The sequence below is a fragment of the Edaphovirga cremea genome (assembly GCF_003332275.1).
Lineage (GTDB): Bacteria > Pseudomonadota > Gammaproteobacteria > Enterobacterales > Enterobacteriaceae > Edaphovirga > Edaphovirga cremea.
In genome coordinates this window covers 1-43196 of the sequence record NZ_QOVA01000028.1, presented here as the reverse complement: position 1 = coordinate 43196, position 43196 = coordinate 1, and the positions used below count along the sequence as shown (strand labels likewise).

Genomic DNA, 43196 nt, shown 5'->3' with positions numbered 1-43196 from the left:
GCATCAATGGGTTACTGGTGGGCAGCGAGGAGATTCAATTTACCGAGCAGCCGGACAGGTCGGTACAGCCCTGCCTGACGCGGGACACGCTCAAGCGCATTGACTTTAATTATGACAAGCTGCCCGCCAGCTTCAATGACGCCCTGAAATCTGACCAGACGTGCTTTTCGCTGAAGACCCTGTTGCCACAGGCGCAGGTCGAGTTTGACTCCGGTGAGCAGCAACTGAATATCACCGTGCCGCAACTCTACATGAACAATACGGCGCGCGGTTATGTCAGCCCGGCACTGTGGGACAAAGGTGTTCCGGCCGGAATTGTCGGTTATAGCATTAATGGCAATACCCAGCGTTCACGCGGCCAGACCAGCAACTCGGCTTTTGGCGGGATCAATGCCGGGCTGAACCTGGACGGTTGGTACCTGCGCCACAATGGTTCCTATAACTGGCAGGAAAACTACGGCGGGCATTACGAGTCGCTGAATACCTATGTGCAGCGGGATATCCCGACCATCAGGGGGCGGGTACTTCTCGGCGAGAGCAACACCCAGGGGCAGGTATTCGATACGCTGGCCTACCGTGGTGTTGAACTGGTCAGCGAAGACCGCATGCTGCCGAGTTCACAACGTGGTTATGCGCCAACGGTGCGCGGTATCGCGCGGACCAACGCCCGCGTCACCATTCGTCAGAATGGTCGGGTGATTAATGAAGTCAACGTGCCACCGGGTGCGTTTGAAATCGATGACCTGTTCCCTACTGGCTACGGCGGTACGCTGGACGTCACCGTGACCGAAGCCGACGGCAGCATCCAGAACTTCTCGGTGCCGTTCGCCTCGGTGCCCAACCTGTTGCGTCCCGGTTCCCACCGCTACAATCTGGTGGCTGGCGAACTTAGAGATCCCCATCTCAGCAGAGATTATGCCCTGTATCAGGCCACCTACCAGCGCGGTATGAGTAACCTGATCACCACCTATGGCGGCTTACAGGCCAGCCAGAACTACTATTCGCTGCAACTGGGATCGGCGCTGAGCACCGCCATTGGGGCCTTCTCCGCCGACGTCACTCAGGCCCGCACCCACCTGAACAGCGAGCCAACCAACCGCATGAGCGGCGAGAGTTACCAGTTGGGCTACAGCAAGTTCCTGCCGGAGACCAAAAGCAACCTGAGCATTGCCGCCTACCGTTTCTCCACCTCCGGCTATATGGATTTCCAGACCTCGATACGCGCCCAGGATGCCGAAGCCAGATGGCAGTCAACAGAAAATGTCAGACGTCCGAAGAACCGCTTTAACGTCACGGTCAGTCAGGGGTTGGCGGATCGTTGGGGGCAGATCTACGTCACCGGTTATACCCAGGATTACTGGAACTACGGTAATTCGGATTTGCAGTACCAGATGGGTTACAGCAACAGCTACAAGATGGTGACCTACAACCTGACTGCCGGGCGCAACCGCAACGGCGTTGGCGAGATGGAAAACAACATTCTGTTCAGCCTCAGCATGCCTTTGGGACGATTGGATCGGAGCAACGTGCCGCAACTGACGGCCAGCCTGAATCGCAACAGTAACGGACAGTTCGGGCAGCAGGTCGGGATTTCCGGCTCGGCGGGCGAGGATTCACGCTACAGCTACGGCGTGACTGGCACTAACTACAACCAGGGTATCGGTAGCAGCATGGCGCTGAACGGGCAGTTCCGCAGCCCGGTGACCAACATGACGGCGGGGTACAGCACCGGCAGAAACTACCAGAATGCCTCGGCGGGGATGAGCGGCACGCTGTTGGCCTATCAGGGCGGTCTGGTGATGACGCCGTATAGCGGCGACACCTTTGCCATCGTTGAGGCCAAAGGGGCTGGCGGTGCGAAGGTCGGCAACTATTCCGGGCTACGCGTAGACCGTTGGGGCCATGCGGCAGTGCCGTACCTGAACCCGTATGAGATGAACGAAATCATTATCGATCCCAAAGGACTGCCGTATGACGTGGAGTTGCAGAGCACCAGTCAGAAAGTGGCCCCTTACGCCGGGGCAGTGGTACACCTGAAGTACGACACCCAACAGGGTTATCCGCTGCTTATTACCACAACGTTAAGTGATGGCGGTCCAGTGCCGTTCGGTGCCAACGTGTTCGACAGCACAGGCAACAACGTGGGGACGGTCGGGCAGATGGGACAAATCTATGCCCGGGTGGAGAATGAGCGGGATCAACTTAGCGTGAAGTGGGGTCAGGACGGGGCGCAGCAGTGCAGCGTGTCCTACCTGATGCCGCCGCAGCCGAAAGGAAAACGTATGGAGTCGCTGATGCGCTTTACGTCCGTGTGCGGGGGGAAAGCATGAAGATGTCAAACATGGCAGGAATGACGCACAACAGAGCCAAGAGTGGAATAATGAAGAGAATAAAACAGATAATACAACTCATGTTACTGCTGGCAACCAGCAGTAACCACGTTTGGGCTGCGATCACGTGTAAACCCTTTTCCGCCGCGATCCCACGTACTGATACCGTTCAGTTAGCCCCGGCAACGATTTCAACCGGAGCGGATATGCCTGATGGGACGATAATTTATCAGGGGAAATGGTTGGGAGGTGGATCGGGTGAGAGTCAGATAAGTTGCACCTCAAATCTGGGGGCAGCCGATGTCTTAACCTATAATTATGCCACTCTGCTTAATAGTACGCCAAGGCCACTATCAAACTGGTCGGGTTCTCCTTTCGGTGGTGCCGTATTTGAAACGAATGTACCGGGTATTGGTGTTGCAATTTCACGGGGTACCACCCTCGGTGTTATAAAACAAGGTTTACCAGAGTATTCATTTATCAATCAGACTGACGCGCTGCCCGTTGGGGGGTTTGCATATGCAGTCACTTTTCCCACCCGATATATTTCTTTGATAAAGATAGGTGAGTTGACCCCGGGTTCCTATACGTTGAAAGCAGCGGATCTGCCCAGCATCAAATTATTTTTCGACAACCCATCAAACGGCATCAACGTAATTGGGTTTCCTATTACAACAAACATCATTCAGTTCCAGGGGCAACTAACTATAACAACAAAAACCTGTGTGACACCGGATGTCAATGTCGATATGGGAAGCCATGAGATGCGAACGTCTTTCACGGGCGAAGGTTCAGTAACGTCATGGCGAGACGCATCAATTGTACTCGCTAACTGTCCAACCTTCTTTGGTTATTACAGTAATAATAATAATATCACCCTTTTTGACTATGACACGGGGGGAGGAAGTGTGATACCCAATTCCACAAATAACAATGTGGGCGTACGATTAACCCCCTCGACGTCAGTTATTGATTCTGCCGCAGGGATCATGTCCATTGACCGCTCTGTGCCAAATGCAGCCTCAGGTGTGGGTATACAATTGGGGTGGGGGAGTCACAGTGGTAGCCCCGCCTTATTTGACTTTGCGACAGAAAAACTGTTCCAACTGCCCAAAGATGGTCGTTCAGAGATCAGGATCCCTCTGGCCGCTCGCTACATTCAAACAGACACCATGATGGCGCCAGGAAGAGCTGTCGGCAAAGCCGTATTCCTGATTAATTATTATTAACTCTGGGTAATCATTACGTCATTTCCATAGTGAGAAAAGCAAGATAAGCATCAGCGCGGTAAAAACCCACCGCGCTGATTTATTGATGGATGGCAAAAAAATATAATCACAAAATACTGTTATCAGAGTGTTACAGGAACTTTCTCTAACTTTTATCAGAAATGACGCAATGAACGTAGCACGCCTGCGGCGCAGCTTCGCTGCTTCGGGGATATTCATGATCGCCGCCCCGTTTTATACTCTGCCCCATGTATATTCCACGACCGGCTAAACTGCTCTTCACCGTCAACGACGGCTGGAACCGCTACCTCGGAAAACACGGCGACAGCGTCAATCAGTGGACCCGGCTCTCCGTTGAGCGCATGCTCGCCTGTGGGATCTGCTCCATGGGCGTCCGCCGCTACTGCTGTGCTTCTCCGGACTGTACCCACTCCCGCTTCTTCTGCCAGAGCTGTAAGTCAAAAGCCTGCAGCGCCTGCGGAATGAAGTCGACAGAGCCCTGGATTTCTGAGCAACACCATATCCTTCCCGACTGTGACTGACAGCACATCACCTTTACCATGCCCCACCTGCTGTGGCCCTTCTTCAGTGACAACTGGCCACTGCTCAACGATCTGTTCCGCTGCGCCACCCGCGCCATGCTCCGGTGGTCACGTCAGCAGGGCATCGAAGTGGGGATTTTCTGCGCCCTACACACTTACGGCCGCCAACTGAATCAGCACCCACATATCCACGTATCCGTCACCCGCGGCGGCCTCGACGTTAAGCATGGCCTATGGCGAAGCCTCTTCTTTAAAAAGAAAGCGGTGGAGGAAATCTGGCGGAATGCGGTTATCCGCCTGCTGCGCAGCAGCTACGATCGGATCATGCCCGGTACCCTGCCGGGCATAGAGCACATCCGCGATGAGCGTCAGTGGCGGCGTTATCTGAAGGCCCAGTATGGCCGTTACTGGAAGGTACATTTTGCGAAGAAGACAAAAGGGGCATGGCACAGCGTGAAATACCTGGGCCGCTACCTGAAGCGCCCGCCAGTGTCGGCTTCCCGCCTGCGCCACTACAGCGGCGGCGCAGTGGTACACCACTACCTCGACCACCGCACGGGGAAGCATAAACGTCAGACGCTGAGCCAGGAAGAGATGATCGGACGCTATATCAGCCACGTTCCGGCGCGACATTTTAAGATGGTACGTTACTCCGGCTTTCTGGTCAACCGCAAGCGGGGTACGCTGCTGCCGAATGTGTACAGCGCGCTGGAGATGACGGTGCGAAAAAAAACGGAGAAGCCGGGTTTCGCGGTACTGATGAAGGGTTTTCTGGGTACAGACCCGTACAAATGCATCCTGTGCGGAGACAGGCTGCGTTTTGCCGGCGCCCAGGCAGGTACGCATGCGACGAGGTTGCTGTCAGAAAGGCTGCACGGAATGGAGAAAAAACGATGGCTCCGGATGCCAATGCTGGATCAGTGTGCCTGAAAAATGGGTTTCAGGTTTAAAAACCGCCGCAGCAGTGGCAAAACCAACCGTTTTTTTACTGCAATGATGCCATCAAGATGAGATGTATATCACACTTATGACAATCCAATATTTTTAGGGGCTTTGTTCTAAAATTCAAAAAATAACCACTTTTAATTCAAATAGGTAAATTAAAATTCGAGTCCAGTCAGAGGAGCCAAAATTTAGAGAAGCCCGCTTAGGAAACTAAGCGGGCTTTTTGCATTTCAGTGGTACCTCAGCAGCCCACACTCCCCCGCTCAATCCCGAAATGCGTCTGCATTGCCGCTCATCCTGACTTGTGTTTGAAATTGTACGGCTGCGTGGTGACTCTCCATTTTGGCGAGAAAGTCCTGGAACCTGAGTTTTACCGCATTAACAACAGACTGGCAGCGCAGTTCGCCACGGGTAATACGTCGCCAACCATCTGAGATATTAGTTGGATTAGTTGGATTAGTTGGATTAGTTGTTGCTCAATCTGAAAGTCAGCGACGAAAAGCTGACATTGGACTCTCAGGCAGCAACGTAGATTTTATGAGTCCGTACGCTCTATATGTGGAACTTCAGTATCAAGTGAAAAAATTACACGGCTACCTGGCTCAGACCTTTCTGTATGATTTTCCGTGCCCAAGACCGCTATGATACTTTTCATGGTTTAAAACTAATTACTCTTGGTGAAATGCACTTCAATATCGCTATTACCTATAATATTTTTTAGGTTATCAGTTGCAATTATCTTACCAATTGGTGTGTAACTGTATGGTGTCTGAAATGTCTCGTAAAAAATCACAAGGGTTTGGCGACCGTATAGCATGATCTCCCCCTCATGAATGGTACCGGGTGTGATCTGACTGGTAGGTAAGGTATGAGAAAAGTCAGCGAATTTTTCATTCCCGTTTAGCTCCGCCATAGTCATAGTCAGGGGAAGTTGTTTAATAAACGCTTTTGCTGTCGGATTATTCGCAAGCCCAACTTCAAAAGTCTGTTGATCTATAGTCATTTGGAATGTCATCTGGTTCTCCTTACCTGACTGGACTAGGTCACTTGCATGAACTGGAAACACACTGTTCGCGGCCAGGAAAAATGATAGATATAACTGCTTTTTCATCAGGCCTCTCTCGCAAACGTGCCGCACCTATTAGGATGCGGCTTTTGCATTATCTACGATTAACATTGAAAAATGATGTCAGCTTATCAAAGGGAATCAGATCCGTGCGGTCATTCAAATCGAAATGACCTGCACGAGGAGCGATATACAGTTCCTTCGGCTTACATGCACGCTTATAAGAATTTTCGCTAAAATCGCGGGTCAATTTTGGTCGCACTAATACCGCCGCTTCCGCGGCCAAAAATGTCCAGCACGCCAATTTTATCTTGGGCTACACATTGTTGAGTCCTGAGAAAACCAACTGCCGCGGTGGGGGGCGAAACAGCCGATTAACAGCCCCAGCGCAGGGCGTACTTTTCATGAAGTTCATCCTCTAATGTGAGTGGTGTGTTTTACGTGATGTGAGAAATGTCAGCCCTGCCGCGACGATAAGCAGTCCGCAGCTCAGGAAAAAAGTGCTCTGCCAGCCAGTGTGGTCAAACGTAAGGCCGCCGAGCGTGGAACCCAGCGCGATGGAGAGCTGGATCACCGCGACCATCAAACCGCCGCCAGCCTCTGCATCGTCTGGTAGCGTGCGGGCTACCCATGTCCACCATCCGGTTGGTGCAGCAGTAGCTATCAGCCCCCAGAACCCCAGCAATGGTGCAACGAACCAAACGTTGTGACCCGACAGCACAAGCGTTCCTGCAATGACGGCCATCAGCAAAGGGATAGCTACCAGCGTCGGATAAAAGCCTGCTTTCAAAAAACTACTAATCAGTAGTGTGCCAATAAAGCCCGCCACGCCAATGGTCAACAAAATGAGTGATAACGTGATGTTCTCCACCTGCGTCACGGTTTCAAGGAAAGGACGTACGTAGGTAAATAATGAGAACTGACCCATGAAGAACAGACCGCAAGCCAACAGACCAACCGCGACGACTGGACGGGTGAACAGACGAAAAGCAGAGCCACCTGACCGCGAGCTTTTGTCTGTTTCCATAGCGGGCAGACTGAAACACTGCCAGATGAAGGCAACTATCGCCACCGGAACCAGGCACAAAAAAGTCCCACGCCAGCCGATGGTCGCCCCAAGGTAACTGCCAAGCGGTGCCGCCACGACTGTTGCCAGCGCGTTACCTCCATTAAAAATGGCTAAGGCACGGGCTACCTGATGCTGAGGCACAAGACGAATTGCCGTTGCCGCGGACATTGACCAGAATCCACCGATAGCGATACCAATCAAGGCTCGCCCTACCATATACACCAGATAGCTGGAAGCCAATGCAACAACAATCCCCGAAAATGCCATCAGAATCGTCATCCCCAACAGAAGATATTTACGATTCACATTCCCGGCAACGGTAGAGATTGTCAGGCTGGTCAGGACCGCCAACACACCGGAGATGGCAATCCCTTGACCTGCCAGTCCTTCCGTTACGTGCAAATCTATGGCAATCGGCGTCAGCAGGCTGACCGGCATAAACTCCGATGCGATCAGCACAAATACGCATAAGGTCATGGCAAAAACACCGCTCCAGTGTGCGTGTACTTTATCTTGTGGTGTATTGCGACTCAGTGCGGGCATTATCAGCATCTCTTAATATCTCCAGGTCAGATTCAGGCAAAACCGGGACGGACGCTATTCATAAAAATAGCGATTAAAATGGGTAACAGAATAGAGTGCGATGTTATTAGCATGCGATATAACATCAAGCAGGGCTGAAGCCAGAATCAAAGCCACCTGAATACCGCAGGTGGCATTTAGATGTTCCTGACTCAGGTGCTTATCTTAAGTTTGTTTTGAAAAACTGTTCAAATTTGGCAAAAGGTATTTTACCGGCAACATTGTCGTATAAATCCACATGGTTTGCCCCAGGGACAATCACCAACTCTTTCTCCTTGCTACCGACCGCCTTATAAGCATCTTCTGCAAAATAGCGCGAGTGCGCATTTTCACCCGTAATGATCAACGTTGGAATGGTGATTTCATTTGCATAACTAAGCAGCGGCATATTCATAAACGATAAGGGCATAGTCGCAGTCCATGCGCCAGTGGAGTTAACGGAACGTTCATGGAAACCGCGCGGCATCCGGTAGTAATCAAAAAATTCTTTCAGTACCGGATTTGGATCCGCAGGCAAAGTTTCCGGCAGAATGCGCTCAGAAGCGCTTACGTTGCCATTCTTGTCCACATAAATATCATGACCAGCGTGTGCGATAGTTCCTCTTTCCGCATCCTTCCAGCGCTGTTCGTTCAGATACTGCAACACAGCACGGCGATCGTCTGTTGAATAACGGTCTTTGCCATCTCCGACGCCATGCCCCATCGCCCGGCTCATGTCATACATCACGCTTGTCGCGACAGCTTTAACGCGCGTATCCATTGCTGCCGCATTCAACGCCATACCACCCCAGCCGCAGATGCCGAGTATTCCGATACGGTTGCGATCGACCTCTTTTTGCAATCCAAGGAAATCAATTGCAGCGCTAAAGTCCTCGGTGTTGATATCCGGAGAGGCGACATTGCGCGGATAGCCGCCGCTTTCACCCGTATAGGAGGGATCGAATGCCAGCGCAACAAATCCCTGCTCAGCCAGAGCTTGCGCATACAGACCGCTGGATTGTTCTTTGACCGCGCCAAAGGGTCCACTTACTGCAATCGCAGTAAGTTTGCGTTCTCCCCGTTCTTTTGGAATGTAAAGATCGCCGACTAAAGTGATCCCGTACCGGTTCTGGAATGTCACCTTACGGTGATCTACCTTATTGCTCTCGGCGAAGGTTTTATCCCATTTTTCCACCATCGAAACGGGCGCATTCGGATTGGTTGTATCAGCATAACTCATTGTTGTTACCCCACTTAATGATGCGCATAGCAGCATGACCGGTATAGAGGCTGTCAGTTTTCTAGTGAAAGCATTCATGAAAAATTCCTCTGAAAAACAAGAGATAGTTACAGGTTTCTTACGGACAACACTGCTGTGCTTTATTTCAATGCGCTCATTGTAGTCAGCAGAAATACTGCTGATTAGAGGGTGAAAAATGCTAAGATTAATATCATATTGTTATATATAGATATGCCTGAGGACACGTTGATGGCGAAACGGGAAAACTATAATGAGCTCTACCTGTTTATGCAGGTCGTGCGTGAAGGCAGTTTCACCGCAGCGGCACAGCGGCTTGGGCTTGCACAATCGGGGATCAGCCGTTCTGTTCGCGAACTTGAGGAAAGGCTGGGTGTACAGCTTCTGATCCGTACCACGCGCAGGCTATCGTTGACACAGGCAGGTGAGCAGCTATATCAGACGGCAGAGTCCGGATTTGATGCTTTAGATATGGGGCTTTCCACACTGGCGCATTATCGTCAAACCCCATCTGGCACTGTACGCATTAATGCCAGCCAGCATGCTATTGATAAATTTCTTCTGCCAAAGCTTGCAGTATTTAAACAGCGATATCCTGATATCAGGCTAGAGCTGATCAGTGAAAGCCGGTTCGTCGATATTATCGCGGAGAGATTCGATGCTGGTGTTCGCCTTGGGCCGGAAGTTGGCAATGGCATGATCGCGGTACGCATTACGCCCGACATGGAGATGGCCGTTGTTGCCACACCCGAACATTTTCGTCGCTACGGCTTTCCACAAACTCCGACTGATTTAGCGGTACATCCTTGTATTGCCTATCAGTTTGCCGACGGAAGTCTGTACCAGTGGGAACTCAATCATGACGAGAAAAAAATAACGCACCGGCCGCAGGGTCAGTGGGCATTTTCTGATAGCTATATGGAAGCAGAAGCTGCACGGCTAGGTTTGGGTCTGGCTTATGTTCCTGAAGAGCTTGTTGTTGATGATTTAGAGAGTGGAGCGCTTATCAGAGTTTTGCAACGTTACAGCCAGCGCATGGAGGGGTCATTCCTTTATTATCCTCATCGCAACGTTTCTCCCGCCCTGAGAATAGTCATTGATACATTAAAAATCTGATGTTTAGCTATGACATCATCTTCGTTGTACAAGACTGAGTTATTTGAGTAATGTCCGCTTCTGCCACGAAGCGGGCAAGCCATGGCCTTGCTGCTGAACGATCTCGACCATAACACCGTCATGAAAATGACCGATCTTACTGAAGACAATCTGTAACAAATCCGCCGCTGATCGTCAGCTCACGTTTTATTGCCCTGTCTGTCTGGAAATATCGTGATATTCCGGCTTGCCATCTGCACTTCATTCAGATCATCATTATTCGTAGTATATTGAGAGTATTCATTGTTATCAGGTGTTCTGTATGTCCTATTTCATCGGGGAATTTGCACGGCTTTGTGGGATTAATGCGACCACTCTTCGGGCCTGGCAGCGTCGTTACGGCCTGTTGAAACCGCTGCGCACCGATGGTGGGCATCGCCTGTACAGTGATGACGATGTCCAACAGGCGCTCAAAATCCTCGACTGGGTGAGGAAGGGTGTTCCCGTCAGCCAGGTGAAACCGCTGTTGGCTCGTCTTGGCGCGCGCCGGACCAACAACTGGCTCACCTTGCAGGAGAGCATGCTGCAACGGCTGAAAGAGGGAAAAATCGAATCCCTGCGCCAGCTGATTTATGATTCAGGCCGCGAATATCCGCGCCCGGAACTGGTCACGGAAGTGTTGCGTCCGCTGCGCAGTCAACTCTCTGCCAACATTCCGGCGATGATGACCCTGCGCGAAATCCTCGACGGCATCATTATCTCCTACACCTCATTTTGTCTCGAAGGCGATAAAAAAGCGCCAGGCGATAATTACCTGATTACAGGCTGGCGCCTGACCGACCCCTGTGAGATCTGGCTCGAAGCGCTCAAACGCACCGGTCAGGGGCATCGCATCGATGTGCTGCCGATCCCACCTGCCACGCTTGCGCCGGAAATTTTCCCGGAACGCAAATGGCTGCTAGTCAGTACCGGCAAACTCACCGTTGCCCGTAAAAGGCAGATTGATCTCTGGCAACAGCAGATCACTTCCCTCGACGTTATCTCGCTATAGTTCCGTTCTTCCCCTCGACCACGCTCTCGATGACACAGCCGGACAGGCTGTGGTTGCGTGCGTGTAAAAAAACGCACAAAAACAGAATTTATATCTTACTGAAAGTATTTGGAAATAAAAAACAGACCACCTAAAACTTGGACAAATTATCATTATTGTATAAGTTTAATTATACGATAACTTCACATTGTTCACGGTCAGGGTGAGAGTCATGAGTGCAATGCCATCCGTTATCAATCGCTTTATGGATTACTACGCCGGGCTGGATAACCAACCGCCTGCGGCGCTGGCGGCGCTTTATGACGCTCAAGCCTCGCTTATCGATCCGTTTGGCGAATATCGCGGGTTGTTTGCCATCCAGCGCTACTTCTCCCATCTGCTGGCCAACGTCGAGCACTGCCGCTTTATCATTGATGCTCCGGTTTGCGACGGCCATCGTTTTGCCCTGACCTGGACCATGAACTGGTCGCACCCACGCATTGCCGGAGGTGAAACGCTCACCCTCCCAGGGTGCTCAATGGTGGAAGTAGAGAACGACCGGGTCGTTCTCCAGCGCGACTACTACGATGCTGGCGAGATGATCTACGAACATCTGCCGCTGTTGGGCTGGGCGGTTCGCAGTGTCAAAAGGAGAGTGCGCTCATGATGACTGTCCTCATCACCGGTGCAAGCTCCGGCATTGGGGCCGGGCTCGCCAAATCCTGGGCCGATGACGGCTACCACGTTATCGCCTGTGGGCGAGACCCGGCCCGGCTTGAAGCCCTGCATCAGTACAGCCCAAATATCTCGATTCGCCTGTTCGATATGACAGACAGGAACGCCTGTCGCCAGGCGCTGGCAGACTGTTCCCCCAGCCTGGTTATCCTCTGTGCGGGCACCTGCGAATATCTGGATAACGGCGTGGTCGATGCCGCGCTGGTGGAGCGGGTGATGACCACTAATTTCCTCGGGCCGGTGAACTGCCTTGCCGTCCTTGGGCCACAGCTGGTGTCGGGCAACCGCGTGGTGCTGGTCAGTTCGATGGCGCACTGGCTGCACTTCTCGCGGGCGGAGGCGTATGGCGCGTCTAAAGCCGCACTGACCTGGTTTGCCAACAGCCTGCGTCTGGACTGGGAACCGAAAGGCATTGCCGTCACAGTGGTATCGCCGGGCTTTGTCGATACGCCGCTGACCCGCAAAAACGATTTTGCGATGCCTGGTCAGGTAAGCGTGGAACAGGCCGTGACCGCTATCCGTCGCGGTCTGGCGAAAGGGAAAAACCATATCGCCTTCCCGACAGGATTTAGTCTTATCCTACGCCTGCTGGCGGGGCTTCCGGCATTTTTACAACGCGCGTTGCTGCGCAGGATGGTGCGCTGATGAAGGTAGCCATTATCGGTAGCGGCATCGCCGGGCTGACCTGCGCCTGGCGGCTGGCAGGGCATCATCAGGTGACGCTTTTCGAAGCAGAACCCACGGCGGGCGGGCATACCGCCACGGTGGATGTCATCACCCCTCAGGGGACCCATTATGCCATTGATACCGGGTTTATCGTTTATAACGACCGCACCTATCCGCGCTTTATGGGGCTACTGAGCGAACTAGGCATCAGCGGGCAAAAAACGCAGATGAGCTTCTCGGTGCATAACCCGCAAAGCGGCTTCGAATACAACGGACACACCCTGACTTCGCTGTTCGCGCAGCGTCGTAACTTGGTGAACCCTGCATTCTGGGGGCTGTTGAAGGAGGTCGTCCGCTTCAACCGCCTGGCAAAACAGGCGCTGAACGACGCAGACGAGAGCGACACGCTGCAAACCTTCCTCAAGCAGCACCGTTTCAGCCCCTTTTTCGCACGCCATTACATTCTGCCGATGGGGGCCGCTATCTGGTCATCGTCGCTCCAGGAGATGCGCCGTTTTCCGCTGCCGCTGTTTTTGCGCTTCTTTGAGCATCACGGCCTGCTGGATATCACCCATCGCCCACAGTGGTATGTGGTGCCCGGCGGTTCGCGGGAGTATATCCGCGCGATGCTGGCAAAACTGGGCGATCGCCTGAGCCTGCATCTCAACGCACCCGTGCAGCAGGTGATTCGCTTCGACGGCGGGGTAAAAATCGAGCTTGAAAACGCGAATCATACCTTCGACCAGGTTATCTTCGCCTGCCACTCCGCGCAGGCGTTAGCGATGCTGGCTGACCCCACGCAGGCAGAAACGGAGGTGCTCGGTGATATTGGCTGGCAGAGTAACGAGGTGGTTTTACACAGCGATCCCCGCTGGCTCCCGGTACGCCAGCGCGCCTGGGCCAGCTGGAACTATCGCCTGAGCGACCGGGACCAGGCCAGCGCCTGCGTCACCTACAACATGAATATTTTGCAAGGGCTGCCCGAGGGAAGCCCGTTGTTCTGCGTCACGCTGAACCCGGAAACGCCAGTCGACGCGCGCTACGTCTGGAAGCGCTTCGTGTATCAACATCCGCTCTTTAACCCCAAAAGCTGGCGCGCGCAGGCCCGTCGGCATGAGATTAACGGCCATCAGCGAAGCTGGTACTGCGGCGCTTACTGGTACAACGGTTTTCATGAGGATGGGGTACGCAGCGCACTGGATGTGGTACAGGGGATTGCCACCGGAGAGGGCAAATAAGATGAACAGCTGCCTGTATCAGGGCGTGTTACGCCATCGTCGCCTCCAGCCTACAACGCACCAGTTTCGCTACAACCTGTTTATGGCCTGGCTCGACCTTGATGAGCTGGACGCGCTGCCGTCCGTGGGCATCCGTCGCAACCGCTTCGCCGCCGCCGCCTTCCACGATGTGGATTATCCGCTGGGCGCGCCGCTGAAAGCGAACGTCCTCAACCGGCTGCAATCGCTGACCGGCGAGCGCCCTGAGGGGCAGGTGATGCTCCTGACCCAACTGCGTTATTTTGGCTTCCACTTTAATCCGGTCAATTTTTACTACTGCTATGACCGCACAAACACCCTGCGCTGGGTGCTGGCCGAGGTGCGAAATACCCCGTGGAACGAGCGCCATTACTATGCCGTCGATGGCCAGGCACCGCGCCCGCAGGAAAAAGCGTTCCACGTTTCGCCCTTTAACCCGATGGACATGGTGTATCACTGGCGTTTCAACAGCCCCGGCAAAACGCTGCATATGCATATCGAAAACCATCAGGCGTCGAAAGTGTTCGATGCCACGCTGGTGCTGAACCGCGAGCCGCTGACGCGCAAAAATCTGACGTCACTGCTGCGGCGTCTGCCGCTGATGACGCTGAAAACCCTGTTCGCTATTTACTGGCAGGCGCTGCGGCTGTGGCTTAAGCGCGTGCCCATTCATAACCACCCCGTTAGCAGGAGTGAACGCTCATGACCGATCCCGTCTTTGCGCTTGAACGCGATATCCCGCGCAACGTCCGTGTCGCACGCTGGCTGCTGTTCCGCCTGCTGAGCGGTATTCGCTACGGCTCGCTCACCGTCTATGAAGGGGCGCAGGCGACGCATTTTGGCGATGCGTCCACCGCGCTGCGTGCCGAGGTACACATCCTGACGCCGGGCGTTTACTGGCGCGTGCTGACCGGCGGGAGTCTCGCCGCGGCAGAAGCTTGGATCGACGGCGAGTGGGAGACCCATCAACTCACCGCGCTGTTGCAGCTCCTGGCACTGAATGGCCGGGTGCTGGGGCGACTGGAAAGCGGCTTCCGCCTGCTGGGCAAACCCGTCGAGCGGCTGCGTCACTGGACGCGGCGCAACTCCCGTGACCAGGCGCGGGTAAATATCGCCGCGCATTACGACCTCGGCAACGCGTTTTACTCGCACTTTCTCGATGAAGATCTGCTTTACTCCAGCGCGCTGTTTACCGCCGACGAGCAGTCGCTGAACCAGGCTCAGCAGGCAAAAATGGCGCGCCTGTGCGAACAGTTGGCGCTGACGCCAAGCGACCACCTACTGGAAATCGGTACCGGATGGGGCGCGATGGCGGAATATGCCTCGCGTCACTACGGCTGTCGCGTCACCACCACCACGCTGTCGCAGGAGCAGTACAACTGGGCGACAGCTCGGATTGCCCGCGCGGGGTTACAGGATCGGGTGCAGGTGCTGCTGTGCGACTACCGCGATCTGACCGGAGAGTTCGACAAGCTGGTGTCGGTCGAGATGATAGAAGCGGTGGGGCAACGCTACCTGCCCACGTTCTTCCGTACCTGTCAGGCCCGGCTGCGTCCAGGGGGCAGAATGGCGATTCAGGCCATTACTATTCAGGATCAGCGCTACCGGGACTACAGCAAAAGCGTCGATTTTATCCAGCGCTATATCTTCCCCGGTGGCTTTTTGCCGAGCATCACCGCGATGAGCGAGCTGATGACCCACCACACCGATTTTGTGGTTCGTAATCTGTTCGACATGGGGCCCGATTACGCCCGCACGCTGGCGCACTGGCGGCAACGTTTTGTTAACGCCTGGCAGGAGATTGAACAGCTGGGCTTTGATGACCGCTTCCGCCGCATGTGGCTCTACTACTTTGGCTACTGCGAAGCCGGGTTTAACGCCCGAACCATAAGCGTGGTGCAGCTTACGGCTGAGCGCGTATGAAACACTATGTGCAGGTTTTTTTGATGGCAGTGGCGTTCGATTTCTACTGGGCGCTGGTGGTGCTGTTTCGCGAGCGTGGCCTGTTTTTGTGGCTCGGTCTCGCGATCCTGGCATGCCTCATGCTGTCGCCTGCACACCGGGTTTATGCCCTGCTGCTGGCTGCCGCAGGCTGTGGGCTGGATGCCTTCTGGGCACTGACGAAGCTTATTGATTTTACCGGCGGCACCTTGTTACCGCTGTGGATGGTGGCGCTGTGGCTGATGTTTGCCACCGCCTGGACCGCGCTAACCTGCACCTCAACGCTGCCGGGGTGGATCCTCGCGCTGCTGGCAACCTGCGGTGGCCCGGTCGCGTATGTGTTAGGTGAGCGTCTGGGCGCAATCACCTTTCTGCAACCGACCTTTATCGTCGTCAGCTGGATGGTGCCGTGCTGGTTGGTACTGATGCTATTTTTCCATATTTTGATGGGGAAACGACAATGAGAACCGCGCTACTGATGCTGCTGTGGCTGGCAGTCATCACCCCATACAGCCATGCCGCCGACTGGTTAACCTGGCGCAAAGTGGGCGATGCGACCCTCACCTGGGGGCCGTTTACCGTCTATACCTCCCAGCTTCGCACGCCAGATGGGCGATACCACGGACCGGCGCAGGACCAGGCGCTGATTATTACTTACCAACGCGATATCGACCATGAGGAACTGGTCGATGCCACCCGCGAGCAGTGGCAGGCACAGGGTGTTCTGGAGCAGGAACCGCAGAGTGACGCCTGGCTGAGCATGCTGCAATCACTCTGGCCCGACGTCACACCGGGCGTGCAGTTGGCCTTTGTACTTAACGGCCAGCAAGGCCAGTTCTGGTATCGCGCGTCGGCGGCGCAAAAAGGCTTTACCCCCTTGGGCTCGCACCAGTCTGAAGCATTCAGCAAACGCTTTCTGGCGATTTGGCTCGATCCCCGCACCCAATATCCTGAACTGCGTCAGCAGTTGATCGGAGGTGACAAATGAAACGCATCCTGGCACTGGGCCTGGCGCTGATAATGCTGCTGGCAGGCTGTAGCACGGAGATAAGCGAATATCGGAATCAACAGCCGCCGCTGGATATCTTCCGCTATTTCCAGGGCAACACCGAGGCGTGGGGCATGGTGCAGGACCGTAGCGGCAAACAGCTGCGTCGCTTCCACGTCGAGATTACCGGTGACGTCAAAGGCGACACCCTGACGCTCAATGAACGCTTTGCCTATGACGATGGCGAGAAGCAGCAACGGGTGTGGCACATCCGACGCGTCAGCGCCGATCTCTACGAAGGCACCGCATGCGACATCGACGGTGTCGCGACGGGGCAGGCGGCAGGTAACGCCTTTAACTGGCGATACAGCATGAATGTGACAGCCAAAGGCAGTACCTGGCTGCTGCACTTTGATGACTGGATGTATCTGCAAGACAGCACACATCTTTTTAATAAAACCGAGATGAAGAAATTCGGGGTGACCGTCGGAACGGTCACGCTGTTCTTCACCCGTAAAGCGCAGTAAAGAGGATAACGCCATGAACACTCAACCCGCCATTGGGATCAGCGGATGTTTAACCGGCTCGGCCGTGCGATTTGACGGCGGCCATAAACGGATGAGCTTTGTGATGGATGGGCTGGCGCAGTGGGTCACCTTCAAACCCGTCTGCCCGGAGATGGCGATTGGCCTGCCCGTTCCACGTCCGGCGCTGCGGCTGGTGCAAGCGACTACAGGGGATATCAACATGCGCTTTAGCCATGCACCACACGACGATGTGACGCAGAAAATGGCTGAGTTTACCGCATCTTATCTTCCGCAACTGGGCAACCTTTCGGGTTTTATCGTCTGCGCTAAATCGCCAAGCTGCGGTATGGAACGCGTGCGGTTGTACGATGAAAAGGGCAATCGCGGGCGTAAAGAGGGGATCGGGCTATTTACCGGTGTGTTACTGGAGAAATACCCGTGGTTACCAGTCGAAGAAGATGGGCGCCTGCACGATCCTATATTGAGGGAAAACTTTGTCGAGCGCGTTTTTGCTCTGCATGAACTTAATATCCTGCGGGCTAACGGCCTGACACGCCGCGCGCTGCTCGATTTTCACAGCCGCTACAAACTCCAGCTGTTAGCACACCACCAGGCAGGTTACCGTGAGATTGGGCCATTCGTCGCCTCGCTGCACGAATGGGACGATCTGGACGCCTTCTTCATTGTGTACCGTGAGAAACTGATGGCACTCCTGAAAAAACTTGCTTCTCGGAAAAATCACACCAATGTGCTGATGCACATTCAGGGGTATTTCCGTAATCAACTGACTTCCCGCCAGCGCGGCGAGCTACGCGATGTGATTCTACACTACCGTGATGGGCTATTACCGATTCTGGCCCCACTGACACTGCTGAAGCATTACCTTGCCGAATACCCGGATCAATATCTTTTGACGCAAAATTACTTTTCCCCGTACCCAGAGAATTTATGTCTGCGTATGACGGTTAACTGAATAGACTGAGGCCATCATTATGATTCAAAAAAGGCGAGCGTTGTCGCCTGCTTTGGCACTGAATCATCGAGCTTTGATGCTTCGATCGGTTGAACTCACAGCGCAAAGTTGACGGTCACGCCCATTTACACCCAGACCAATAAAAAGGTACTAGCGTAGATACGATAAAAAGCTGGGAAGCCAAAAGACGTAATCCAGTCGGGCTGGCAGCAAAATGTTGGAACTCCCCAGAATAACCCTGCGTTTTTCCATGAGCTGGCTCAACAGCAAATCTCAATGAAAAGCCCTGAGGGGCTTTTCATACATATAACTCTGCAAAACGTTAATTACCACATCAAATCATCGGGCACTTTAAAATCGGCATACGGATCTTCTTCATCTTGCTCTTCCTGACTAAGCGCACTATTTAATACAATACTGTTCGCATCTCGCTGCGCGATTTTGTCGGCTACGCTCGCGGGGATAATAGCGTATTCACTCTCGCCACTGTTATCAACAACCAAACGAGCAATGGCGAGACGGCCACTGATTAACTGAGCTTGGGTAATCTTATCCACAACTATTTTTTTAATTAAATTATTATCTGTGAAGTTAAAACCAATATCGCCTTTTGAAATGTCGATTCTGTTCATTTCAATGAGTTGCTTCACCTGAGCTTTATATTCTTTAGATAAAACAGCTTGTTTTTGTTGTTCGCTTAGCTGTTTATCACGCTCAAGTTGTGCTTTTTTATTCTCTTCCACAGCCTCTCTTGCCTCACGAGCCTGAACTCGTGATTTTTTAGCCGTTCTTTGGACTTTGGCCATTTTTTTGCTGGTCACTAATCCAGCTTTTAGCATCTGCTCTTGTAAGGTGAGTTTTGTCATCTTCGTTTCTAAACCAGTTGAATGATTTGTGGGATTATACCTGTAATTTTTGAGGCTGTACCAGATTGCAGGACCTGATCGCTGTACGGCTTGAGTTTAGCGGGGTCTATCAGAGGCTGGCGTGACCTGCTCTCAGGTTTAGGCACAACGCTCAGTGAGTAATGCCCACTTCTGACACTAAGCGGGCTTCATGCATTTCAATCAATAGATATAGCTCATCTGAGCAAAAACGGTTTTGTTCCTTTCCCTACCGCCTTCAACAGTGGGGAAAGCTATCATATCAGGTCATTGCTGCTGGTTCTGTTTTGCTGAGCCTCAACTGGCACAGGCTCAAGGCCATGCACACAACCAGAACGGTGTTACCTTGAATCAATACCGAATCCGTTAGCCCCATGATAATGATTGGCACCACGACAAAGAACACGCCATTGCTGTTCCCTCTTATGCCAAAAAATCCATAGAGTACGCTGGTAAGAAAGAACAGCATAAGTGAGAGCAGACCCAGGATACCTTGCAGCGAGAGCACTTCAAGAGCCTCATTGTGCAAGTTGTACATGACGTTTTTGTAGGCTTCCGGGTTATATCTTGTAAATTTTTCTATATATTCCCGTGCCTTCCTGGTGCGGTCATCAGGACTTTGCCCTAAAACAGAAGGTGTTACGCTGTACCAGCCACTTTGCCAGATAGAAAACCTTGCACCGATTGAGGTGTCGTTATTGTTATGATATTCGCTAATATCATGACTGATTTCCTTGATTCGATTTTGAATGACCCATGGGGTAATAACTACACCAGCAAGGCAAAGAACAAGGAAAGTGTTCTTTATTTTTTTATCTACCCGTCTAAATTTAACGATAAAATAGATAAAGAACAGTATCGGAGTTGTCAACACCGCTGACCGCGTCTCAGTCAATACAACAAGGAGCAGGGTCATGATCATCACCACCGTGAACAATATCACGGATGTTAAAGTCTGCCCAAAGCGCTGATGACACAACCACAATAGCGTGAAAGAGACGGTAACAATTAAATAGGCAGCGGTCGTCGCGGCATCTGCAGTAAGCTTTATTCGTGGTTCTTGTAAATGAAGCGCATATCCCTGCCAGACGGTGAGGCACAAACCAATAATTAAAATGATAACGGAAACCGTCATCGTGGTTGTTTTTAAATTGAATCTTTCTTGTTTGGCGTTCGATAAAGAGGAATTGTGGACGGCATCTGGTATCTTGATTCTGCTTGCGTAATAACCATGCGTTCCTCTTTATGGAGTCATTCAGATGAGCAATTATGTGCAAGAGATGAGAGCACTTGTCGGACATCGCCCACTCCTGCTGGCAGGTTCAAATGTCATCATTCTCAATAGCGCGGGGCATATCCTCCTGCAACAGAGAATAAATGGTTGTTGGGGACTGCCGGGAGGTTTGCTTGAACTCGGCGAGTCTCTTGAAGACACCGCACGTAGGGAAGTGCTGGAAGAAACGGGTTTGCAGCTTGGACCACTGCAGTTTTTGAACGTTTTTTCCGGTGAAAAGTACTTTTTCACCCTACCCAACCAAGACCAACTGCATGTCATCACCGCCCTCTATCTCTGTCGTTTTTACACTGGAGAGATGGTTGCTGACGGTGAAGAGTCGTTGAATTTGATGTTTTTCCCTGCCGAGGAAATACCCGCAAGCACCGAAGACGAATATAAGGAATATATCGCTTACTACAAGACGAAATTACCCATTTAGAATTGAAGAATTTACCACATAGGATGTTCATAAAAATTCTGAATGGCTGCGCAAGCCTAAAACAAGGCCAGTTTCAGGCTCATAGCGACAAAGGCCATGGCAAAACAGCGCTGAAGCCAAAGCATGACATGAGGACGTGATTGAACCAGATTTCTGAAAGACGCCACCGTCATGCCATAGCCAACAAACACAATCAGTGTTATTGCCATGAAAGCGATCCCCAGCAGAATTAAATGCCGCATAGGTGAGGGTTCATCCGCACTCATAAACTGCGGCAAAAAAGCCAGAAAAAAGATAACCAGCTTCGGATTCAGGATATTCATCAACGTTCCTGAGCAGGCCAGTCGCCATGCCGATACCTGCATATCCTCCTTGAATTGCATGCTATTTTGATCACTGCGTAGCATTTGCCAAGTCATAAACAACAGATAGCCAATACCCAGATATTTCAAAATCTGATAGGCCAGAGTGCCGGTATGTAACATCGCCGCCAATCCGGTGACCACGATCAAAATGTGCGGCACAATCCCCAGTGTGCATCCCAGCGCCGCGATCAGACTCGCGCGTCTCCCCTGCGACAACCCTGCTGACAAGGTATATAAAACGCCGGTGCCGGGGGAAACCGCCACCACAAAAGAGGTCAGTAGAAAATCTGCACTTAACATTTTTTCCTCCAACAGACAGGAGGAAACACGTCCAAGGAACGGGATGGCATAAACTTCAGTGGAATGTGTATAGATTTCATAGTTCACCGGCAGCAAAGGGCAGAAGAGAAAGAAAACATCTGCCCGCACTGTAGCCAACGCATAAACTATCGTCTTGAATGAAATTGCAGCGCTTCAGATCTTGCGAACATTCGCTGCATAAATTCCGGGGGAGATCCCGAGCGCGCGGATGAAATGACGGGTCATGTGACTTTGATCGGCAAATCCCGCCAGACCCGCTGCGTCGGTCAGTGACGTTCCCGACGCGATTAATTTTCGGGCCAGTTGTACACGACGCTGTACCAGATACGCATGGGGCGTTAGGCCCGTGGCACGGCTGAATGCGCGCAAGAACTGAAAACGGCTCATGCTCGTCGCTTCTGACAAATCGGCAAGCGAGAGGTCTCTCGCCGGGTCATCATCCATCATCTCCCTGGCCTGTAACATCACAGATTTTGCGTCAGAAAAAGCATCGGTACTGGCAACGGGCAGAACAATCAACTGCGCCAGCAGTGTCAACAGCTGTTGTTCCCTCTCCATCCCATCGCCCTGCCCGGTCATGCTGTTGAACAGATTGCGAAAACAGGATGCGGCGAATGTATCGCGCAACGCAGGGGACGAAAACTCGCCGTAAGAAATGTTGCCCTCAGACAAATCAGCCAGAGTGGCCGAAACCAGTGAAGGGTCGATGTACAGCATCCGCCAGGCACGTATGTCGCCGCCGTAGGGTTTGCCATCATGCACTTCACCCGGATTCACGGTAATCGTATGACCTGGCCCGGCCTCAACAACGCCACGACCGCTCAATGATTTTTGCGCGCCGGCCTCAATCACACCAATACCAAACTGCTCGTGGAAATGCCTGGGAAACGAGCGATCCGACTCGGCCTGAACGGCCTCGACACCCGCCATTGCGCAGGGGATCATGGTAAAGTGCGCTGACATCAGACTTGTCCTCTAAAAAACTTTCAGCACTCGCATCGAGTTACACCGGGCGTATCCAGCAGGCGATAGTGTCCCTCATGACGGCCAGACGTTTATCCAGTGCGTTCGCTTCGAGGAGATCTTGCTGATAAACGATGGAAAGTGTAGAGCAGTTCATCAGGTAAAAGAATCCCAGTGCCGAAATGGATATGTTCAATTGCATGGCATCCAACCCCGGTTTAACGGTGCCTTCGCGTTCACCACGCGCGATCAGCGCCTGAGAAATTCCCTGCCAACTAATATTGATCTCATCAATATTACGCGATTCTTTCAGGTGACGCGCCTTTTGCTGGTTCTCACTATTGAGCAAACGAATAAATTCAGGGTGATCCAAATAGTAATGCCAGGTGAAATCCACCAACTGTAAAATGGCCTGATCGGCGGGCAGATGATCCAGTCGCAAAGCCGCTTCTTCCTTGCGGATCCCACGGTACGCGTCTTCCAAAACGCGGGTGAATAGCTCATCCTTATTATTAAAATAATGATAAATAAGTTGTTTATTGATATCTGCCAGACTGGCTATTTGCTCAACGCGGGCTCCATCAAATCCTTTCTCTGCGAACTCATTACTTGCAGCGGCAAGGATCCGCGCCTGGGTAAGTGCCGGGTCACGTTTACGTTTAGGCTTTATGTCTTCTGCCACGCCACCACCTCAAATTATTAGGGTACTGTCCTTCGTACTTGACGTTGCAGCGTAGTTAGCTGCTCTGTGCAAACTGTCTAATCTTACCATAGCCCCAACCCTCAACCAAAAAGTCAGGTTCACAATCAACACTGTGATCCTGTTCAAAAATCTATCAACCGTCTGGTTGATTATGCGAGTTGGATCATTTTTTTCCGCCAAAATACCTTCTAGAATCGATAAATAACCAAACGGTTGGTTGATTATAACCATTTGAATATTATGGGAATGGAGATTCTATGACGTTAACTACTCGTCCGGTGGCCTTGGTTACTGGCTCAACACGCGGCATCGGCAAACAGTGCGCCATCGAGCTGGCCAGACAGGGATTCAATGTCGCCATTAATGGTCGGGATACGCCGGAAGGTCATATCCGCCAGCAGGAATTGGTCGAACTGCTCAGTCAATACGGTGCAGATGCGCTGGCCTGTCCGGGTGATGTGGCCGAACTGGAACATCACCAGCCCATACTGGAGAGCATTCTTACCCGTTGGGGCCGTCTGGACTGTCTGGTCAACAATGCCGGAACCGCGGCCAAACAGCGCGGCGACATGCTGGAAGTGACCGCAGAAAACTATCAGTACTGCCTTGATATCAATGCGCGGGCGATGTTTTTCCTTACCCAGCGAGCAGCAAACATCATGTTGCAGCAGGGCGAAATCAATGGGCAGCATCGCAGCATCGTCAATATCACGTCGTGCAGCGCCTCCATTCTTTCCGTCAATCGCGCCGAATACTGCGTCTCAAAGGCAGCAGCCAGCATGATCACCCAACTTTTTGCCCTGCGTCTCGCCGAGGAAGGGATCGGTGTCTATGAAATCCGCCCCGGCATTATCGACACGGATATGACTCGCGTCGTGAAACCCAAATACGATCGGCAAATCGCGGACGGACTGGTACCCATGAAACGCTGGGGAGAAACGCAGGATATCGCGCAAGTCGTGCACAGCGTCGCCGCGGGCAAACTGCCCTTTACGGTGGGACAGATTATCAATGTCGACGGCGGATTGAACATCCCTCATTTTTAAACACAGTGCGTTGCTCGCAATGCAATGATCAGCACAAAAAGCTAAACGGATCAGCAGGAGAATCATCAATGGCAACACATTCTATTGGCATTATCATGCACGGCGTCACGGGACGCATGGGGAAAAACCAGCATCTGATTCGCTCCATTGTCGCCATCCGCCAGCAGGGTGGCGTTGCTTTGGCAAATGGCGATCGGCTCATGCCTGACCCGATTCTGGTTGGTCGCAATGAAGAGAAAATCGCGGCGCTCGCCCGTGAGTACAACATTGAACGCTGGACTACCGATCTGGATCAGGCGTTGCGTAATCCACAAGATACGATCTTCTTCGATGCGGCTACTACTCAGGCGCGGCCTGGGCTACTGAAAAAAGCCATTGCCGCTGGCAAGCATGTCTACAGCGAAAAACCGGTCGCGGTCAGCCTCGAAGAAGCGCTCGATCTTTACCATTTCGCGCAAGAACGCGGCGTGAAACATGGTGTCGTGCAAGATAAGCTCTGGTTGCCCGGATTGCAAAAACTGCACATGCTCAATCAGTCCGGATTCTTTGGCAAAGTTCTGTCTGTCAGGGGCGAATTTGGTTACTGGGTTTTTGAAGGCGATCTGCAACCTGCGCAGCGCCCTTCCTGGAATTATCGCCAACAGGACGGCGGCGGTATCATTCTGGATATGATTTGCCACTGGCGCTACGTGATTGACAATCTTTTCGGTGAAATCAAAAGCCTGAGCTGCTTTGGCGCAACGCACATTCCTGAACGCTGGGATGAAAATGGCCAACCCTATACCGCCACTGCCGATGATGCCGCCTATGCCACGTTTGAATTGCACAATGGCACCATCGTACAAATCAACAGCTCCTGGTGCGTGCGGGTAAGGCGTGACGATCTCGTGACGTTTCAGGTCGATGGCGTCAAGGGTTCTGCCGTCGCCGGTCTGACCGACTGCCTGACGCAAGCCAGTATCAATACGCCCAAACCGGTATGGAATCCGGACGTGCGGCAAACTCACGACTTCTATCAAGACTGGGCGGAAATGCCTGAGAATCAAGCCTATGACAACGCCTTCAAGGTGCAATGGGAACTGTTCTTGCGCCATGTCTGGGGCGAAGGCGATTTCAGGTGGAATCTGCTGGAAGGCGCGAAAGGCGTGCAACTGGTTGAGTTGGCACTGCAAAGCTGGCGCGAACGCCGTTGGATTGACGTACCTGAATTGAACCGCGAGTGATCGCGGCTGCCGATGGCCTGAAAGAGGATTCATATTGATGTCTGAACAACGCAATCAGCAGCCCGATCCGGGGCTGCTCTCAATCAACACCGCCACGGTGCGCCAGCAATGGACGCTCGACAAAATCATTGATGGCTGTGCGCGTCACGATATCCGCGGCATCTCTCCGTGGCGCGATCAAACCCAGGCTCTTGGGCTAAAGGAGACGGCGCGCCGCATCCGCAGCCACCAGCTCACCGTGACCGGTTATTGCCGGGGTGGGATGTTTCCCGCAGCGACGGAACAACTGCGTCAGGCCAATAATGACGATAATCGCCGCGCAGTGGACGAGGCGCTCGAACTGAATGCACAGTGTCTGGTGCTGGTGGTGGGCGGTTTGCCCGAAAGTAGCAAAGATCTGTATCAGGCGCGGATGCAGGTGCGCGATGGGCTGGCAACCCTGCTGGAATATTCGCGTTCGGTGTCGATGCCGCTGGCTATCGAGCCATTGCACCCGATGTATGCCGCCGATCGCGCCTGCATCAATACGCTCGAACAGGCCAATGATTTGTGCGACGAACTCGGAGATGACGGATTGGGGATTGCAGTCGATCTCTACCACACCTGGTGGGATCCGAAATTTTCCTCGCAAATCAAACGTGCCGGGAAATCGCGACTGCTCGCCTTCCATATTTGCGACTGGCTGGCACCGACGCAAGACCTGCTGCTCGATCGCGGCATGATGGGTGATGGGGTTATTGATATCCGCGCGGCGCGTTGGGCCGTCGAAGCCGAAGGATACCGGGGATTTCACGAAGTGGAGATCTTCTCGGCCAGGAATTGGTGGCTGCGCGATGGAGATGACGTGCTGTCAATCTGCAAACAGCGCCATCTTGACTGCTGCTAGGTCGGCAAACAGAGAAGGTTTATTGCGAATCCCAGACGTTGCTGTATCTGAAATTACCAGGATAACGGCGGTCATTTCTGTGGCCGCTAAAGTGGAATTCAATTCTCGTCGTTAAAATTATTAGCCGGGGAAATTATGAATACAGATACAAAGAAAATGATATTGGTGTCCGTCCTTTGCGGTCTCGGATATATGATGTATTCCGTTGACCGAATGACCGTATCTTCCGCCATTGGCTTGATTTCTGAAGACTTTGGCTTGGGCAAAGGCAGTTCCGGTATATTACTCAGTTCGTTTTTTTATGGGTTTATCCTGTTTTTATTCATCTCGGGCATTATCTCCGACAAACTCAGCGGTAAGCCGGTATTAATACTGGGTTTGACCCTGTTCTCACTCGCCACAATATTTACGGGTATGGCTGGCAGCCTTACCGCCTTGATTTTCTATCGCGTCATGACCGGTATCGGTGAAGGCATATTCTGGCCAGCCGCATCACTTGAAGTGGCTAACGTCACCTCCGAAAAACAGCGCACTACCGTGATGTCGCTGTACTGGATGGGCTATCCGATCGGGGGCTTCTTTGGTACCTGGCTGGGCGCGGTGCTTGGCCCGGTATATGGCTGGCGCGTGGTATTTTATGTCGCGGGTGCGTTGGGGATCGTGGTAGCGATTCTTTATGCCGTTCTGGTAAAAAATGAGCCCAAATCGACCCGACAGAAAAACAACGCGGCCAAAGTAACAGAAAAAGTCCCGTTGTCCCTGCTGTTCAGCACCCCTTCCGTGGTGATGATGGCGCTCTACTATTTTCTTCTGCTGTGCGGCTGGTGGATTGTGTTGCTCTGGGCGCCTACCTTCCTGATGAATGCCAAACATATGCCTATCAGTATGGCGGGCACCATTGCCAGCCTGCTCGGCTTGACTGGCGCGCTTGGTGGATTTCTGTTGGGACGCTATTGCGACAAAGGCAATTTTGCCCGCAAGAGATGGATTCTCATGGCGATCACTGTGCTCAGCGGGTTGTTAATGGCCTCGCTGGTGATTGATTTGCCCATCTACGCGGTCGTTGTGCTGGTCATGCTGCTGGGTTTTATCGGCTATCCGATCACCCCGCTGGTTCTCTCCTTCACGGCTGAGCTGGTACCGGTCTCAATACGCGGTGCGGCGATTGGTTTTGTCATGAACATCGGCATGATTGCTGGCGGGATCTCCCCGGTATTGGCCGGTTATCTCGCCGAGCGCTACGACATGCCACCGGTATGGCTCTTCGCCGCGGGTCTGATGGCGTTGAGCAGTCTGCTCCTGCTGCGTGTACATAAAGTCGAGATCAATACGACACAAAGCGATTTATCGGGCGCTGTCACTGACACCACCCATATTGTGTGACGAAAACCCAAATAACAGATTTCAATGAGTGGAAAAACTATGTCTGTGAGTGGAAAAACAATGGCAATGATAATTCCGCAGAAGACGCTGGATCAGTTAACTGATGTCGCGATGCCCAAACACACCGCCACCCGCCAGCCGGATGAAATGTTGGAGTTGGAAGGGATCACCGTGCCGGTTTACCGTTGCGAAGCGCTGGTCGTGGGTAGCGGTGCCGCCGGGTTGCGCGCTGCGGTTGAGCTTAAGCGCCGGAATGTTGACGTACTGGTAGCAACGCAGACGTTGTTTTGGGGAACGTCTGCCTGTTCAGGCTCGGACAAACAGACCCTGCATACCGCAGCCACCAGCAATCGGGGCGACAATTTTATCCACCTGGCAAACGCGCTCAGCGCCGGGGGCGCGATGGATGCGGATACAGCCTATGTTGAGGCGACAGGCTCCATCGAAGCCTTCGCCGGACTGAAATATATCGGCCTGCCCCTGCCAGAGGATCGTTACGGTGCCACGTTACGCTACCAGACCGACCACGATGAGGCCGGTCGAGCGACCAGTTGCGGGCCGCGCACCTCACGCCTGATGGTAAAAGTGTTGGCCGAAGAGGCGAACCGATTGGCGGTACCGTTCGTTGACCACTCAACGATTATCCGTTTGCTGATTGATGACCACGGCGATAACCGGCGAATTGCGGGTGCAGTGGCGATTAATACCGGTGCCCGCAGCGCGGGCAATCCTGCCGGTGTGGCGATTTATCTCTGCCCTTCTCTGGTGTTGGCCGCAGGTGGCCCAGGAGAATTGTTCCGCGACAGCGTTTATCCCAATCGCTGCTTTGGATCGCTGGGACTGGCGCTGGAAGCGGGGATTCACACCGTAAACCTCACCGAAAACCAGTTTGGCATTGGTACCCGCCGGGATGAATTTCCCTGGAATCTCTCCGGCACCTATGTGCAGTGCATGCCTTATATCTACTCGGTGGATCAACACGGTGAGGAACACAATTTCCTGGCCGATTACTACCGCACAACGCAGGAATTGGCGGCAAATATCTTCCGCAAAGGCTATCAGTGGCCGATTCATGCCACGCGGATGCTGAATTTTGGATCCAGTCTGGTCGATCTGGCTATTTTCACCGAGTCCCAGCAAGGGCGCACGCTCTATATGGATTTCAATCGCAACCCGCTGGCGGTACCCGGCGATCGGCCATTCAGCTTGCATGAACTGGATGAGGATGTTGCACAGTATTTGACCAATAACGAAGCGATGCTGGCGATGCCTATCGAACGATTGCGCCGGATGAATCCGTTGGCCATTGAGCTGTACAAACATCACGGCCATGACATCAGCACCACGCCACTGCCCTTTAACGTCAACCATCAGCATATGAATGGCGGTCTGGCGGTGGATATGTGGGGAGAAACGTCGCTCGCAGGCTGTTTTGCCGTAGGTGAAGCGGCGGGTACCCACGGCGTGACCCGCCCTGGCGGCGCGGCATTGAATGCCGGGCAAGTATTTGGTCAGCGGTGCGCCCGGCAAATTGCCAGTAAAAGTAAACCGACAAACATCCCAGCATCCGATTTACTGCCACAAATTCGTCTTTGTACCGTGGAGATCGACGCGGGAATGAACAATGAGCAGGGTTTGAATATTGCTCACATCAAACAGGAAATTCAGCAAAGAATGAGTGATAAGGCCGGTTTTATTTGTCAGGCCGAAGAGGTCAAAGGCGCGCTGGTGGCCGCCAGGGAGTTGAACGATCGCATTCGTGAGCAGGGTATCGCCATACCTTTTGCCAACAAAGTTGCCGTCAGCTTTCAGTGGCGACATATGGCATTGGCATCGGAAGCGGTGCTCAGTGCGTTGGATTTCTATATCAATAACGGTGGCGGGAGCCGTGGAGCCCGCGCCATTTGTTCATCGCAAGGGGAAGAAATACCCGTTACCCGCACTGGCGTCCTGGAACAATATCGTTTCATCACTGAAAAACCAGAGCACCGCCAGCAGCAGTTGGTCGTCAGTTACCAGCAGTCGCAGTTTACGGTCACCCCGCAACCGCTGCGGCAACTCGACAATCTCGATGCGATTTTCTTTGAAAAGAACTGGCCTGATTTTCTCACCGGGGAGATCTATCGCTGACGCATTATCCGCTGAGAACTCCTTAGCATACCTCTATCGACAGCCACGTTCTTCACCCATCCTCTGAGGCTTGCGATAAGGAGAATTATGTACAATTTTTCGCGTTATCAGGCTAAAGAACTGGCACTGGCCTACATGAGCAGCAAAAATCATGATTTATCACCGGAGGAGTTTCTTCTACAGCTAAAACGTATTGAGAAATCATTCAATAATCTACTCAAAGAGGGTCAAGAACAGCTGAAGGACGTGCTGGCCAAAACCTTCTGATTGTGAGGCATCCTGTTTGGTGATGGCGTTGTACGATCCAGTCTCCATGTGAAAAGGCTGGGATCGCTGATTCGCCATTTTTTTCGCATTTTGTTTATAACCATATGACCAATAGTTATTAGTTATTTATTCTATAAATAAGTGCTAAATTGTATTATTATAATTCCACGAGTAACTCATGCAGTACATCCATCCCCTGAATAATTTCCATACGGTACCTCTTCAGTTCGCCTGTAAAATAGTTTTTCATGAAACCATACGTACAAGAACATTTCACTATTGAACCTTACCATAACAAAAATTACATAAATGTATTGAAATGCGTTATATGATCCAGTAAGATTTATTCATCGTTAGGAACTGGTATGACATGACAGAACATGACGATTTCCCTGGTGTTGGTCTTACTTTGCCGCCTCTGTGCGGCTTTTTTTATGATTAAAAAATCATCCAGCTTCTTCGGCAAGGTTTGCCACATACCACTTCACTCATCGCTCCGTGAACTAGCCCTAGTCCAGCCCCCCGCTAAAGTTCTATACTTGCCCAATTATTTGCCTTAGAGCCAATAAAATAGTCCTAGTGCGATAGACTCTTAATCATTCACTGCTGAGAGAAAACAATGTCACCCTATAACGAAATCCCTAACAGTATGAAAGTGATTGAAATCAGCCATCCCGGTGAGCCAGAGGTGCTGAAACCCACCACACGTCCCGTGCCGGTTCCTGCGGTGGGAGAAGTGTTGCTTAAAGTTGCGGCGGCGGGTGTGAACCGCCCTGACGTCTCGCAGCGTCGCGGGAAATACCCCCCACCTGCGGGTGCCTCAGATATTCCTGGACTTGAAGTTGCCGGTGAAGTCGTGGCCTTGGGTGAAGGCGTCAAAAAACTCAAAATTGGCGATAGTGTATGCGCACTGATCGCCGGGGGTGGTTACGCGCAATATTGCACGGTGCACGAGAGCAATACCCTACCCGTTCCAGTAGGTTTCAGTATGATCGAAGCGGCGGCACTGCCAGAGACGTTCTTCACTGTCTGGGTCAACGTATTCCAGCGCGGACACCTGAAGGCGGGTGAAACCATGCTGATTCACGGCGGCACCTCAGGAATCGGTACTGCCGCCACTATGCTGGCCAAAGCGTTCTGCGTAAAAGTTATCACTACCGTTGGTTCTGAGGAAAAACGTCAGGCCAGCCTGGCGCTGGGAGCCGATGTGTCCATCAACTATCGGACGCAGGATTTTGTTGCCGAGACACTCAGTGCAACCCACGACAAAGGAGCCAATGTTATTGTTGATATGATTGGTGGCGACTACGTGGCTAAAAACTATGAGGCAGCGGCGATGGATGGGCGCATAGTACAAATCGGCACGCAAAATGGTGTAATCAAAGAACTGAATCTCAGGCTGATGATGGTTAAGCGTCTGCTCCATACCGGTTCAGTATTACGTCCTCGCAGCGTGGAAGATAAAGCGGCCATCGCCAAGGATCTGTACGAAAAAGTCTGGCCACTGTTAGCCAAAGGCACGCTGAGACCACAGATCTATAAAACGTTCCCGCTTGAGCAAGCTGCCGAAGCCCATGCATTGATGGAATCAAGCAGTCATATTGGGAAGATTGTTTTGACTAATTGAAAATAATATCACCCAGCGAACGTTTATTCGTCGTTCGCTTTTTTATACGTTAACCCAATCTGTTTTATGAATGGATTGGGTTTATTTATTTTACAGTACGCTTCCCAAAAATAATAAATAACTACGCCAACTCTGGTTCATGGACAGTGCATCATTATACTGCCGAGACTATTTCGCACCGGAGGGTATCATTTGATCAATGAATTAATAATCAGGCGCTGTGGTGAAAGTGCTATTGAGCAATTCTCTAACTTATTAAGGGTTATGGGGATAGCACTTGCTATAAGCGAAATGAATAAAGATGATTTGGCATGGTGCGAATATCTTTCACGTCAAAGTCAATATCCTTTGGAATGGGGGCACGTTCAGTCAATGCTGGAATGCTCTGACACATACAATTTTTGCTTTCAACTACCCATGCATTTGGGACGACCGGAAGGCGCATGCGCATGTCGCTATAACATGAAAACCAAGACATTGAATCTTGAAATGCTTCAGAGCTTTGCGCAAGAAAACTCCCCTCTTGCGAAGAAAGCGGTAACGTTTTCTCTCATGGCAATTATCTTTTTCTTACGTGAGGTGGGAGCGGAAGGAGTATATATCATTGATCCCTACAATGATAAAGTGGCGAGTTATTACAAAAAAGAGTTCTGCTTTCGTGATATTTGTGGGAATAATTCCGTTCTTTACCTCTCCACGTTAGAGTTAATAGCGTGGATGAAAATTAAACTCAATAATAATATTGTTCAATTCTAAAAAATGAATAATACTAGGCCACAATTAACCTGGTAAAGGAGCCGGAATATGGTACAGCCAAACAAATTAGTTTGCCGCAGCGACATCTCTCATGTTTTTCCTTGCAGTGGAAAGACGATAGTCACCAGAGAGGAGTTGTTTAACCTGATGGCACTGGCAATGGCTAATCTCGATAAATTTCCTGAATCCTCACTGTCAGAAGTTATCGGCAAAAAACAACAATAACCCTATTGCTACAGATCTCAAATAAATGCCCCAACTCATTATATGAGCCGGGGCATTTTCATTAATGCATTTGTCGATCGTCAATGTGCTGACGCTTGTCTGGCGGTGGTGGGAAGTATTGATAGAGCCAGGTTTCACTCAGCGTATTATCCTTCGTACGCAGGAAAAGTCGCATATCAATAGGATCGACGGAGTCGCTCTCGGGCATCCAGTCAAATAAGATTCGGTAGCCATCAATCGGCTCAACATACAAAATCTCAATATTATTAATTTTACCGCCCGAGACGGTAATGACGGGTTCGATACCAATTGGTGCCGCAGCTTTGAGGTCGCCACCAATAAAATCGACGGCAAAACGACGCGCCCACACCGGTGGATAATGTTCCCCTGGCGACCATCCTTCAGGGAATCCACCCATACCGGTGCGCGTGGCATGCACATTCGCCAATGGACTGCGGACCGGCGGCTGAGCGCTCCAATACAGGCGATAACTGTAACTGTATGACTGACCCGCTTTGATGGGTTCAGCCGGTTGCCAGAAGCAGACGATGTTATCCATCGTTTCACCGGTTGTTGGAATCTCCATCAGCGCAATCGCACCTTTGCCCCATTTATTCATTGGCTCGACCCACAAGCTTGGACGCTTGTTATACCAGCCGATAACATCCTGATAGGAATCAAAATTACGGTTGAGTTGCAGCAGGCCGAATCCTTTGGGATCCTGATCGGCGTAAGCATTGAATTGCAGGCGCTGCGGGTTATTCAATGGTCGACAGACCCACTCACCGTTGCCACGCCACATTGCCAACCGATCCGAATCGTGAATCTGCGGATGCAAAGTGTCACACATCCGTCGCTCGTTGGTGCCGCAACTGAACATACTGGTCATCGGGCTGATGCCTAACTGCGTAATCGCCTTGCGGGCATTGATATGCTTCTCAATCTCCATGACCACCCGCTTTTCTTCACAGTGAATGACAAAGCGATAAGCGCCGGTCGCACTTGGACTGTCGAGTAACGCATACACGGTGAAGGTGGTATCGCTGGCTTTCGGGGTCTCAAGCCAAAATGCGACAAAGTCCGGAAACTCTTCTGGCCGATCGGCAAAAGTATCAATGGCCAGCCCACGGGCAGAAAGCCCGTACTGATAGGTATCATCGACTGCCCGGAAATAACTGGCCCCCAGGAAAGACACCACATCCCGACGGGTCAGTTCCGGAGCCTTGTTCACCTTGAATCCGGCGAAGCCCAGATTATCCTGTCCGACGAGTTGCGTAGTATCAACCCCGGCATCGTGATAGTTAAACAGATCGGGGCGGAAATGGATTTCACGCGCTTTGTTGGCCTGCGCATCGACTGAATACATCCGCACGCGACGCTTGAATCCCATCCCGACATGAAACAGATGCACATCAAGCTGACGATTGGGAATATCGTGCCAAAGCGAGTGCTCGGCATCGTACTGGATTTTGTTGTAAGCCTGCGGAGTCAGCGTCGCGAGCGTCTCAGGCAGCGCGACCGACTCCCCGACATAAGGCCGCACGGCAAGGTCGCTGGCCATCTTTTGCAGGATAGAAAAATCGAAGGGTTTTTCACCGCCATCGGCGATGTCCGCTTCTGCCGCCGCAGCGGCTGCGCGGGTGAACAATGTCGCAAAGCCAGGTGCGCCGCAATAGGCGGCAAACGCCATCGACGCCTTAATAAATGCTCTTCGTTCCATGCAAGTGGTTTTCCTGTGCTGGACAGTGACTTTTCCTCCGCATGCCGAGCCACTGAGGGGCATTGGGGCATGCTTTGGGTTTTGCGTAACCCCAGCACATTAAACGTAAAATTCGCGGAGCGAAAGTAGCAGTTTGCGATCATTCTGGTGTTGAGATCGACAAAGGCGGCTGAACCAGCGAATGATAGCGTCGACCGAAGTAAATTAATCCGCCACTCTCTTCGCAATGCGCCAATGCCAGCACCTGACACAGCAAAATATCGTGACTTCCGGCGCTGACAATCTCAGTGACTTCACAATCAAATGACGCAGCGGCACCGCTCAATATCGGGCTGCCACTTACCCAGGTTTCCCAGTCAGCAGCAGCAAATCGCTGTTCAATACTGTACTTCCCGGCAAACAGGTTTGAGAGCGGTTCATGATGCGAGGCCAACGTATTGATGCTGAGGAATGGATTGGCTTTGAACACCGGATACACTGACGATCCACGATTAATACAGACCAGCAAGGTGGGCGGTGAATCACTGACGCTGCATACGGCCGATGCGGTAAAACCGGCGCGTCCAGCGGGACCGTCGGTCGTGATGATATTGACGGCAGCGCCCAACCGCGCCAACGCATCACGAAATGCAGCCTGTTCTACCGGCGCTCTTGCAGTTTCATTAGCTCTGGGCACCACCGACAATAGCGGTTCATCTACTGTGGGAAAACTTTTTGCTTGCGCTGCTGCTGAAATAACCATTCCGGTTGTAAGCATAATAATTCCTGGTTTCTGTTTCGTTACGTGTCGGCATTACGTACTGGCCTGGCACGGCGATTGGCACAGCACGGCGATGTTTCAGACCTGTGGAGTTTCAGATCCTGCCCGCTGCCGATTTTTTTCGGCGCGATGATGTTTACCAATTAATTGCACCGAACGCTGGCGTGACAGGGTTTCATTTATTGGCGTATGCAGGATAAATTCATCAATTTCAAATTGCTGATGATATTCCCCTAATATCTGGTGAATATATTCTGCCGTGCCGTGCAGAATATTCAGCGGTTGTTTATCGATACGGGAATGCGCTGCCCCGGCCTGCTTGATAAATTCCTCGGCCTGTTGCTGACTGCCAACGGTCAGCGGTTTATTGTCTCCAATGTAAACCTTGTAATTATATTGCTCGCGTACCAATGCCGATGCCTGTTCGCGGCTATCAGCGGCGACCGCCGACAGCGCCAGCAATGTTCTGTTTTCCGGTGATTTCACTTGTTGGTAAGTCAATATTGATTCTGCCAGTACCTGCCGGTCGGAATTGATAAACCCGGCAAACACAAAATTCCAGCCCAGCGAGGCGGCCAGTCGTGCGCTTTCAGGGCTGGCACCCAGCAGAAATTTCTCTGCCGCCTGTGGCGGTTGAGGGGCAGCCACCAGTGATGTGAAACGCGGATCCTCGTTGCGGGAGGCGTCAAGGAAACCGGTTAACTGCCGCAATTTTTCGTCAAACCCGAGCCTGGAATCCGGGTGCTGCTCTTGCTGTAACGCCAACGTGGACAGTGGCAATCCACCCGGTGCTTTCCCGACACCCAGATCAACCCGCCCCGGCGCCAATGCCGCCAGCAACTGAAAATTCTCAGCCACTTTGTACGGGCTGTAATGCTGCAACATAATTCCGCCAGAGCCAATGCGCAACGTGCGCGTATGCGCCAGCAGCCAGGCGATCAGGACTTCCGGCGATGAGCCTGCCAGCTTGTCTGAACCATGGTGTTCAGAGACCCAAAAACGGTGATATCCCGCCGCTTCCGCCAATTTTGCCAACTCAACGGTGTGCGCCAATGCCTGATAGGGTTGGCTATCGGGTGCAATCGGGCTTTGATCCAACAAGCAAATTTTATACGCCACGGCATTTCCTTTTTTTCAACCAGTATTGCTGGCGGATGAATACCGCCGGGGATTTACTCCTGCGGTAACGGAACCTGATAATTTCATAGCCATCGAAAAAGCGTAAATGAGAAAAAATACTTTCTATAGTTGGGAAAAGAAAAACACCTCGTCGCTAATAGCAGCCCGATCAAGAGCTTGCTGTCATTTTTTTCGATTAAGTTATCTATTTTTGTTGTTTTACATTGCATTAACACTCGTCAATTAATAGCCGGGAGAAAAAATCAAATAATACAGGGTGACTATCATGACTTCAGCGAATACACACATTCCTCGTCAATTACGTTTGGGAACTATTTTGCAAGGTGCTGCGGGTAATATGTCCGCCTGGCGACACCCCGATGCACTGGCTGATTCCAGCATCAATTTTGAATACGTTCGCGGTCTGGCACAGAAAGCCGAACAGGCCAAACTCGATTTCGTATTTATCGCTGACGGTTTGTATATCAACGAAAAATCGATTCCCCATTTCCTTAATCGCTTTGAACCCCTGACGCTGCTTTCCGCGCTGGCAACGTCCACCCGGCACATCGGACTGGTAGGAACATTGTCGACCTCGTACAGCGAGCCGTTCACCACCGCCCGTCAGTTTGCCAGCCTGGATCATATCAGCGGCGGACGCGCTGGCTGGAATGTGGTCACTTCCCCGCTGGAAGGTTCCGCTAAAAACTTTACCCGCGACAGTCATCCTGAACATGCATTGCGTTACCGCATCGCCGATGAATTTCTGGATGTAGTGAAAGGCTTATGGGATTCCTGGGAAGACGACGCATTTCCGCGCAATAAAGAGAGTGGCGCGTTTTTCGATGCGAAAAAGCTGCATACCCTCACTCACAAAGGTGAATTTTTCTCTGTTCAGGGTCCCCTGAATATTGGCCGATCCAAACAGGGCCGACCCATCGTTTTTCAGGCTGGTGCCTCTGATGACGGTAAAAAACTGGCGGCAAAACATGCCGATGCGATTTTCACCCATCATGCCAGCCTCGCAGAAGCGCAGGCATTCTATCAGGATGTAAAACAGCAGTTGGAGGAGAATGGCCGCAGCCGCGATGCGCTGCATATTTTCCAGGGTGTCAGCGTGATTATTGGTGACGACGCAGCGGACGTTGAGCGCCAATACTGGCAAACCGCGCAACTGGTCTCCATTACGGATGCACTGAATTATCTGGGCCGTTACTTCGACCACCACGACTTTTCACAGCACCCGCTGGATGCCCCGTTCCCGGATATTGGCGATATCGGTAAAAACAGCTTTCGCAGCACCACCGATGAAATCAAGCGTAACGCCCGTGAAAAAGGCCAGACGCTGCGTGAAGTCGCACTTGAAGCGGCCACGCCGCGCCCAGTATTCAGCGGAACGCCTGAACAGGTCGCCGATGGATTGCAACAATGGTTCGACGCCTACGCGGCGGATGGTTTTATCATTAGCGGCGGTACCCCACTCTCATTCACTCATTTCGCCGATCGCGTTGTACCGATATTGCAATCGCGCGGGATCTTCCGCCGTGACTATCCCGGAACGACCCTGCGCGACAGTTTTGACCTGCCCTGGCCGTTAAACCGCTTCACCCAATAACCTGACTTTTATCTCGCATCTGAAAAAAAACCGACAAAGGATTCGCTATGTATAAGAAAAATCACCTGCTCGTCGCCCTGTTTGCCAGTCTGACATTTTCCGCCAACGCGCTGGCGGCGGATACCGGCATCGATCTGCAAGCCAATCAGGCCCATATCCGCACCCAGCAAAACAGTGAAGCGATTTCCCACCTGCCGAAAGATCTGAAACTGGCGGTACCGGGGAAATTTACCGTCGCTATCGCCGCGCTGAACTCCCCGCCTCTGGCGCTGTTTGCCGATGACAATAAAACCCTGATTGGCAGTGAGTCGGACTTTGCGCAATTGGTAGCCGACAGTCTGGGCCTGCAACTGAACATCGTACCAACGTCATGGGAGGACTGGCCGCTCGGCGTGGCATCCGGTAAATACGATGCGGCGATCACCAACGTAACAGTCACCAAGGATCGCAAGGCAAAATTTGATTTCGCCACCTACCGCATCGACTCTTTGGGTTTCTACGTCAAATCCACCAATAAAATTACTGCCATCAATCAGGCCAGTGATATCGCCGGACTGAAAATCATTGTGAGTTCGGGCACCAATCAAGAGAGCATTTTGCTGGCGTGGGATAAAGAGAATCAGCAAAAAGGGTTACCCGCGATCTTACCGATCTACGTCACTGATGATGCGGCCGCCAATCTGGCACTGCAATCGGGCCGTGCGGATGCGTATTTTGGCCCGAACGTCATGGGGGCCTACAAGGCCAAATTGACCGGGAAAACCAAACTGGTCGGCAAAGTGGATGGCGGGTGGCCTAAAGTCGCGCACATCGCGGTGACCACCAAAAAAGGCAATGGGTTGGTAACGCCGATCAATATCGCACTCAATGGCGTGATTAAGGGCGGCGAATACGATCAGGTACTCAATCGCTGGGGAGAGAACGTCGAAAGAATCGACCGTTCCGAGATCAACCCGGCCGGGTTGGGTGATTGAGGAGCATAGCCATGGCAAATGACGTCATTATCACCACTTTGCCCGACGATCCGTTGATCGTGCCGGTGATTGCGGGGTTGTTCGACGAATATCGCTCGCGTTACGGAGACTTTTTCGACCCGCAGGAGGAAGAACCAACTGAACTCTACTCGCAACCCGATGGGGTGTTTATCGTCCTGTTGCGCCAAGGTGTACCCATCGCGATGGGTGCATTCAAACGCTACGATGAGCAAACCGCCGAGCTGAAACGCATCTGGACGCACAGTGCATTGCGGCGTCAGGGTTTGGCTCAGCGGATTCTCACTGAATTGGAGGATCGTGCCCGGCAACAGGGGTATCGACAACTGTTTCTCACCACCGGTTTTCGCCAGCCCGAGGCCAGGCATCTTTATTTATCGAACGGCTATATCCCCCAGTTTGATATTCATGCTGATGCCGAAAGTTACAGTCTGCCGCCCTTTGATGGCCGACTGCCATTCACCAAACCACTTTATTTACGGGCAACAATTCCAGCGCCATTTACTCAGTCACAGACATTCAAACCCTGTTTGTAGTGGCAATTGTTTGTAACGGCAATTGTTTGTAACGGAAAAAGTTTGTCGTTTTATCTGGCAGGCCCTCGCGGCCTGCCCCAGTTATCTGGCGTAACAATATTCACTCTGGTGGTGATTCAACATGAAAAAACATACGGTTCTTCGCGTGGTACCCGCCCGCTACCCGCTGCGACTGATTGGCGCATTATTCTCCCTGTTTATTCTGGCGGCGGTCATACAGTCGATTGCGCTCAATCCACGTTGGGAATGGGCCGTTTTTGCCAAGTGGTTTTTCGACCCGGTCATTCTCAGTGGCTTGGCCCAAACGCTGTTGCTTACCCTGCTCGGTACCCTGTTCAGTATTATTCTCGGTACTTTCCTGGCGCTGGCGCGGCTTTCCCGATCTTATCTCTTGTCGTCACTGTCCTGGCTGTATATCTGGCTGTTCCGTTCTCTGCCGCTGATTCTGGTATTGATCATCCTGTACAACTTCTCTTATCTCTACGACACCGTATCACTGGGCATCCCTTTTACATCGATTGAGTTTTTCAGCCACTCCACCATCGACGTACTGAGTCAGTTCTCGGTCGCCGTTCTCGGATTAACGCTGGTGCAGGCGGCCTATACCGCTGAAATCATCCGTGGCGGGATCCTTGGCGTCGATGCCGGTCAATTCGAGGCGGCAGCAGCACTTGGCTTACCGAGTCAGCGCAGGACATTCCGCATTATTTTACCGCAGGCGCTGCGCTCGATTATCCCTACTGGTTTCAATGAAATCATCAGTCTGGCAAAAGGCACGTCGATTGTTTACGTGCTGGCACTGCCGGAGCTGTTTTACACCATTCAGGTGATCTATAACCGGACTCAACAAGTCATTCCGCTGCTGATGGTCGCGACCGTTTGGTACCTGTTTATCACCACCGTACTGTCGGTCATGCAGTACTACGTCGAGCGTTATTTCTCTCGCGGTGCCGTTCGCGAAATGCCACCTACACCGTTGCAGCGCCTGAGCCGTCGCTTTGCCCGCACCCAACCCCAACCCGCAGCATCCATTAATCCCCCCATAGCCTGAGGAGACCATCATGTCTGAAGCTCTTGAGTTCTATCCGCGCCTGATAACTCCGGCGACGCCTTTACGCGCCGTCAATACCAGCGGGTTGATTGAAATCAGCAATGTCAGCAAGTACTTCGGTAAGCATAAAGCGCTGGATGATATCACCCTGACGCTGAAACCTGGCTCCGTGACCGTGATCCTTGGCCCTTCGGGATCGGGGAAATCCACGCTGTTACGGGCAATAAATCATCTGGAGCGGGTTGATGAAGGGTTTATTCGCATCGACGGTGATTACATCGGATACCGGCAGAAAGGCGACAATCTGTATGAATTGAAGGAGCAGGAGATCCTGAAGCAACGCATTGGCGTGGGGTATGTGTTTCAAAACTTCAATCTCTTCCCCCACCTGTCGGTGATCGAGAACATTATCGAAGCGCCGCTCGTCCACAAAATATACAGCAGTCGCCAGCAGACGATCGAGGTGGCGTTGTCATTGCTGGACACCGTCGGTTTACGGCATAAAGCGGACGCCTATCCTCGCCATTTGTCTGGTGGTCAGCAACAACGTATCGCTATCGCCCGGGCGTTGGCACTGAAACCCAAAGTCATGCTGTTTGATGAACCCACGTCCGCACTGGACCCGGAACTGGTTGGTGAAGTGTTGGATGTGATTAAAAATTTGTCGCAGTCGGGCGTAACGCTGGTCGTTGTCACACACGAAATCGGTTTTGCCCGCGAGGTGGCCGATCAAATGATCTTTATGGTAGATGGCCAGGTGGTGGAGAGCGGCGACGCACAAACGCTGCTGGCTCATCCACGCCATCAACGCACAAGGAATTTTCTCAATAAAGTGTTGTGAACTGCAGGAACTGGCCGAGCAACCCGGCTCGGAGATTATCGCTGTGATGGAATAATTGCAGGGTTTATGACCACGACGTCAATATTTCATACCCACCGTTGGGATCGACCCTGCGACTATTCCTAAGTGGTATTTGATATAACGACTCGGTGTTTCATTAATAAATATGTATAAGGTAAATTTTAACTCACTTACGATGACCTAAACGCGGAAAACTAGACTATGAGCAATGAATTAGCGCAGCAACTGGTGGCCTGGCGCCGCGATTTACATCAACATCCTGAATTGTCCAATGAAGAATTTGCAACGACCGACAAGATCAAAAGCTGGCTGCACCAGGCCAATATTCGTCTGGTTGATTTGCCTCTGAAAACCGGTGTGGTTGCCGAGATTGGCAATCCTGAAGGGCCGTTGATCGCCCTGCGCGCCGATATCGACGCACTGCCGATCGCTGAAAGTACCCATCTGCCTTTTTCTTCTGTCCATGCCGGGAAAATGCACGCCTGTGGGCATGATTTCCATACGTCAGTGATGCTGGGCGCAGCCCATTTGTTGAAAGCCCGTGAATCCACCCTGCCGGGTCGGGTGCGGGTATTTTTTCAACCCGCAGAAGAGACGTTCAACGGTGCCGAACAGCTGATTTCGGCAGGGGCGCTGAAGGGTGTGCAGGCGATTTTCGGTCTGCATAATGCACCGGAGTTGCCGGTAGGTACATTTGGTACCCGCAGCGGCGCGTTGAACGCCAACGTTGATCGTTTCGAAATCATTATTCGCGGTAAAGGTGCACACGCCGCCAAACCAGAAGAAGGCATAGATACCATCGTTACCGCAGCACACATCATCACTGCGCTCCAGACGCTGCCGAGCCGCAACTACAGCGCATTGCAGTCCCTGGTACTCAGCGTAACGCGGGTCAGCGGTGGTAATACCTGGAACGTTCTGCCGGAAAAAGTGGAGCTGGAAGGTACGGTACGCACCCATGACAATGAGATTCGCCGCAGCGTGCCGGAGCGCATAACGCAACTCATTAACGGTATTGCAAACGCAGTGGGTGCTGAAGCGGAACTGATCTGGTACCCCGGACCACCCGTAGTGATCAATACTGCGCATTGGGCCGATTTCAGCAAACAGGTTGCTGCTGAATTTGGCTACGACGTGCAGGATATTCCACCACAGATGGGCGGGGAAGACTTCGCGTTTTACCTGCACCATGTGCCGGGTGCGTTTGTGAATATTGGCTCCGCCAGTCCATTCGGCCTGCATCATCCGCGCTTCAATCTCAATGAAGATGCGATCTACCCGGCAGCGCAATACTTCCACCTGCTGGCCGATCGCGCCCTGCGCCAGTTAGCGGATCAGCAGTCTTGAATGATGTGAATTTCTTTGCGGCACAGGCAGCAGTTCTAATTTTTGCAGATACTGCTGCAATAAGACATATGTAAGATTATATCTTACACTCTGAGGTAATCATGCTGAGGAGTTACTATGGCCAGAACAATGACTATTGATCTCGGGGATGAATTACGTAGCTATGTAGAGTCTCTGGTTCAGACCGGCGATTATAAAACGCAGAGTGAAATCATCCGCGATTCTCTTCGGCTGCTTCGAGAAAAGCAGGCTAGACCACATCACTGCAAGTCATGATGCTCGGGGGAAGGTCAACGTCAAAATGAACTTTGTATCTCAATGTCTGTGAACGTCAAAAGATAGCTTTGTTGGTTGAACGCTCAAGCTATGCTGTTGTTCTTTAAGTATTATGTTTGGCGTTCAAGATACCGTCTTGTCACCTTAGTTGGCAAGACGGATTTCTGCATTGAATTTCATTCCTGACTTCAATACTCCATAGGCCAATTGCAA

40 protein-coding genes and 3 pseudogenes are annotated in these 43196 nt (G+C 52.1%); 32 read left to right on the top strand and 11 right to left on the bottom strand.

Translation table 11 applies throughout. The features are described 5' to 3' along the window. The 3 genes and pseudogenes from DRI82_RS21445 to DRI82_RS21435 all read left to right on the top strand — a co-directional run. Positions 1 to 2330: fimbria/pilus outer membrane usher protein (locus tag DRI82_RS21445; protein ID WP_157968123.1), on the top strand; the 2330-nt coding region annotated here is incomplete at its 5' end. Further along, positions 2327 to 3559, top strand: coding sequence for a fimbrial protein (locus tag DRI82_RS21440; RefSeq protein WP_245956902.1), 1233 nt, complete (start codon positions 2327 to 2329; stop codon positions 3557 to 3559). The genes DRI82_RS21445 and DRI82_RS21440, both read left to right, overlap by 4 nt. Before the next feature lie 248 nt (positions 3560 to 3807). Further along, positions 3808 to 5031: pseudogene (locus tag DRI82_RS21435) on the top strand (IS91 family transposase). A 679-nt stretch (positions 5032 to 5710) separates the two neighbouring features. Here DRI82_RS21435 and DRI82_RS21430 read toward each other — a convergent pair. The 3 genes from DRI82_RS21430 to DRI82_RS21415 form a co-directional block, all read right to left on the bottom strand. Then, a complete protein-coding gene (locus DRI82_RS21430) occupies positions 5711 to 6061 on the bottom strand; it encodes a cyclophilin-like fold protein (protein WP_245956899.1) in 351 nt (116 codons plus the stop codon). A 469-nt stretch (positions 6062 to 6530) separates the two neighbouring features. Beyond that, entirely contained in the window at positions 6531 to 7724 is a 1194-nt protein-coding gene (locus DRI82_RS21420) for an MFS transporter (RefSeq protein WP_114195943.1), read from the bottom strand. Between the two features lie 199 nt (positions 7725 to 7923). Continuing rightward, entirely contained in the window at positions 7924 to 9060 is a 1137-nt protein-coding gene (locus DRI82_RS21415; RefSeq protein WP_114195937.1) for an alpha/beta hydrolase, read from the bottom strand. Positions 9061 to 9231: 171 nt separating this feature from the next. Between DRI82_RS21415 and DRI82_RS21410 the strand changes: the two genes are divergently transcribed. The 12 genes and pseudogenes from DRI82_RS21410 to DRI82_RS24440 all read left to right on the top strand — a co-directional run. Beyond that, on the top strand, positions 9232 to 10116 hold the full coding sequence (locus DRI82_RS21410) for a LysR family transcriptional regulator (protein ID WP_114195936.1): 885 nt from the start codon (positions 9232 to 9234) through the stop codon (positions 10114 to 10116). Positions 10117 to 10417: 301 nt separating this feature from the next. Then, complete coding sequence (locus DRI82_RS21405) at positions 10418 to 11146, top strand: MerR family transcriptional regulator (RefSeq protein ID WP_114195935.1); 729 nt, start codon at positions 10418 to 10420, stop codon at positions 11144 to 11146. Positions 11147 to 11357: 211 nt separating this feature from the next. Further along, a complete protein-coding gene (locus tag DRI82_RS21400) occupies positions 11358 to 11792 on the top strand; it encodes a nuclear transport factor 2 family protein (protein ID WP_114195934.1) in 435 nt (144 codons plus the stop codon). Then, positions 11789 to 12505 carry an SDR family NAD(P)-dependent oxidoreductase gene (locus DRI82_RS21395; protein ID WP_114195933.1) on the top strand — a complete coding sequence of 239 codons (717 nt, stop codon included), beginning with the start codon at positions 11789 to 11791 and terminating at the stop codon, positions 12503 to 12505. The genes DRI82_RS21400 and DRI82_RS21395 overlap by 4 nt, the downstream gene beginning before the upstream one ends. After that, the gene (locus DRI82_RS21390) at positions 12505 to 13764 is read left to right on the top strand and encodes an NAD(P)/FAD-dependent oxidoreductase (RefSeq protein WP_114195932.1); all 1260 of its coding nucleotides are present in this window, start codon (positions 12505 to 12507) and stop codon (positions 13762 to 13764) included. The genes DRI82_RS21395 and DRI82_RS21390 overlap by 1 nt, the downstream gene beginning before the upstream one ends. A 1-nt stretch (position 13765) precedes the next feature. Further along, positions 13766 to 14488: a DUF1365 domain-containing protein gene (locus DRI82_RS21385; protein WP_114195931.1), complete on the top strand. Its 723-nt coding sequence runs from the start codon at positions 13766 to 13768 to the stop codon at positions 14486 to 14488. Continuing rightward, positions 14485 to 15705, top strand: coding sequence for an SAM-dependent methyltransferase (locus DRI82_RS21380; protein ID WP_114195930.1), 1221 nt, complete (start codon positions 14485 to 14487; stop codon positions 15703 to 15705). The genes DRI82_RS21385 and DRI82_RS21380 overlap by 4 nt, the downstream gene beginning before the upstream one ends. Continuing rightward, positions 15702 to 16187, top strand: a complete 486-nt coding sequence (locus DRI82_RS21375; RefSeq protein ID WP_114195929.1) for a DUF2878 domain-containing protein — start codon at positions 15702 to 15704, stop codon at positions 16185 to 16187. Before DRI82_RS21380 ends, DRI82_RS21375 begins: the two co-directional genes overlap by 4 nt. Continuing rightward, entirely contained in the window at positions 16184 to 16711 is a 528-nt protein-coding gene (locus tag DRI82_RS21370) for a hypothetical protein (protein ID WP_114195928.1), read from the top strand. The genes DRI82_RS21375 and DRI82_RS21370 overlap by 4 nt, the downstream gene beginning before the upstream one ends. After that, positions 16708 to 17238 (top strand): DUF3833 domain-containing protein, encoded by a 531-nt coding sequence (locus DRI82_RS21365; protein WP_114195927.1) that lies wholly within the window; start codon positions 16708 to 16710, stop codon positions 17236 to 17238. The genes DRI82_RS21370 and DRI82_RS21365 overlap by 4 nt, the downstream gene beginning before the upstream one ends. A gap of 13 nt (positions 17239 to 17251) precedes the next feature. After that, complete coding sequence (locus DRI82_RS21360) at positions 17252 to 18211, top strand: YbgA family protein (protein WP_114195926.1); 960 nt, start codon at positions 17252 to 17254, stop codon at positions 18209 to 18211. A 146-nt stretch (positions 18212 to 18357) separates the two neighbouring features. Then, positions 18358 to 18472, top strand: a pseudogene (locus DRI82_RS24440) (NadS family protein); the annotation flags it as partial. 65 nt (positions 18473 to 18537) lie between these two features. On the opposite strand, the gene DRI82_RS21350 reads toward DRI82_RS24440, so the two are convergent. Next, a complete protein-coding gene (locus DRI82_RS21350) occupies positions 18538 to 19077 on the bottom strand; it encodes a DUF2058 domain-containing protein (protein ID WP_114195925.1) in 540 nt (179 codons plus the stop codon). 280 nt (positions 19078 to 19357) lie between these two features. Beyond that, positions 19358 to 20230, bottom strand: a complete 873-nt coding sequence (locus DRI82_RS21345; protein ID WP_114195924.1) for an O-antigen ligase family protein — start codon at positions 20228 to 20230, stop codon at positions 19358 to 19360. A gap of 124 nt (positions 20231 to 20354) precedes the next feature. Here DRI82_RS21345 and DRI82_RS21340 point away from each other — a divergent pair, with 124 nt between their 5' ends. Further along, complete coding sequence (locus DRI82_RS21340; RefSeq protein WP_114195923.1) at positions 20355 to 20810, top strand: NUDIX hydrolase; 456 nt, start codon at positions 20355 to 20357, stop codon at positions 20808 to 20810. A gap of 56 nt (positions 20811 to 20866) precedes the next feature. On the opposite strand, the gene DRI82_RS21335 is transcribed toward DRI82_RS21340, so the two are convergent. From DRI82_RS21335 to DRI82_RS21325, 3 genes are all read right to left on the bottom strand, one after another. After that, positions 20867 to 21475, bottom strand: coding sequence for a LysE family translocator (locus DRI82_RS21335; RefSeq protein WP_114195922.1), 609 nt, complete (start codon positions 21473 to 21475; stop codon positions 20867 to 20869). Between the two features lie 174 nt (positions 21476 to 21649). Next, on the bottom strand, positions 21650 to 22459 hold the full coding sequence (locus DRI82_RS21330) for an AraC family transcriptional regulator (protein WP_211317704.1): 810 nt from the start codon (positions 22457 to 22459) through the stop codon (positions 21650 to 21652). A 40-nt stretch (positions 22460 to 22499) separates the two neighbouring features. Then, positions 22500 to 23141, bottom strand: a complete 642-nt coding sequence (locus DRI82_RS21325) for a TetR/AcrR family transcriptional regulator (RefSeq protein WP_245956898.1) — start codon at positions 23139 to 23141, stop codon at positions 22500 to 22502. A 278-nt stretch (positions 23142 to 23419) separates the two neighbouring features. On the opposite strand from DRI82_RS21325, the gene DRI82_RS21315 reads away from it, so the two are divergent. The 9 genes from DRI82_RS21315 (at position 23420) to DRI82_RS23940 (ending at position 32705) form a co-directional block, all read left to right on the top strand. After that, the gene (locus DRI82_RS21315) at positions 23420 to 24208 is read left to right on the top strand and encodes a 3-ketoacyl-ACP reductase (RefSeq protein WP_114195920.1); all 789 of its coding nucleotides are present in this window, start codon (positions 23420 to 23422) and stop codon (positions 24206 to 24208) included. Between the two features lie 68 nt (positions 24209 to 24276). Continuing rightward, a complete protein-coding gene (locus DRI82_RS21310) occupies positions 24277 to 25431 on the top strand; it encodes a Gfo/Idh/MocA family protein (RefSeq protein ID WP_114195919.1) in 1155 nt (384 codons plus the stop codon). Between the two features lie 37 nt (positions 25432 to 25468). Next, positions 25469 to 26317: a sugar phosphate isomerase/epimerase family protein gene (locus DRI82_RS21305; RefSeq protein WP_114195918.1), complete on the top strand. Its 849-nt coding sequence runs from the start codon at positions 25469 to 25471 to the stop codon at positions 26315 to 26317. A 135-nt stretch (positions 26318 to 26452) separates the two neighbouring features. After that, complete coding sequence (locus DRI82_RS21300) at positions 26453 to 27700, top strand: MFS transporter (RefSeq protein WP_114195917.1); 1248 nt, start codon at positions 26453 to 26455, stop codon at positions 27698 to 27700. 66 nt (positions 27701 to 27766) lie between these two features. Then, positions 27767 to 29830 (top strand): FAD-dependent oxidoreductase, encoded by a 2064-nt coding sequence (locus DRI82_RS21295; RefSeq protein WP_211317705.1) that lies wholly within the window; start codon positions 27767 to 27769, stop codon positions 29828 to 29830. A gap of 87 nt (positions 29831 to 29917) precedes the next feature. Continuing rightward, positions 29918 to 30097 carry a hypothetical protein gene (locus DRI82_RS21290; RefSeq protein WP_114195915.1) on the top strand — a complete coding sequence of 60 codons (180 nt, stop codon included), beginning with the start codon at positions 29918 to 29920 and terminating at the stop codon, positions 30095 to 30097. A 619-nt stretch (positions 30098 to 30716) separates the two neighbouring features. Further along, positions 30717 to 31724, top strand: a complete 1008-nt coding sequence (locus DRI82_RS21285) for an NAD(P)H-quinone oxidoreductase (protein WP_114195914.1) — start codon at positions 30717 to 30719, stop codon at positions 31722 to 31724. A 192-nt stretch (positions 31725 to 31916) separates the two neighbouring features. Then, a complete protein-coding gene (locus tag DRI82_RS21280) occupies positions 31917 to 32480 on the top strand; it encodes a hypothetical protein (RefSeq protein WP_114195913.1) in 564 nt (187 codons plus the stop codon). A gap of 48 nt (positions 32481 to 32528) precedes the next feature. Continuing rightward, entirely contained in the window at positions 32529 to 32705 is a 177-nt protein-coding gene (locus DRI82_RS23940; protein ID WP_157968122.1) for a hypothetical protein, read from the top strand. 61 nt (positions 32706 to 32766) lie between these two features. On the opposite strand, the gene DRI82_RS21275 is transcribed toward DRI82_RS23940, so the two are convergent. The 3 genes from DRI82_RS21275 to DRI82_RS21265 form a co-directional block, all read right to left on the bottom strand. Then, positions 32767 to 34425 carry a glucan biosynthesis protein D gene (locus DRI82_RS21275; RefSeq protein WP_114195912.1) on the bottom strand — a complete coding sequence of 553 codons (1659 nt, stop codon included), beginning with the start codon at positions 34423 to 34425 and terminating at the stop codon, positions 32767 to 32769. A gap of 139 nt (positions 34426 to 34564) precedes the next feature. Beyond that, positions 34565 to 35182: a flavin reductase gene (locus DRI82_RS21270; protein ID WP_245956897.1), complete on the bottom strand. Its 618-nt coding sequence runs from the start codon at positions 35180 to 35182 to the stop codon at positions 34565 to 34567. An 81-nt stretch (positions 35183 to 35263) separates the two neighbouring features. Continuing rightward, positions 35264 to 36304 carry an MsnO8 family LLM class oxidoreductase gene (locus DRI82_RS21265; RefSeq protein WP_114195911.1) on the bottom strand — a complete coding sequence of 347 codons (1041 nt, stop codon included), beginning with the start codon at positions 36302 to 36304 and terminating at the stop codon, positions 35264 to 35266. Between the two features lie 286 nt (positions 36305 to 36590). On the opposite strand from DRI82_RS21265, the gene DRI82_RS21260 reads away from it, so the two are divergent. The 7 genes and pseudogenes from DRI82_RS21260 to DRI82_RS21230 all read left to right on the top strand — a co-directional run. After that, positions 36591 to 37919 (top strand): LLM class flavin-dependent oxidoreductase, encoded by a 1329-nt coding sequence (locus DRI82_RS21260; protein WP_114195910.1) that lies wholly within the window; start codon positions 36591 to 36593, stop codon positions 37917 to 37919. 47 nt (positions 37920 to 37966) lie between these two features. Then, complete coding sequence (locus DRI82_RS21255; protein ID WP_114195909.1) at positions 37967 to 38893, top strand: ABC transporter substrate-binding protein; 927 nt, start codon at positions 37967 to 37969, stop codon at positions 38891 to 38893. Positions 38894 to 38904: 11 nt separating this feature from the next. Continuing rightward, positions 38905 to 39447, top strand: a complete 543-nt coding sequence (locus DRI82_RS21250; protein WP_114195908.1) for a GNAT family N-acetyltransferase — start codon at positions 38905 to 38907, stop codon at positions 39445 to 39447. Between the two features lie 121 nt (positions 39448 to 39568). Continuing rightward, entirely contained in the window at positions 39569 to 40498 is a 930-nt protein-coding gene (locus tag DRI82_RS21245; RefSeq protein ID WP_114195907.1) for an amino acid ABC transporter permease, read from the top strand. Positions 40499 to 40508: 10 nt separating this feature from the next. After that, positions 40509 to 41339, top strand: coding sequence for an amino acid ABC transporter ATP-binding protein (locus DRI82_RS21240; protein ID WP_114195906.1), 831 nt, complete (start codon positions 40509 to 40511; stop codon positions 41337 to 41339). Positions 41340 to 41561: 222 nt separating this feature from the next. Beyond that, positions 41562 to 42707: a M20 peptidase aminoacylase family protein gene (locus tag DRI82_RS21235; protein ID WP_114195905.1), complete on the top strand. Its 1146-nt coding sequence runs from the start codon at positions 41562 to 41564 to the stop codon at positions 42705 to 42707. Positions 42708 to 42824: 117 nt separating this feature from the next. Beyond that, positions 42825 to 42959, top strand: a pseudogene (locus tag DRI82_RS21230) (type II toxin-antitoxin system ParD family antitoxin); the annotation flags it as partial. Positions 42960 to 43196 lie beyond the last annotated feature (237 nt).

What these genes read in the sequence shown, in the direction of transcription:
- DRI82_RS21270 (WP_245956897.1), bottom strand. Translation starts at nt 35,182, where the DNA reads ATGCTTACAACCGGAATGGTTATTTCAGCAGCAGCGCAAGCAAAAAGT.
- DRI82_RS21300 (WP_114195917.1), top strand. Translation starts at nt 26,453, where the DNA reads ATGAATACAGATACAAAGAAAATGATATTGGTGTCCGTCCTTTGCGGT.
- DRI82_RS21235 (WP_114195905.1), top strand. Translation starts at nt 41,562, where the DNA reads ATGAGCAATGAATTAGCGCAGCAACTGGTGGCCTGGCGCCGCGATTTA.
- DRI82_RS21305 (WP_114195918.1), top strand. Translation starts at nt 25,469, where the DNA reads ATGTCTGAACAACGCAATCAGCAGCCCGATCCGGGGCTGCTCTCAATC.
- DRI82_RS21345 (WP_114195924.1), bottom strand. Translation starts at nt 20,230, where the DNA reads ATGACGGTTTCCGTTATCATTTTAATTATTGGTTTGTGCCTCACCGTC.
- DRI82_RS21350 (WP_114195925.1), bottom strand. Translation starts at nt 19,077, where the DNA reads ATGACAAAACTCACCTTACAAGAGCAGATGCTAAAAGCTGGATTAGTG.
- DRI82_RS21255 (WP_114195909.1), top strand. Translation starts at nt 37,967, where the DNA reads ATGTATAAGAAAAATCACCTGCTCGTCGCCCTGTTTGCCAGTCTGACA.
- DRI82_RS21295 (WP_211317705.1), top strand. Translation starts at nt 27,767, where the DNA reads ATGATAATTCCGCAGAAGACGCTGGATCAGTTAACTGATGTCGCGATG.
- DRI82_RS21405 (WP_114195935.1), top strand. Translation starts at nt 10,418, where the DNA reads ATGTCCTATTTCATCGGGGAATTTGCACGGCTTTGTGGGATTAATGCG.
- DRI82_RS21385 (WP_114195931.1), top strand. Translation starts at nt 13,766, where the DNA reads ATGAACAGCTGCCTGTATCAGGGCGTGTTACGCCATCGTCGCCTCCAG.
- DRI82_RS21275 (WP_114195912.1), bottom strand. Translation starts at nt 34,425, where the DNA reads ATGGAACGAAGAGCATTTATTAAGGCGTCGATGGCGTTTGCCGCCTAT.
- DRI82_RS21315 (WP_114195920.1), top strand. Translation starts at nt 23,420, where the DNA reads ATGACGTTAACTACTCGTCCGGTGGCCTTGGTTACTGGCTCAACACGC.
- DRI82_RS21415 (WP_114195937.1), bottom strand. Translation starts at nt 9,060, where the DNA reads ATGAATGCTTTCACTAGAAAACTGACAGCCTCTATACCGGTCATGCTG.
- DRI82_RS21330 (WP_211317704.1), bottom strand. Translation starts at nt 22,459, where the DNA reads ATGTCAGCGCACTTTACCATGATCCCCTGCGCAATGGCGGGTGTCGAG.
- DRI82_RS21240 (WP_114195906.1), top strand. Translation starts at nt 40,509, where the DNA reads ATGTCTGAAGCTCTTGAGTTCTATCCGCGCCTGATAACTCCGGCGACG.
- DRI82_RS21285 (WP_114195914.1), top strand. Translation starts at nt 30,717, where the DNA reads ATGTCACCCTATAACGAAATCCCTAACAGTATGAAAGTGATTGAAATC.
- DRI82_RS21370 (WP_114195928.1), top strand. Translation starts at nt 16,184, where the DNA reads ATGAGAACCGCGCTACTGATGCTGCTGTGGCTGGCAGTCATCACCCCA.
- DRI82_RS21380 (WP_114195930.1), top strand. Translation starts at nt 14,485, where the DNA reads ATGACCGATCCCGTCTTTGCGCTTGAACGCGATATCCCGCGCAACGTC.
- DRI82_RS21365 (WP_114195927.1), top strand. Translation starts at nt 16,708, where the DNA reads ATGAAACGCATCCTGGCACTGGGCCTGGCGCTGATAATGCTGCTGGCA.
- DRI82_RS21260 (WP_114195910.1), top strand. Translation starts at nt 36,591, where the DNA reads ATGACTTCAGCGAATACACACATTCCTCGTCAATTACGTTTGGGAACT.
- DRI82_RS21430 (WP_245956899.1), bottom strand. Translation starts at nt 6,061, where the DNA reads ATGACATTCCAAATGACTATAGATCAACAGACTTTTGAAGTTGGGCTT.
- DRI82_RS21395 (WP_114195933.1), top strand. Translation starts at nt 11,789, where the DNA reads ATGATGACTGTCCTCATCACCGGTGCAAGCTCCGGCATTGGGGCCGGG.
- DRI82_RS21335 (WP_114195922.1), bottom strand. Translation starts at nt 21,475, where the DNA reads ATGTTAAGTGCAGATTTTCTACTGACCTCTTTTGTGGTGGCGGTTTCC.
- DRI82_RS21375 (WP_114195929.1), top strand. Translation starts at nt 15,702, where the DNA reads ATGAAACACTATGTGCAGGTTTTTTTGATGGCAGTGGCGTTCGATTTC.
- DRI82_RS21310 (WP_114195919.1), top strand. Translation starts at nt 24,277, where the DNA reads ATGGCAACACATTCTATTGGCATTATCATGCACGGCGTCACGGGACGC.
- DRI82_RS21250 (WP_114195908.1), top strand. Translation starts at nt 38,905, where the DNA reads ATGGCAAATGACGTCATTATCACCACTTTGCCCGACGATCCGTTGATC.
- DRI82_RS21420 (WP_114195943.1), bottom strand. Translation starts at nt 7,724, where the DNA reads ATGCCCGCACTGAGTCGCAATACACCACAAGATAAAGTACACGCACAC.
- DRI82_RS21340 (WP_114195923.1), top strand. Translation starts at nt 20,355, where the DNA reads ATGAGCAATTATGTGCAAGAGATGAGAGCACTTGTCGGACATCGCCCA.
- DRI82_RS21400 (WP_114195934.1), top strand. Translation starts at nt 11,358, where the DNA reads ATGAGTGCAATGCCATCCGTTATCAATCGCTTTATGGATTACTACGCC.
- DRI82_RS21410 (WP_114195936.1), top strand. Translation starts at nt 9,232, where the DNA reads ATGGCGAAACGGGAAAACTATAATGAGCTCTACCTGTTTATGCAGGTC.
- DRI82_RS21390 (WP_114195932.1), top strand. Translation starts at nt 12,505, where the DNA reads ATGAAGGTAGCCATTATCGGTAGCGGCATCGCCGGGCTGACCTGCGCC.
- DRI82_RS21440 (WP_245956902.1), top strand. Translation starts at nt 2,327, where the DNA reads ATGAAGATGTCAAACATGGCAGGAATGACGCACAACAGAGCCAAGAGT.
- DRI82_RS21290 (WP_114195915.1), top strand. Translation starts at nt 29,918, where the DNA reads ATGTACAATTTTTCGCGTTATCAGGCTAAAGAACTGGCACTGGCCTAC.
- DRI82_RS23940 (WP_157968122.1), top strand. Translation starts at nt 32,529, where the DNA reads ATGGTACAGCCAAACAAATTAGTTTGCCGCAGCGACATCTCTCATGTT.
- DRI82_RS21360 (WP_114195926.1), top strand. Translation starts at nt 17,252, where the DNA reads ATGAACACTCAACCCGCCATTGGGATCAGCGGATGTTTAACCGGCTCG.
- DRI82_RS21245 (WP_114195907.1), top strand. Translation starts at nt 39,569, where the DNA reads ATGAAAAAACATACGGTTCTTCGCGTGGTACCCGCCCGCTACCCGCTG.